Annotated in this window: 52 protein-coding genes and 1 pseudogene (1 of these 53 running past the window's edge); 38 read left to right on the top strand and 15 right to left on the bottom strand. The window is 58.3% G+C overall.

Translation table 11 applies throughout. The features are described from left to right. The 4 genes in view from GHO42_RS05755 to GHO42_RS05740 are tightly spaced (at most 22 nt apart) and all read left to right on the top strand, a layout consistent with a single transcriptional unit that may run on beyond the window. A protein-coding gene (locus GHO42_RS05755; RefSeq protein ID WP_133144611.1) for an iron ABC transporter permease crosses the window boundary here: on the top strand, positions 1-439 show its final stretch. Its footprint begins 578 nt before the window's first position; the window shows 439 of its 1,017 coding nt (coding positions 579-1,017); its start codon lies off the left edge, out of view; the stop codon is at positions 437-439. Next, the gene (locus GHO42_RS05750) at positions 436-1,197 is read left to right on the top strand and encodes an ABC transporter ATP-binding protein (RefSeq protein WP_133144610.1); all 762 of its coding nucleotides are present in this window, start codon (positions 436-438) and stop codon (positions 1,195-1,197) included. The genes GHO42_RS05755 and GHO42_RS05750 overlap by 4 nt, the downstream gene beginning before the upstream one ends. A 22-nt stretch (positions 1,198-1,219) precedes the next feature. Next, the gene (locus tag GHO42_RS05745) at positions 1,220-1,660 is read left to right on the top strand and encodes a pseudoazurin (RefSeq protein ID WP_095000247.1); all 441 of its coding nucleotides are present in this window, start codon (positions 1,220-1,222) and stop codon (positions 1,658-1,660) included. Then, entirely contained in the window at positions 1,657-3,000 is a 1,344-nt protein-coding gene (locus GHO42_RS05740) for an OprD family porin (protein ID WP_130871492.1), read from the top strand. The genes GHO42_RS05745 and GHO42_RS05740 overlap by 4 nt, the downstream gene beginning before the upstream one ends. 61 nt (positions 3,001-3,061) lie before the next feature. On the opposite strand, the gene GHO42_RS05735 is transcribed toward GHO42_RS05740, so the two are convergent. The 3 genes from GHO42_RS05735 to GHO42_RS05725 all read right to left on the bottom strand — a co-directional run bounded on the left by GHO42_RS05735 (position 3,062) and on the right by GHO42_RS05725 (position 5,843). Continuing rightward, positions 3,062-3,526: a copper chaperone PCu(A)C gene (locus tag GHO42_RS05735; RefSeq protein WP_095026266.1), complete on the bottom strand. Its 465-nt coding sequence runs from the start codon at positions 3,524-3,526 to the stop codon at positions 3,062-3,064. Between the two features lie 29 nt (positions 3,527-3,555). Continuing rightward, positions 3,556-4,161 carry an SCO family protein gene (locus GHO42_RS05730; RefSeq protein WP_016780913.1) on the bottom strand — a complete coding sequence of 202 codons (606 nt, stop codon included), beginning with the start codon at positions 4,159-4,161 and terminating at the stop codon, positions 3,556-3,558. A gap of 278 nt (positions 4,162-4,439) precedes the next feature. Next, entirely contained in the window at positions 4,440-5,843 is a 1,404-nt protein-coding gene (locus tag GHO42_RS05725) for an MFS transporter (protein ID WP_095000251.1), read from the bottom strand. A gap of 124 nt (positions 5,844-5,967) precedes the next feature. On the opposite strand from GHO42_RS05725, the gene GHO42_RS05720 reads away from it, so the two are divergent. From GHO42_RS05720 to GHO42_RS05710, 3 genes are all read left to right on the top strand, one after another. Further along, a complete protein-coding gene (locus GHO42_RS05720; protein ID WP_095000252.1) occupies positions 5,968-6,627 on the top strand; it encodes a metalloregulator ArsR/SmtB family transcription factor in 660 nt (219 codons plus the stop codon). Positions 6,628-6,717: 90 nt separating this feature from the next. Then, on the top strand, positions 6,718-8,418 hold the full coding sequence (gene arnT, locus GHO42_RS05715; RefSeq protein ID WP_095019940.1) for a lipid IV(A) 4-amino-4-deoxy-L-arabinosyltransferase: 1,701 nt from the start codon (positions 6,718-6,720) through the stop codon (positions 8,416-8,418). Beyond that, positions 8,415-9,941 carry a glycosyltransferase family 39 protein gene (locus GHO42_RS05710; protein ID WP_153326043.1) on the top strand — a complete coding sequence of 509 codons (1,527 nt, stop codon included), beginning with the start codon at positions 8,415-8,417 and terminating at the stop codon, positions 9,939-9,941. The genes arnT (GHO42_RS05715) and GHO42_RS05710 overlap by 4 nt, the downstream gene beginning before the upstream one ends. A gap of 95 nt (positions 9,942-10,036) precedes the next feature. On the opposite strand, the gene pssA is transcribed toward GHO42_RS05710, so the two are convergent. The 3 genes from pssA to GHO42_RS05695 all read right to left on the bottom strand — a co-directional run bounded on the left by pssA (position 10,037) and on the right by GHO42_RS05695 (position 13,886). Next, a complete protein-coding gene (gene pssA / locus GHO42_RS05705) occupies positions 10,037-11,380 on the bottom strand; it encodes a CDP-diacylglycerol--serine O-phosphatidyltransferase (protein WP_133144608.1) in 1,344 nt (447 codons plus the stop codon). A 163-nt stretch (positions 11,381-11,543) separates the two neighbouring features. Next, positions 11,544-12,680 (bottom strand): glycerate kinase, encoded by a 1,137-nt coding sequence (locus tag GHO42_RS05700; protein ID WP_153326045.1) that lies wholly within the window; start codon positions 12,678-12,680, stop codon positions 11,544-11,546. A gap of 108 nt (positions 12,681-12,788) precedes the next feature. After that, the gene (locus GHO42_RS05695; RefSeq protein ID WP_095000255.1) at positions 12,789-13,886 is read right to left on the bottom strand and encodes a sugar diacid recognition domain-containing protein; all 1,098 of its coding nucleotides are present in this window, start codon (positions 13,884-13,886) and stop codon (positions 12,789-12,791) included. 158 nt (positions 13,887-14,044) lie between these two features. Here GHO42_RS05695 and GHO42_RS05690 point away from each other — a divergent pair, with 158 nt between their 5' ends. The 3 genes from GHO42_RS05690 (at position 14,045) to rarD (GHO42_RS05680) (ending at position 17,648) form a co-directional block, all read left to right on the top strand. Beyond that, the gene (locus GHO42_RS05690; protein ID WP_153326047.1) at positions 14,045-15,358 is read left to right on the top strand and encodes an MFS transporter; all 1,314 of its coding nucleotides are present in this window, start codon (positions 14,045-14,047) and stop codon (positions 15,356-15,358) included. A gap of 203 nt (positions 15,359-15,561) precedes the next feature. Beyond that, the gene (gene rarD / locus GHO42_RS05685) at positions 15,562-16,446 is read left to right on the top strand and encodes an EamA family transporter RarD (protein ID WP_133144606.1); all 885 of its coding nucleotides are present in this window, start codon (positions 15,562-15,564) and stop codon (positions 16,444-16,446) included. A 320-nt stretch (positions 16,447-16,766) separates the two neighbouring features. Further along, the gene (gene rarD / locus GHO42_RS05680) at positions 16,767-17,648 is read left to right on the top strand and encodes an EamA family transporter RarD (RefSeq protein ID WP_095023898.1); all 882 of its coding nucleotides are present in this window, start codon (positions 16,767-16,769) and stop codon (positions 17,646-17,648) included. A 16-nt stretch (positions 17,649-17,664) separates the two neighbouring features. Here rarD (GHO42_RS05680) and GHO42_RS05675 read toward each other — a convergent pair whose 3' ends face one another. Both GHO42_RS05675 and GHO42_RS05670 read right to left on the bottom strand, forming a co-directional pair. After that, complete coding sequence (locus GHO42_RS05675) at positions 17,665-18,960, bottom strand: ATP-binding protein (RefSeq protein ID WP_095019187.1); 1,296 nt, start codon at positions 18,958-18,960, stop codon at positions 17,665-17,667. A 4-nt stretch (positions 18,961-18,964) separates the two neighbouring features. Continuing rightward, positions 18,965-19,666: a response regulator transcription factor gene (locus GHO42_RS05670; RefSeq protein WP_153326049.1), complete on the bottom strand. Its 702-nt coding sequence runs from the start codon at positions 19,664-19,666 to the stop codon at positions 18,965-18,967. Positions 19,667-19,836: 170 nt separating this feature from the next. On the opposite strand from GHO42_RS05670, the gene GHO42_RS05665 reads away from it, so the two are divergent. Genes GHO42_RS05665 through GHO42_RS05655 form a run of 3 tightly spaced genes read left to right on the top strand, consistent with a single transcriptional unit; the run spans position 19,837 to position 24,783 of the window. Beyond that, complete coding sequence (locus tag GHO42_RS05665; RefSeq protein ID WP_095000261.1) at positions 19,837-20,991, top strand: efflux RND transporter periplasmic adaptor subunit; 1,155 nt, start codon at positions 19,837-19,839, stop codon at positions 20,989-20,991. Between the two features lie 2 nt (positions 20,992-20,993). Then, a complete protein-coding gene (locus tag GHO42_RS05660) occupies positions 20,994-24,095 on the top strand; it encodes an efflux RND transporter permease subunit (RefSeq protein WP_095000262.1) in 3,102 nt (1,033 codons plus the stop codon). A 52-nt stretch (positions 24,096-24,147) separates the two neighbouring features. Then, complete coding sequence (locus tag GHO42_RS05655) at positions 24,148-24,783, top strand: DUF1345 domain-containing protein (RefSeq protein WP_095000263.1); 636 nt, start codon at positions 24,148-24,150, stop codon at positions 24,781-24,783. Positions 24,784-24,840: 57 nt separating this feature from the next. Here the strand turns inward: GHO42_RS05655 and hppD are convergent, their stop codons facing one another. Next, a complete protein-coding gene (hppD, locus tag GHO42_RS05650) occupies positions 24,841-25,917 on the bottom strand; it encodes a 4-hydroxyphenylpyruvate dioxygenase (RefSeq protein ID WP_095000264.1) in 1,077 nt (358 codons plus the stop codon). Positions 25,918-26,254: 337 nt separating this feature from the next. Here hppD and GHO42_RS05645 point away from each other — a divergent pair, with 337 nt between their 5' ends. From GHO42_RS05645 to gloA, 3 genes are all read left to right on the top strand, one after another. Next, positions 26,255-27,802, top strand: a complete 1,548-nt coding sequence (locus GHO42_RS05645) for an EAL domain-containing protein (protein ID WP_133144602.1) — start codon at positions 26,255-26,257, stop codon at positions 27,800-27,802. Positions 27,803-28,045: 243 nt separating this feature from the next. After that, positions 28,046-28,405 (top strand): histone-like nucleoid-structuring protein, MvaT/MvaU family, encoded by a 360-nt coding sequence (locus GHO42_RS05640; RefSeq protein WP_095019215.1) that lies wholly within the window; start codon positions 28,046-28,048, stop codon positions 28,403-28,405. 541 nt (positions 28,406-28,946) lie between these two features. Continuing rightward, complete coding sequence (gloA, locus tag GHO42_RS05635; protein ID WP_095019190.1) at positions 28,947-29,468, top strand: lactoylglutathione lyase; 522 nt, start codon at positions 28,947-28,949, stop codon at positions 29,466-29,468. A gap of 56 nt (positions 29,469-29,524) precedes the next feature. Here gloA and ahpF read toward each other — a convergent pair whose 3' ends face one another. From ahpF to GHO42_RS05620, 3 genes are all read right to left on the bottom strand, one after another. Next, positions 29,525-31,087 carry an alkyl hydroperoxide reductase subunit F gene (gene ahpF, locus GHO42_RS05630; RefSeq protein ID WP_095000267.1) on the bottom strand — a complete coding sequence of 521 codons (1,563 nt, stop codon included), beginning with the start codon at positions 31,085-31,087 and terminating at the stop codon, positions 29,525-29,527. A 127-nt stretch (positions 31,088-31,214) separates the two neighbouring features. Continuing rightward, positions 31,215-31,778 (bottom strand): alkyl hydroperoxide reductase subunit C, encoded by a 564-nt coding sequence (gene ahpC, locus GHO42_RS05625; RefSeq protein WP_016780891.1) that lies wholly within the window; start codon positions 31,776-31,778, stop codon positions 31,215-31,217. A 172-nt stretch (positions 31,779-31,950) separates the two neighbouring features. Next, complete coding sequence (locus GHO42_RS05620) at positions 31,951-32,889, bottom strand: site-specific integrase (protein ID WP_095000268.1); 939 nt, start codon at positions 32,887-32,889, stop codon at positions 31,951-31,953. A gap of 178 nt (positions 32,890-33,067) precedes the next feature. Here GHO42_RS05620 and GHO42_RS05615 point away from each other — a divergent pair, with 178 nt between their 5' ends. The 21 genes from GHO42_RS05615 to GHO42_RS05515 all read left to right on the top strand — a co-directional run bounded on the left by GHO42_RS05615 (position 33,068) and on the right by GHO42_RS05515 (position 54,578). Next, positions 33,068-34,075, top strand: coding sequence for a DNA-binding protein (locus GHO42_RS05615; RefSeq protein WP_133144601.1), 1,008 nt, complete (start codon positions 33,068-33,070; stop codon positions 34,073-34,075). A gap of 161 nt (positions 34,076-34,236) precedes the next feature. Further along, a complete protein-coding gene (gene efeU / locus GHO42_RS05610) occupies positions 34,237-35,079 on the top strand; it encodes an iron uptake transporter permease EfeU (RefSeq protein ID WP_133144600.1) in 843 nt (280 codons plus the stop codon). Positions 35,080-35,087: 8 nt separating this feature from the next. After that, a complete protein-coding gene (efeO, locus tag GHO42_RS05605; protein WP_133144599.1) occupies positions 35,088-36,281 on the top strand; it encodes an iron uptake system protein EfeO in 1,194 nt (397 codons plus the stop codon). Positions 36,282-36,298: 17 nt separating this feature from the next. Further along, entirely contained in the window at positions 36,299-37,609 is a 1,311-nt protein-coding gene (gene efeB / locus GHO42_RS05600; protein WP_133144598.1) for an iron uptake transporter deferrochelatase/peroxidase subunit, read from the top strand. Between the two features lie 25 nt (positions 37,610-37,634). After that, the gene (gene efeO / locus GHO42_RS05595) at positions 37,635-38,459 is read left to right on the top strand and encodes an iron uptake system protein EfeO (protein ID WP_133144597.1); all 825 of its coding nucleotides are present in this window, start codon (positions 37,635-37,637) and stop codon (positions 38,457-38,459) included. A gap of 478 nt (positions 38,460-38,937) precedes the next feature. Beyond that, positions 38,938-39,951, top strand: a complete 1,014-nt coding sequence (gene arnC / locus GHO42_RS05590; protein ID WP_133144596.1) for an undecaprenyl-phosphate 4-deoxy-4-formamido-L-arabinose transferase — start codon at positions 38,938-38,940, stop codon at positions 39,949-39,951. After that, the gene (gene arnA / locus GHO42_RS05585) at positions 39,948-41,939 is read left to right on the top strand and encodes a bifunctional UDP-4-amino-4-deoxy-L-arabinose formyltransferase/UDP-glucuronic acid oxidase ArnA (RefSeq protein ID WP_153326051.1); all 1,992 of its coding nucleotides are present in this window, start codon (positions 39,948-39,950) and stop codon (positions 41,937-41,939) included. Before arnC ends, arnA begins: the two co-directional genes overlap by 4 nt. Next, positions 41,939-42,823, top strand: a complete 885-nt coding sequence (arnD, locus tag GHO42_RS05580) for a 4-deoxy-4-formamido-L-arabinose-phosphoundecaprenol deformylase (RefSeq protein ID WP_095019952.1) — start codon at positions 41,939-41,941, stop codon at positions 42,821-42,823. Before arnA ends, arnD begins: the two co-directional genes overlap by 1 nt. Further along, a complete protein-coding gene (gene arnT / locus GHO42_RS05575; RefSeq protein WP_133144594.1) occupies positions 42,820-44,469 on the top strand; it encodes a lipid IV(A) 4-amino-4-deoxy-L-arabinosyltransferase in 1,650 nt (549 codons plus the stop codon). The genes arnD and arnT (GHO42_RS05575) overlap by 4 nt, the downstream gene beginning before the upstream one ends. Then, entirely contained in the window at positions 44,466-44,810 is a 345-nt protein-coding gene (gene arnE / locus GHO42_RS05570; protein ID WP_095000278.1) for a 4-amino-4-deoxy-L-arabinose-phosphoundecaprenol flippase subunit ArnE, read from the top strand. The genes arnT (GHO42_RS05575) and arnE overlap by 4 nt, the downstream gene beginning before the upstream one ends. Beyond that, complete coding sequence (arnF, locus tag GHO42_RS05565) at positions 44,807-45,208, top strand: 4-amino-4-deoxy-L-arabinose-phosphoundecaprenol flippase subunit ArnF (RefSeq protein WP_095000279.1); 402 nt, start codon at positions 44,807-44,809, stop codon at positions 45,206-45,208. Before arnE ends, arnF begins: the two co-directional genes overlap by 4 nt. Beyond that, complete coding sequence (locus GHO42_RS05560) at positions 45,205-46,563, top strand: UDP-glucose/GDP-mannose dehydrogenase family protein (protein ID WP_133144593.1); 1,359 nt, start codon at positions 45,205-45,207, stop codon at positions 46,561-46,563. The genes arnF and GHO42_RS05560 overlap by 4 nt, the downstream gene beginning before the upstream one ends. Positions 46,564-46,638: 75 nt before the next feature. Beyond that, a complete protein-coding gene (locus GHO42_RS05555; protein ID WP_133144592.1) occupies positions 46,639-48,246 on the top strand; it encodes a glycosyltransferase family 39 protein in 1,608 nt (535 codons plus the stop codon). Between the two features lie 109 nt (positions 48,247-48,355). Then, entirely contained in the window at positions 48,356-48,919 is a 564-nt protein-coding gene (gene pnuC / locus GHO42_RS05550; protein ID WP_095000282.1) for a nicotinamide riboside transporter PnuC, read from the top strand. Continuing rightward, positions 48,916-49,470, top strand: a complete 555-nt coding sequence (locus GHO42_RS05545) for an AAA family ATPase (RefSeq protein WP_095019956.1) — start codon at positions 48,916-48,918, stop codon at positions 49,468-49,470. Before pnuC ends, GHO42_RS05545 begins: the two co-directional genes overlap by 4 nt. 362 nt (positions 49,471-49,832) lie before the next feature. Then, positions 49,833-50,273, top strand: coding sequence for a hypothetical protein (locus GHO42_RS05540; protein WP_133144591.1), 441 nt, complete (start codon positions 49,833-49,835; stop codon positions 50,271-50,273). Between the two features lies 1 nt (position 50,274). Further along, a complete protein-coding gene (locus tag GHO42_RS05535) occupies positions 50,275-50,850 on the top strand; it encodes an adhesin (RefSeq protein ID WP_133144590.1) in 576 nt (191 codons plus the stop codon). Positions 50,851-50,920: 70 nt separating this feature from the next. After that, positions 50,921-51,715, top strand: coding sequence for a hypothetical protein (locus tag GHO42_RS05530; RefSeq protein WP_133144589.1), 795 nt, complete (start codon positions 50,921-50,923; stop codon positions 51,713-51,715). A 62-nt stretch (positions 51,716-51,777) separates the two neighbouring features. Further along, a complete protein-coding gene (locus tag GHO42_RS05525) occupies positions 51,778-52,458 on the top strand; it encodes a C39 family peptidase (protein WP_095024692.1) in 681 nt (226 codons plus the stop codon). 46 nt (positions 52,459-52,504) lie between these two features. Next, positions 52,505-53,242 (top strand): hypothetical protein, encoded by a 738-nt coding sequence (locus GHO42_RS05520; RefSeq protein WP_133144588.1) that lies wholly within the window; start codon positions 52,505-52,507, stop codon positions 53,240-53,242. A 46-nt stretch (positions 53,243-53,288) separates the two neighbouring features. After that, positions 53,289-54,578, top strand: a complete 1,290-nt coding sequence (locus GHO42_RS05515) for a transporter (protein WP_133144587.1) — start codon at positions 53,289-53,291, stop codon at positions 54,576-54,578. Between the two features lie 48 nt (positions 54,579-54,626). On the opposite strand, the gene GHO42_RS05510 is transcribed toward GHO42_RS05515, so the two are convergent. Next, entirely contained in the window at positions 54,627-55,952 is a 1,326-nt protein-coding gene (locus tag GHO42_RS05510; RefSeq protein WP_095000289.1) for a sigma-54 dependent transcriptional regulator, read from the bottom strand. A gap of 333 nt (positions 55,953-56,285) precedes the next feature. On the opposite strand from GHO42_RS05510, the gene GHO42_RS05505 reads away from it, so the two are divergent. Beyond that, the gene (locus GHO42_RS05505; protein WP_095000290.1) at positions 56,286-56,552 is read left to right on the top strand and encodes a hypothetical protein; all 267 of its coding nucleotides are present in this window, start codon (positions 56,286-56,288) and stop codon (positions 56,550-56,552) included. A 48-nt stretch (positions 56,553-56,600) separates the two neighbouring features. Here the strand turns inward: GHO42_RS05505 and GHO42_RS05500 are convergent, their stop codons facing one another. Together GHO42_RS05500 and GHO42_RS05495 are read right to left on the bottom strand one after the other, a co-directional pair. After that, on the bottom strand, positions 56,601-57,155 hold the full coding sequence (locus GHO42_RS05500; protein ID WP_095038825.1) for a VWA domain-containing protein: 555 nt from the start codon (positions 57,153-57,155) through the stop codon (positions 56,601-56,603). A gap of 98 nt (positions 57,156-57,253) precedes the next feature. After that, a pseudogene (locus GHO42_RS05495) lies at positions 57,254-57,500 on the bottom strand (magnesium chelatase); the annotation flags it as partial.

The following is a 57,500-nucleotide window of genomic DNA, read 5'->3' as shown; positions in this document are numbered from 1 at the left end:
TGGCGTGCGCTGGCCTTCGGTATGGCTGGCAGTGCCTGTAGCGGTGCTGGGGCTGGTGGTGTGCCTGTGGCATCGACGGGCGCTGGATGCATTCACCTTTGGTGCGGACTCTGCGGCCTCATTGGGTATCCCGGTGCGCCGGGTGCAGCTATTGCTGATCAGTTGTGCGGCGCTGGTGACGGCGGTGATGGTGTCGATTGTAGGCTCCATCGGTTTTGTCGGGCTGGTCATTCCCCACGCCGTGCGCTTGCTGGCCGGTACCGGGCATGGCCGCCTGCTGCCCGTCAGCGCCCTGGGCGGGGCCTTGTTCCTGATTGCCGCCGATGTGCTGTCACGCACCTTGATAAAAGGCCAGGTGATTCCCGTCGGCGTGGTCACTGCCCTGGTGGGCGCGCCCGTATTTGCGCTGATCCTGATCGGCCGGAGACATGCACGATGACGGTACTGAGTTGTAGCAACCTGAGTTACCGCGTGGGTGATGCCCAGCTGTTGCAGGGCATCACCCTCAGTGTGCAGCGCGGCGAAACCCTGGGGATAGTCGGGCCCAACGGCTCCGGCAAGTCCACATTGCTCAAGCTGCTGGCCAACCTGCGGGTGCCCGGCCAGGGCCAGGTTTTACTGCACGGGCAAGCGCTGCGCAAAATGAGCCAGCGCAACATTGCGCAAACCCTGGCGGTGGTCGAGCAGCATGCCGACACCCACGACAGCATTGGCGTTTTTGATGCCGTCGCGCTGGGCCGTACACCCTGGCTGTCGGCGCTAAGCCCGTGGTCAGCCGGGGACACGGCCATTGTCGAGCAGGCACTGGCCGATGTGGATGCTACGCATCTGCGCAACCGTACCTGGCGCGGGCTCTCGGGTGGTGAGCGACAACGCGTGCATATCGCCCGGGCCCTGGCCCAGCGCCCGCAAATCCTGTTGCTGGATGAGCCCGCCAATCATCTGGATATCCAGCATCAGCTGGCCATATTAAAAACCATACATGCCCTGCCCGTGACCACCCTGATCGCCATGCACGACCTCAATCAGGCCCTGAGCTGTGATCGCCTGGCGATTCTTGAACGTGGCCGCTTGATGGCGCTTGGTAAACCCCTTGAAGTCCTGACCACGCAACGGCTGCAGAGCACATTCGGGGTACAGGCGCATTACCTGACTGACCCTTTTGACGGCGCGCAGATCCTGCGTATGTGCGTTTGAATACTATTTAAGAGAGCCACCCATGCGTATTTCATCCCTTACCCTGCTGCTGACCACTGCCCTGCTCTGTACTTCGGCACTGGCACAAACCCACGAAGTGAAAATGCTCACCCGCAGTGCCACGGCCGGTATGGTCTATGAACCGGATTACCTGCAGATCGCCCCCGGCGACACGGTCAGGTTCATCCCCACACAAAGCGGCCACAATGCGGCCACACTGCCCGGACTGCTGCCTGAAGGTGCGCAACCGTTCAAGGGCAAGATCAACCAGGAGGTAGAGCAAACCTTCAGCGTGCCCGGCCTCTACGGCATTCAATGCACCCCGCACCTGGCCATGGGCATGGTCATGCTGATTCAGGTGGGCGAACCTTCTGCCGAGCCCCCGGTGCTGCCCGCCACGTTACCCAAACGCGCACTGGACCGTTTGACTGCTGCACTGCAACAGCAGCAGGTGGCGAAATGAGTGCCGTGGGTACGCGCTCCGCGATCCTGATCGCCCTCGCCAGCCCCCTGGCCGTGGCGGAGTCGGCCCAGGAGCAAGCCAAGGGCTTTATTGAAGACAGCACCTGGAGTGTGGTCAACCGTACGGTCTACGACAGCCGTGAGTATCGCCACGGAGCCAGCAACAGCGGCGCACGCAATGCCTATAAATCGCGCTCCGATCGCAATGGCTATGCCGAAGAGTGGGCCTACGGCTTGATGGGCACCTTGCAATCAGGCTTTACCCAGGGCCTGATCGGTGTCGGGGTGGATGCCCACGCCTATATGGGCCTCAAGCTGGACAGTGGCGGCGGTCGCGCCGGCAAGGCCCGCCTGCTTGGGCTGGACAACGACGGCTACCCCAAGGACAACTACGGCCGGGGTGGCGTGGCGCTCAAGCTGCGTATGTCAAACACGGTGCTGTCCTGGGGCGAGCAGCGGGTCAAGACCCCGGTGTTCAGCTCATCCGACAGCCGCTTGCTGCCGGAAACGGCCACGGGGGTGTTCCTCACCAGCAACGAGTTCAATGCCCTTAAAATGGTCGGTGGGCATTTCACCGAAAGCACCGACCGCAATGCCAGCAGCCACAATCAGGGCTTTGTGGTCAATTATTCCAATGGCCCCAAAGGCAATGCATTCGACCTGGCCGGGCTGGTGTATACCTCGAGCAAAAACCTCAGCGCCAGCCTTTACACCTCGCGCTACGAAGACACCTGGAACCAGCATTACCTGGGCGCCGTCTTCAGCCACGCGCTGGATGAAAACCGCTCGCTGTCGCTGAACCTCAACCTGTACCGCACGACCGATGAAGGCAAGGCGCTGTCGGGCAATATCGATAACACCACCTGGAGTTTGCTGAGCACCTATGCCCAGGGCCCGCACAGTTTCAGCGTGGGCTATCAGAAAGTGCATGGCAACACGCCATTTGATTATGTGACACGGGGCGCGATTTTCCTGACCAATGCGGTCCAGCTATCTGACTTCAACGCACCTAACGAACAATCATGGCAAGCGCGTTACGACCTGGCGATGACACCCTGGGGTATGCCGGGGCTGGTGTTCAGCGCAGCGTATGTGCGAGGTAGCCAGATTGACGGCAGCCATGTGGATCCGCGGGGCGGCTATGCGTACCTGGGCTATGGCAAAGGCGGAAAGCACTGGGAACGGGATCTCGAAGCGCGCTATGTGGTGCAGAGCGGTGCAGCCAAGGGCACCATCATGTCATTGCGACATAATGTCCATCGCGGCAATACCGCACAGGCCGAACTGGATGCGGACCAGATACGCCTGGCGGTCGAATACCCGCTGACGGGCCGGTTTTAGGTAAACCAACCGTAGCAGCTGCCGAAGGAACGAGGCTGCTGCTACGGCGTTTAACTGCGAATCAGTGCATCGAACCATGATCGTGGTGCATCGGCATGCTATTGAGTGCACGCGCCTCGGCCTTCACCTCAATCTGTTCCTTGACCCCTTTGCTGTCTTCAACAATAAGGGTCAAAGGTACCTGGTCACCGGCTTTGACCTGATTGACCAGGTCAATCAGCATCACATGGTAGCCCTCAGGTTCGATGGCCACGCCCTTGCCCGCCGGTAGCGCTACCGATGTCACTGGCTGCATGCTCATCACGTCGTTTTGCATCTTCGATTCGTGGATCTGTACGGTCTTGGCTACCGGAGAACGGACTTCAACCAGCTTGCTGTCGGTGCTCGAAGTAATGTGCATAAAGGCACCGGTCGAAGGCTGACCGGCCACGGTGGCGCGCACCCAGGCATCATCAACAACGGTTTGCGCAGAAACGTGCAGGCTCATGCCCAGCAGTGACAACAGTAGATACTTAACAGGCTTCATAGGGTTGGCTCATTCCAAAGTGCACAGGATTAGCAGACTGACATCACGGTGAGCAGGTCTTCGGCACACTGCTTGGCTGACAGTGAAGGCGACAGGCCAAGACGCAACACACCACGGGAATCGAAAACGAAACTGGTTGCGGTGTGAGACAGGGTGTAAGAGTCACCGGTAGGGATCTTCTCGTAAAACACCTTGAATTCCTTGGCCGTAGCCGCGGTTTCTTCCAGGGTGCCGGACAAGGCAATAAAGCTCGGGTCAAAGGCTTTTACATAGGCATCAAGCATCGCCGGCTTGTCGCGCTCCGGGTCCAGGGTGATAAACACCACCTGCAAGCGGTCGCCGTCGGGGCCCATCATTTTCTTCGCCTGGGCGGCACGGGCCAGGGCGGTCGGGCACACGGCCGGGCACTGGGTAAAGCCGAAGAAAATCATCGGCATCATCCCGCGAAAACTACCCAGCATCATCTCGTTGCCTTGAGCATCCCTGAGCTTGAACTTGCGCCCGAGGATTTCATTGCTGAGGTCTTTGCCGTACTTGTATGACAAACCGCTGCCAGGGTCGCAACCTGCGATCAAGCCCAGGCTGAGCAAGCCAAGACCGGTGACTACGCGGCGGCGAGTCAGTAAATCATTCATGTCAGGTTCCTTTAAGCGGCCTTTTCCAACGGAAAAGGCCTTTAACCTGCGTATTATCAGGCAGGTGTGTACGCTGCCCGATGCCAGGAGTGACCGGCTTGGCGCGCACGATTGCTGTGGGGTAGACGTGTTGCATGGGCGCAGAATTTACCACTGTCGCTAGGCTGTCGCACGGCAGTCACGCCCCTCAATGGTGCACTACAGCGCCGGCAGCCTGTAAAACCGGGGGATGCAGCAATGCCTGCGACAAATCGACACAGGCATGATTTCTGGCGGATTCAGCGCTTTGCACTATGGGCAATCACCTGTCGCACCGTTATAAACAGCAACGCAGACAACACGGCATACAGGCCAAAGAGCCAGGCCGCAGCATTGGCGGCACCCTCCACGCCACCCGGAGCGGATAAACCGGCCATATTGGCAATCATCCCCGCCAGTGCCGCGCCAATCGCCGTGGCAATCAGTTGCACGGTGGTAATGGACGCACCGGCAATGTCCTTTTCGCTTTCAGGCACATTGGCCAGTACTCGGGTAAGCAGATGCGGCCACGCCAGCCCGATCCCTGTACCGACGCCGATCATTGCCAGGGAAACGCCGGTCAGGCTGATCAATGAACTGCCGCTTTGCGGCACACAGACAGCCGCCAGTGCCAGCCCAGACACCACAAATACGGGGCCGCAGCAGATTGCCCGGTTGGCAGATGCCAGCGCCATGCCGCTGCTGTAAAGCGCACCAAGGGTCCAGCCGCCCGCCATCAGTGCTGCAATATAGCCCGCCACCAGCGGGGTTTGCAGATGCAAAACCTGCAAGAAGTACGGTACAAACACTTCGCTGGTCATGCCAATGACCATCAGGCTCATCGACAGATAGATCGGCAATAGCGCACTGCCAGGGCTCAGGCTGTGCTTGGGCAACATGCGGTGCCTGTCGCTGCTTTCAACACGGTACACGGCATACAGCAGTACCAGCCCGATCACCAGCCCAAGCGCGTTATACAGCGGCGATGGCTTGATGCTGCCCAGGGCAATCGCCATCACCACGCCAGTCAACAGCAACAGTTGCAGCCAGGGCAAGACCAGACGAGGTGATGCCTCGGCGCTTTTTCCGGGCAGCATGGCCCAGGCCAGCAGCATAAACAGCAGGGTCACCGGGATCAGTGCCCAGAATGCTGCACGCCAGGCATCGTACTGCGCAAACACCCCGCCAACGGCCGGGCCAATCAAGGTCGCGGCGCCCCACATTCCTGAAATCAGGGCCATTGCCCTTGGCCACAGGGTTTGGTTGAACACCAGTCGGATCATTGAATATGGCAGGGCAAACAACAGTCCGCCGCCAAGGCCTTGAATGGTGCGCCCCAACACCAGCACGGCCATGTCAGGGGCGCTGCTGCACACCCCGCAACCCAGCGCAAAGACCAGCCCGGCGAGGCTATACGCGAGCCTGGGGCCAAGGGCCGACAGGCATTTGGCCGACACTACCGAGCCAATGATCGAGGCCACCACAAACAGTGTGGTGTTCCAGGCGTAGTAATCCAGCCCGCCGATATCCTTGACCACCGAGGGCAAGATGGTTGTCACCAGATACACGTTGATGGCATGCAACGCCACTCCGCCTGCCAGTGCCACCGATCGCAGCCCGTTGCGGCCCCATAGCAATGCCGACCATCCCGATGCCGTTGTCATTTCCCTTCCTTGAGTTCCATTTCGATGCAATCAGCCTATTATAAAAGCAAATGCTTTGGTAATTATTTATCCTCCAGGCGGTATGATCCCCCCATAAACCTCATTACCCTGATGGCTTTGTTCTATGCTCGCGACTGACTCCCCTGATGCTGCACGCAACAACGGTGCCACTGCCGAGCGGATCCTGTTTCTGCTGAAAACCCGCGGGCCGCTGAAAACCGCGGATCTTGGGGCAATGCTCGATATCACCCCGGAAGCTGCGCGCCAGCAGGTCCAGAAGCTGGTAGACGGCGCCATGATCGTTGGCTGCCTGATGCCGCCGGTTGGGGCCGGGCGCCCTTCGCAAAAATGGGTGTTGACCGATGCCGCTCAAGCCAGATTCCCCAATACCCATGCGCAGCTCACGGCGCAGTTGATTGATTCAATCAAGCTGATCTACGGCAATGAAGGGATCGACAAAGTGGTCGAGAGCATGGAACTGGCCAATACCCGCGAATACGTTGCAGCCTGTGAGCAAGGGCGAAACCTGCAAGAGAAAGTTCAGGTGCTGGTGGCCATACGCGACAGCGCCGGGTATATGGCGAGCATGGAAGCTGAAGGCGAGAACTGGCTGATCATCGAAAATCACTGCCCGATCTGTGTTGCAGCGCAGCAATGCCAGGGCTTTTGCCGGGCAGAGTTGCAAGTGTTCCAGGCGGCCATCGGGGACTCGGGGCAGGTTGAGCGAACAGAACACATGATCACAGGCAGTCGCCGTTGCGTGTATCGGGTAACCCCTGCTTGACGCGCATTTTTTTCACATAGGCTTCACCTCTCCGCCACTTCCTCCCGATTAACGTGCTGGCCATAACTTACGTCGATAACAGGCGCGCAGATGGAAAGCATGGCTGGCGTTGTACCTTGCAATACCCGCACTCGAGGTGTTGAGCGCTGGGCAATACCCGGTTTGATCCTGGCTTTTGTCGTATTTTATCTTTTGCCGCTGATGAGCCACGGCTTATGGATACCTGACGAAACCCGCTATGCCCAGATCAGCCAGGAAATGCTCCATAGCGGCAACTGGGTAGCCCCACACTTTATGGGCTTGCGCTATTTCGAGAAGCCGGTTGCCGGTTACTGGATGATCGCCATCGGGCAAGCTGTATTCGGTGACAACCTGTTTGGTGTGCGGATCGCCTCGGCACTGAGTACCGGGCTGAGTGTCTGGCTGGCATGGCTGATTGCCGGGCGCCTGTGGCATGACCCGCGCAAGCGTTTTGCCAGCGCACTGCTGTATATGAGTTTTGGACTGGTGGCCGGGCAAGCCGGCTATGCCAACCTCGACCCGCAGTTCACCTTCTGGGTCAACCTCAGTCTGGTAGCACTCTGGTATGCCTTTGACAGCACCACCCGCCGCGCGCGCATCGGTGCCTGGGCCGTGCTGGGCGTGGCCTGCGGCATGGGCTTTATGACCAAGGGGTTTCTGGCCTGGTTACTGCCCGTGTTGATCGCCGCTCCCTATGCCTTGTGGCAGCGGCGCGTCAAGGAAGTGCTGAGCCATGGCCCGTTGGCGATCCTTGTCGCAGTGGCTGTCTGCCTGCCGTGGGCGCTGGCGATCCACCATCAGGAACCGGACTTCTGGCAGTTTTTTTTCTGGAACGAACACGTACGCCGTTTCAGCGCGGCCGATGCACAACATACCCAACCCTGGTGGTTCTACCTGCCGATCCTGTTGGCCGCCAGCCTGCCCTGGGCGGCCTTGCTGCCGAAAACCCTGATGGATGCCTGGAAACACAAGCGCCAACCTGCGATCGGCTTTCTGCTGTTGTGGATGCTGCTGCCACTGGCCATCTTCAGCATGAGCAAGGGCAAGCTGCCCACCTACATCATGCCGTGCCTGCTGCCTTTGGCGCTGCTGATGGGCCGAGCCGTGGTTTCATGGATTGAACAGGCAAAGGGCCGCACCCTGCGTATCAACGGCCTGTTGAATGTGCTATTGGCGGTTGCCGGCCTGGTTGGACTGGCTTACCTGCAATTCAGTCGCCCGGTGTATGAGAACACCGAGGTGTTCAGCCTGTCTCTGGCCTATATCGTGTTGCTGGGCTGGCTGCTTAGCAACGCCCTGCAAGCCCTACGCCCGCTGCTGCTGTGGGCAGCACCTGCGATGGGCATGGGTGTGCTGGTGGCGCTGTTGCCCGCTGCGATGCCGGGAGTGATCATCAACAGCAAAATGCCCGATCAGTTTATTGCCGAGCATGTACAGGAACTGAGTCAGGCCCGCACGCTGCTCAGCAATGACCTGGGCGCGGCATCGGCCCTGTCCTGGCGCCTGGGTCGGCCTGATATCACGCTCTATAACAGCACCGGAGAGCTTAAATATGGTTTGGGTTATGCCGATTCAGCCGGGCGTCAGGTTGATATGGATAGCATCGATCGCTGGATGAAGGAGGCACGTTTACGCGGCTCGGTCGGCGTGGTCATGCGCGCTCATTCGGCACTGGAAACCCACGAAGTCGAGCTGCTGCCGCTGGGTGGCAAGCGCTACGAACGCGGTGATCTCGCGATTTTCATCTTTCCCAAGGTTCAGCCTGAATGACTCTGATCAAACGCTGGAACAGCGAGCAAAAAGGCTTGCTGGTGTTGTTGGCCGTATCTGCCCTGCTCTTGTTGCTGGGCCTGGGTTCACGGGAGCTCTGGGGCCCGGAAACCCGCTGGGCCAATATCGCCCTGCAGATGCTGCAGAGCGGTGATTACCTGGATCCTTATCTGAAAGGCTCGCCCTACTACGACAAGCCCCTGCCCTCGTACTGGCTGATCACGGCAACCGCAAGCTTGATGGGTGGCCTGGGCAACTGGTCCTTGCGCCTGTCATCCGTTATTGCCGCCTGGCTAAGCGTGTGGCTGGTGTACCTGCTCGGCGAGCAGTTGTTTCGCAAGGGCACCGGGCTGATCGCTGGCTGGATGCTGGCCACGACCTTCTACTTTGTATTCTGGGCGCGGGTGGCCACGGCGGACATCCTTACGGTGTTCGGCTTGCTGGCGGCAGTCTGGTGGTACTGGCGCGGCCCCGATGACACCCGTCTGAGCCGGTACTGTGTGTTTTTCCTGTTGCTGTCCCTGACCTCGCTGCTCAAGGGGCTGATCGGTTTTATCCTGCCAGGGCTGGTGCTGTTGCCTCATCTGCTAAGTGAACAACGCTGGAAGCGTCATCTGAACCTGCGTTTGCTCCTCGCCCTGGTGGTTGCCGGGGCCGTATATATGCTGCCCTTCGTGCTGTCCCACCTGTATGGCGCGCCCACCTATGGCGAAAGCGGGCTGGAACTGGTGCTACGTGAAAACGTGGTGCGGTTCTTCAACCCCTTTGACCATATGGGGCCGATCTACACCTACCTGATCTACTTGCCGGCCTACACCCTGCCCTGGGCACCATTCTGGATGATCGGGCTGTGGGTGGCCGTACGTCAATGGCGGCATATCGAGCCCAATACGCGGTGGCTGGTGTGGGGGCTGGGTTTGCTGTTTGTATTTTTCACCGCCAGCGGCAGCCGGCGCAGTTATTACGTGTTGCCGCTGGTGCCGTTGGCCCAGCTGCTGGCGGCCTGGTGGGTGACCCAGCGCATGGCGCAAGGCAAAACCAACCCGCGCCGCTGGAACATCGGTTTCGGCATGAGTGCGACGTTACTGCTGTTGGTGCTGGGGGTGTTCTATCCGTGGTCCAACGGCGGCGGCGGGGTTATCCAGTTTGGCCAGGATGTGAAAGCGCGGGCCAGCCAGCAGGCGCCCTGGGATCAGTGGCGCATGGTGATGATTGATGTCGACAACAAACTGCCCATGTATGTGCAGAATGAAGGCGAGCCGTTCTTCTATATCGACCAGAGCCAGGATTACCCTCGCGATGGCGACAGTGCCGGGTTAATGGCCTGGCTGGACAAAACCAGCGGCCAGCATTTCAACCCGCAACGTACGCTGATTTTTGCCCAGTACCGCAGTGGCGATCCCCTGCCCCTTGGCTACTTGAGCATGGATCACCAGACCCTCACCAGCCAGCCGGACAATGGCGACCGGTTGTTGCACAAACGCGAAGGTGGCAGCGTGGTGTATATCCCGCAATTACCCTGACCATACCCTGTGGGAGCGGGCTTGCTCGCGATAGAAGCGACGCACCTGTCACGGCGCGTCGATGCAATCGCGAGCAAGCTCGCTCCCACCGGTACTCAGAGAATTCGGTAGAGCAGGCGTTCGATCCGTACCCGGCTTACGCGACGCAGGAACTTGGCCACCGCTGGCGGATAATCAGCCAGGGTTTCCAGGTCCTTGAAGTTGTCGATACGTTGCGTATGGGCAAAGATAGCCTCCAGCTCCTTGCTGCGCGGCTCCAGCAACTCACGGCGTGGGTCGTCGATCAACAGGCCGTTTTCCAGATCCAGGCGGAATGCCCGTGGATTGAGGTTATTGCCGGTCAGCAAGGTGTAGCGGTCATCCACCCACATGCCTTTAAGGTGGTAGGTGTTGTCACCTTCGCGCCACAGATGCAGGTTCAACAGACCGTTGTCGATCATGCGCTGATGGCTCTTGGCGAAGCGGCGCAGGCTCAGCTCATACAGATACGGCAGCGCTGCGATAACCCGAAACGGTTCGCTCGGCGGGATATAGAAGTCGTTGGCGGTCTTGTCGCCCACCACGATATCAATCCGCACTCCACGTTCCAGAGCCCGGTTGATTTCACGAGTCACCGGCAATGGCAGGTTGAAGTACGGGGTGCAGATGGTCAGCTGTTGCTGGCTGCTGGCGATCAGTTCACAAATAACCCGGCTCAGCTGATTGTTTTTACCCACCCCCAGTAGCGGGCTGACCGACAGGCCAAAGTGGCCGACAGTCCCGGCGCTGGTATCGTAGCTGGCTTTTTTAAGGTGGCTGCGAAAGTCCCCGATAGCGCTGCGCAGGCTGCGAGTGGTAGGCAACGTGGGCAGGTCGAGGCGATGCACGGCCTTGCTCTCGATCAGATCATGCTGGACAAAGTGCTGCATGCTGTCAGCCAGCGGTTTGTTGTGCAGCAGGTGGTAACGGTCGAAGCGATACTTGTCGAGCTTGTGCAGGTACACGTTGTTCAGGCTTGCACCGCTGTAGATCACGCAGTCATCCACGATAAAGCCCTTGAGATGCAGCACCCCGAACAGTTCGCGGGTCTGCACCGGCACGCCATAAATCGGCACTTGGGTGTCGTGGGCTGCGGTTTGTGCCTGATACCAGGCCGCGTTGCCGGGCTGTTTGCCTGCACCGATCAACCCGCGCTGGGCGCGCAGCCAGTCAACCACCACGGCAATTTCCAGCTCGGGGCGCGCGGCCTTGGCGGCGTGCAGGGCATCGAGGATCTCCTGCCCGGCTTCGTCCTGTTGCAGGTACAAGGCCACCAGCGTGATGCGATGGCGTGCACCTGCAATCTGCTCCAGCAGGCAGCGGCGAAAATCCGCAGGGCTGGGCAAGATGCTCAGCGCATCGGCGGACAACGGAAAGCTGCGCAGTTTAGGCAGCGAGGAGCGTTTGAAGAGCGACGGCATAGGGCTCGCTAAGGGTCGAATGCGAAGAGCCGCAAAGCTTACACGATTCTGTGATGTGTAGCCTCAATGCGGGAGCTGGCTTGCCTGCGATGCAAACGACGCGGTCGGTCTGGCAAACCACAGCGATGCTTTCGCGAGCAAGCCTGCTCCCACAGGGGGGTATTTAACCCCGGGCCAGGATCAGCAACCGCGCAATATCCCGCGCCCGGTCGGTGAGCAATGGCGCTGCCCGGGCGCAGGCGTCCTGCAGAGTCATCGGGCCGCTGGCAATTGCAAATGCCGCGTTAATGCCGTGCTCATACAGCGCCTGATACCCCTCGCCCAACGTGCCGGCCAATACCACCACCGGGACCCCTTCAGCGCGGGCGATGCTCGCCACGCCAAAGGGGGTTTTGCCGCGCAGGGTCTGGGCATCGAAACGGCCTTCACCGGTGATCACCAGGTCAGCGCCCTTCACCGCTTCTGCCAACCCTACAAGCTCGGCCACTACTTCAACCCCGGCGCGAAACTGCGCGCCGAAGAACGCCTTGGCAGCAAACCCCAGCCCGCCGGCAGCGCCCGAGCCCGGCTCGTGGCGCACATCCTTGGGCAGCACGTTTGCACAGTGATCGGCAAAGTGCCCCAGCGCCTGATCCAGCAAGCGCACCTGTTCGGCGGATGCGCCTTTTTGCGGGCCGAAGATTGCCGAAGCACCGTGTTCGCCACACAGCGGGTTGTTGACGTCGGCGGCAATTTCAAAGCGTACTTCGGCCAGGCGCGGGTCCAGGTCTGACAGTTCGATACGCGCCACATGGGCCAGCGCCAGGCCGCCCCGCGGCAGGTGATTGCCCTGGGCATCGAACAAGCCCAGACCCAGGGCCTGCAACGCGCCTGCCCCGGCGTCGTTGGTTGCACTGCCGCCGATAGCCAGGATCACCCTGCGGGCACCGGCGTCCAGGGCAGCCTTGATCAGTTCGCCAGTACCGAAGGTGCTGGTGATGCAGGCATTGCGCTGCTCCGGCTTGAGCAGTTGCAGGCCGCTGGCTTCGGCCATTTCGATGATGGCTGTGTGGCTGTCCGGCAGCCAGCCCCAATGGGCCTCGACCGGCGCGCCCAGAGGGCCTTGCACATGATTGCGGCGCAACTGGCCATTACCGGCGGCGACAATCGCTTCGACCGTGCCTTCACCACCATCGGCCATCGGGCATTTGACCAACTGCGCGTGGGGCATGGCATCAGCCAGACCGGCAGCGATCGCATCGGCGACTTTTTCGGCACTCAGACTGTCTTTGAACGAGTCGGGGGCAATCACGATTTTCATGGGGCGCATCTCCAGTTCTTATGCCATCCATGCTGCCAGTAACCGGGCATAAACACGCCAGTCGGGCGCACAAGCAATCACGGGCTTTGTTGTTCATTTGGACAATGCTCAGCTCTGGGGCAGTAACTGCACCCCCAGATAAAGAGCCAGCATGCCATTGAGGCTCAAGGGGTCGACGCCGCTCAATTCCGCGATGCGCTCCATCCGATAACGCAGGCTGTTGCGATGAATCCCCAGTGCATCGGCGCAGGCCTGGCTCTGGCCGTCGTGCTCGCACCAACTGCGCAGTGTGGTAATCAATTGGCCATTGGCGTCCTTGGCCACTACTTTGTGCAGCGGGCCGAGCAGTTCTTCCAATGCATCATCATTGCGATGGCGCCACAACATTACCGGCAAGCGATAGCGATCAAGGGTTAACAACCGGGTGTGCGGTAGCACATCACGGCCATAGGCCAGCAAATCCCCCACCCGGCGGTAACAGCGGCGCAACCCCTTGAGCGCATCGGCCTGCCCGCCCGCAGCAATGCGCAATACCTGCCAGCCTTGGCCGTCGAGCCTCTCCAGCAAACGCAGATCATCCAGTGCAGCGGTTGCAGGGCGGCACCACAGCAGGGACCCGGTTGCCGGGCACACACACCAGCTGTCCGGGTAGCGTGATTGCAACCAGGCACTCAAAGCCTCGGCACTTTGTCCCTTGCCCAGCTCGAACAGATAGGGGATGCGAGACAGCTGCGGCTTGAGCCCCAGCTGCTGGGCCTCATCAATCAGGCGCGGGGAGTCACCGCCCTCGCTGAGCAGCAAAGCCACCAAGTCATCACAACGCTGGCGTCGCCATTGTTGCTCGGCCTGCTGAAAGCGCTGGCCCACCAGCATTTCAGCGGTCATACGCACCAGTTCGGCATAGGTGCGCAGCAGCTCGGGCTCGCCAGTCAGGCCCAGCACCCCGATCAGTCGCTGGTCGAGCAGCAGTGGCAAGTTGATACCCGGCTGCACGCCCTTAAGGCATTTGGCCGTTTGTGCGTCGATTTCCACCACCCGTCCATTGGCCAGCACCAATTGCGCCCCTTCGTGCCGGGTATTGATACGCTCGGGCTCGCCACTGCCCAGGATCAGGCCCTGGCTGTCCATAACGTTTACGTTGTAAGGCAAAATGGCCATCGCACGGTCAACGATGTCCTGCGCCAAATCGTGGTCCAGTTCAAACATGGGGTGACTATCCTTGGGTACATTTGTTCACGGGCACAGAGCGCTTGGCGAAATGCTGTGCGACAGCACAAAGACAGCAGCGTTGTGGTGACCGAGACTCAAGCTGCGGTCAACGTTACCCCTGGATCGTGAAAAAACATAATAAAGAGAGACATAAGATGTCACAGAGCGCCACCGCATCGCTGATCAGCGATGACGATAAAAACGCCATCTACAAACGCATCACACTGCGCTTGATTCCGTTTATTTTTATCTGCTATCTGTTCAATTACCTCGACCGGGTAAACGTTGGCTTTGCCAAATTACAGATGCTTGACGCCCTCAAGTTCAGCGAAACGGTCTACGGCCTGGGTGCCGGGATCTTCTTTATCGGCTACGTCTTGTGTGGCGTACCGAGCAATCTGGCCCTGACCCGATTCGGCCCCAGGCGCTGGATTGCAGTGATGATGATCAGTTGGGGCACACTGTCGACCTGCCTGATGTTTGTCACCACGCCTACTGGCTTCTATACCCTACGCCTGCTGACCGGCGCGGCTGAAGCGGGCTTTTTCCCGGGCGTGGTGCTGTATCTGTCGCAGTGGTTCCCGACGTTTCGTCGTGGCCGGATCATGGCGCTGTTCATGTGTGCCATTCCTGTTTCGGGCTTGATCGGTGGGCCGTTCTTCGGCTGGATCCTCAGCCACTTCGCTGCAGGCCAGGGCGGCCTTGCCGGCTGGCAGTGGATGTTCCTGCTGCAAGGCGTGCCTACAGTGTTGCTGGGCGGCCTGGCGATCTACCTGCTAAGTGACAGTTTTGCCAACGCCAAATGGCTGGGTGCCCACGAGCGGGCCGTACTGGAAGCCGACCATCGCCTGGACGCGGACAGCAAGCCGGCCTCTTCCACCGATTCGCTGCTGGCAGTGTTCAAAAACCCGGCCATCTGGGCCTTTGGCCTGATTTACTTCTGCATCCAGAGTGGCGTGTACGCGATCAACTTCTGGCTGCCGTCGATCATCAAGAACCTGGGTTTCAGCGACACCCTGGTGATTGGCTGGATCAGCGCCATTCCCTACCTGCTGGCAGCGGTATTTATGCTGCTGGTCGGGCGCTCGGCAGACCTGCACAAAGAGCGGCGCTGGCACCTGGTGGTGCCGATGCTGATGGGTGCGCTGGGGCTGGTGATTGCGGTGAATTTCGCCACCCAGCCGGCCATAGCGATTCTGGGCCTGACCATTGCCACCATGGGTGCACTGACCGGTTTGCCGATGTTCTGGCCGGTACCGACGGCGATGCTCAGCGCAGGGGCGGCCGCAGGCGGCCTGGCACTGATCAACTCAATGGGGCAAATGGCCGGTTTCCTCAGCCCGTATCTGGTGGGTTTTGTCAAAGACGCCACCGGTTCCACTGACGTGGCGCTGTACTTGCTGGCAGCGGTCATTGTGGGTGGCAGCCTGCTGGCACTGCGCATGACCCGTGGAATCAAAAACGCATAATCAAGCACAACCTGTGGGAGCCGGGCTTGCCCGCGATGGCAACACCGCGGTCTGACAGACAGACCGCGGCGTCTGCATCGCAGGCAAACCAGCTCCCACTGATTATCTGGCGCCCACAATCAATCAAGCATTTGCCCTGCAGCTCGCAGAGCCTCAAGCTACGCACTTCTAATAATCAAAATGCGTGTTTCAACGAGGCTGTTGTGTCCAAAGGTATTGTTCTGTCTGTTATGGCATCGAGCCTGTTCGGTGTCATGTATTACTTCACATCCCTGCTCTGGCCCTTGAGCGGCGCCGAGATCTTCGGCTGGCGGATGCTCCTGACCCTGCCCTGCATGACCCTGTTCATGTGTTTTTCCGGTGATTGGCGGCTAGTGCCGGTGATTTTCTCGCGGCTGCGCCAACAACCGAAATTCCTTGCCGTGCTGTTGGCGTCCAGTGCCCTGGTGGGCGTGCAACTCTGGTTGTTTCTGTGGGCACCGCTCAACGGCCACAGCCTGGACGTTTCGCTGGGTTACTTCCTGTTGCCGCTGACCATGCTGCTCACCGGGCGCCTGGTGTATGGCGAGCAGTTGTCCCATCTGCAAAAAATCGCGGCTGCGCTGGCAACCCTGGGGGTTGCCAACGAGGTGTATCGAGTGGGTGGGTTCTCCTGGACCACATTGGTGGTGGCCATCGGGTACCCCTTGTACTTCGTGCTGCGCAAGCGCTCAGGCACCGACAACCTCGGCGGCCTGTGGGTCGACATGTTGCTGTTGATGCCGGTGGCCTGGTGGTTTGTGCAAAGCGGCGAACAAGGCTTTGATGTGGCCAGCCATCGCCCGGCACTGTACGCGCTGATTCCGGTTCTGGGAGGCATCAGTGCCCTGGCCCTGATCAGCTATATCCTCGCCAGCCGCATGCTCGCATTCAGCCTGTTTGGCCTGCTCAGTTATGTCGAACCGGTATTGCTGGTGCTGGTGGCGTTACTGCTGGGTGAAAGCATCAGCGCCGGGCAATGGCTGACCTACCTGCCGATCTGGCTGGCCGTGCTGGTGTTGATTTTTGAAGGCTTCAAGCATCTGGTACGCCAGCGCCGTTCTGTGTAAACAGTGGGAGCGAGCCTGCTCGCGAAGGCATCACTGCGATTTCCTGCAATGCTCGCGTTGCATGCTTCGCGAGCAGGCTCGCTCCCACAATCTGCCCTTTTGCACCGTAACAGCCCACCGTTAATCAGTTTTTTTCATAACACGAACGCTCGTTTAAAACGACTTTGGCCCAGTAATTGCTTAGGCTTTTGCAAGTTCAACATTCTCAACAAGAATCACTCCCAAGTAACTGGTTTAAAAGGCGTTTGCCAATGACCGCCAACAGCCTCAAGCTATGCGCCCACTCACACGAGTAACGTTGTAGATCCATTGAGGTTGTTGTGTCTAAAGGCATTGTTCTATCGATTTTGGCTTCCTGTCTGTTTGGCGTTCTGTACTGGTTCACTTCCCTTCTCTGGCCCCTCGATGGCCAGGAAATCTTCGGCTGGCGAATACTGATCTCGCTGCCCTTCATGACCCTGTTTATCTGCCTCTCTGGCGACTGGAAATGGGTTCCTATAATTTTCAATCGCTTACGCGATAAACCTCTACTGATTCCTTGTGTATTGCTCACCAGTTTCCTGGTTGGTCTGCAGCTGTGGATGTTTATGTGGGGGCCGCTCAATGGACACGGTCTGGATGTGTCGCTGGGTTACTTCCTGTTGCCCCTCACGATGATCCTCACCGGCCGCATTGTGTACGGCGAGCACCTGTCGCACCTGCAGAAAATCGCCACGGCCCTGGCCGTGGTCGGTGTGGCCAATGAGCTGTATCGCACCGGCGGCTTCTCCTGGACGACCCTGGTGGTGGCCATCGGCTACCCGATGTACTTCGTGCTGCGCAAGAAGATCGGCATCGACAACCTGGGTGGCCTCTGGCTGGACATGTTGCTGATGGTTCCGGCGTCCCTGTGGTTTGTGCTGGCAGGGCCGCATATCGACCTTGGCGAGCAACGCCAGGCACTGTATGCGCTGGTGCCTCTGATGGGCATTATCAGTGCTGCGGCAGGCTTCTCGTACATCCTGGCCAGCCGACTGCTGCCCTTCAGCTTGTTTGGCTTGCTCAGCTATGTCGAGCCGGTGCTGCTGGTCGCTGTCGCCCTGTTGCTGGGCGACAGCCTGGAAGAGGGCCAATGGCTGACCTATGGCCCTATCTGGCTCGCGGTGGTCGTGCTGATTATTGAAGGCTTGAAGCATGTGAGTCGCCAGCGACGTTCCATCTAGGTCGCAGTCTCCTTCTTCAGGCCGGCAACCAGAGCTTGAAGCGGGCGCCGCCCAGAGGCGATTGTTCGACATTCAGCGTCCCGCCCTGCGCTTGCAGGGCGCGACGACTGATAGCCAGGCCCAGGCCGAAGCCCCCGGTTGCCCGGTCGCGACTGCGATCCAGGCGGTAGAACGGCTCAAAAATTCGCTCGCGTTCCTGTTCGGGAATGCCGATGCCATCGTCATCTACCCACATCTCACAGCCTTGCGCAGTGACGCTTACACCCACCTGAATTCGTCGGTCGCAATAACGCATGGCATTGCGCAACAGGTTTTGCAGCGCCCGGGCAGTCAGGTGCGGATCAAGGGCAAAACGCTCTTGAGCACCGTGTAACAACACATCCAGCACGATTTCGGGCGCTTCGAGCTCCTCATCGAAACTGCCGAGGATGCTGTCGATAAACTCGTCCAGCGAGACCTCTACCCTTTCCGGCATCAAAGCCGGGTTTTGCAGGCGGCTGAATGACAGCAGCTCAAGCACCAGCCCATCCAGTTCGCGAATATGCCCCACCAGCACTTGCAGGCGCTCACGGCTAGCCCGGGGCAAGTCGTCGCACAAAACCAGGGCCAGGCCGAAGTCCAGGCGCGTCAATGGCGTACGCAACTCGTGGGATACCGCATTGAGCAGGTCCCGCTGCTGGTTGAGCAGGTGCTCGACATCCTGCGCCATGGCGTCGAACACCGTGGCCAGGCCGTGAATATTGGAACGTTGGGAGATCTGCGTACGCTCGCTGAGTTGCCCCTGACCGATACGTGCCGCGGTCAGTTTGAGTCGCTCCAGGTCGCGCCAGTGCGGTCGCAGCCAAAGCAGCAAGCCACCGAGCATGGCGGCACCGATCAGTACGTTGATGCTCCAATACAGCACATTCATGTCAAAGGGGTCTGGCGGCATGACCCATTCGATTGCAACCTGATCGTCCAGCGGTGAAACCACCAGCGTACGCCAGCCCCACTCGCCAATGCGCAACACGCCCTGCCCCTGCTTCAACTGCTGTTGCTCGTCGGCAGTGAACTTGGCATCGCTAATGGGCAGCAGATTGACCCGTATCGGCTGGAACTGCGTGTCGATTTCTCGGGCGAGTTCAGGCCATTGCTCAGGGGGCAGATGATGGAACTGTTTGACCAGCAAGGCCTGCATGCCCCGCGACATGTCGATGTTGTAGTTCATGAAGCGCTCATGAAACAGCGACACGATCACCCCGGGGATCAGGTAACTGGCCGTGGCAAACGTCACGATGGTCACCAGATACAGGCGTATCAGAATCTTGAGCATGGATTCAGCATTCCCATTCCGAGCGACTGAACAGGTAGCCCTTGCCCCATACGGTCTTGATCTTGCGCGCTTCGCCGGCGCAGTCATCGAACTTGCGCCGCAGCTTGGAAATGGCCACATCGACCGAGCGATCAGTACCGTTGAACTCAATGCCACGCAGACGCTGCAGAATCTGGTCACGGCTCAGCACTTCGCCGGCATGCCGGGCCAGCACCACCAGCAGGTTGTACTCGCCGCTGGACAACTCGATCATCTGCCCGCGCCAACTGACGGTGCGTTCCGACAGGTCGATGCACAGGTTGCCGATAACGATACGGTCACTGGCTACTTGCGGCTCGGCCAGGCTGCTGCGACGCAAAAGAGTGCGTACCCGGGCCAACAACACCCGTGGCTCGCAAGGTTTTGTCACATAATCCTCGGCCCCCATCTCTAGCCCCAGCACCTGATCATGGCTATCGTCGCGGGCTGTCAACATCAGGATCGGCAGGCTTGCTGACTCGGTACGGAGCAAACGGCAGACTTGCAGGCCATCAAGGCCTGGCAACATCAGGTCAAGAATGACCAGGTCAGGCGGGTTGCTTCTCGCCCTGTCACAGACTTGATCACCTCGGGCAATCACGCTGACTTGATAGCCATTGCGCTCCAGATAGCTGGCAATCAGCTCCGAAAGTGCGGCATCGTCTTCGACCAGCAAAATAGTGGGCATAATAACTGCTTACAACCGGGGGAAACCCGAAGGATATACAACCTGGCAGGGATAGCCGCATAACCTTCACACTTTTTCACACTCCCTCTACATAGCTTCACAACGCCCCTTGCGTGCTGCGCTTAGCATGCCAAACAGAAACATCCCGCATATTTCAGAAGGCACGATCGTTGAAAAAGCTCTTCGCCCCTCTATTTCTCACGGCCCTGGCCCTGGCCATCAGTGCCTGTGACAAAAGTCCGGTCGCTGAAACCCGACCTCCTTTGGCCAAAGTGCGCAGCGAAGTCATCGCTACGGCGCCGCTGTCGGTCAATAACGAATTGAGCGGGCGCGTGGTCGCCCCGCGCGTGGCGCAAGTCAGTGCCCGTGTTGCAGGCGTGGTGCTCAAGCGCGTGTACATCGAAGGCAGTGAAGTCAAACAGGGCGACGTGCTGTTTTTGATCGACCCTGCACCGTTTCAGGCCGATCTGGACAGCGCTCAGGCAGCATTGCGCAAATCCGAGGCAGTGGCCCTGCAGGCAAAACTGCAGGACCAGCGTTATGCCGAGCTGATCGGCATCAATGCCATCAGCCGCCAGGATCATGACAACGCACGGGCAGCGGCCCAGCAGGCCAACGCCGATGTGGCTGCCAACAAGGCCGCCGTCCAGCGGGCAAAACTGAACCTGGGCTATGCCACCGTGACCGCGCCGATTTCCGGGCGCATTGGCCGGGCGCTGGTTACCGAAGGTGCACTGGTTGGCCAGGGCGAGGTCACGCCAATGGCGCGCATCCAGCAACTGAACCCGATCCATGTCGACCTCACCCAGTCCACCCGCGACCTGGACAACCTGCGTGAAGCTTTCCGCGCTGGCGAATTGCAACAAGTTGGCAAGCAACAGGCCAGGGCCACCCTGATTCGTGACAATGGCAGTCTCTACCCGTTGCCGGGCAAGCTGCTGTTCACCGACGTCACCGTGGACCCGAGCACCGGGCAGATCATTCTGCGCAGCGAGTTCCCCAACCCGGACTACGACCTGTTGCCCGGCAGCTTTGTGCGGGTACGCCTGGAACAGGCCGTCAACAAGGAAGGCATCAGCGTGCCGCAACGGGCAATCCTGCGCGACAGCGCCGGCATCGCCCAGGTGCTGCTGATCGATGCCGACAACCGCGTGCAGCTGCAACCGGTACAACTGGGCGGCGCGCAGAATGATCGCTGGGCGGTCACGTCCGGGCTTAAGGCCGGTGACCGGATTGTCACTGAAGGCCTGCAACACGCCCGCCCGGGCGAACAAGTACAAATAGATGACCCGACACTTCCTCTCGCACACTCCACGGATCGGTGAGCATGCCGCAGTTCTTTATCGACCGCCCGGTCTTTGCCTGGGTCGTTGCGTTGTTCATTATGCTGGCGGGGGCTTTGGCCATCCCGCAGCTGCCCGTCGCCAAATACCCCGATGTGGCACCGCCGCAGGTCGAGGTGTACGCGATTTACCCCGGCGCCTCGGCACAAACCCTGGACGAAAGCGTAGTCAGTCTGATCGAGCAGGAGCTCAACGGTACCGACGGCCTGCTCTATTTCGAATCCCAAAGCAGCCTGGGCAGTGCCAGCATTACCGCGACGTTCAAACCCGGCACTGACCCGGAAATGGCCCAGGTGGATGTCCAGAACCGCCTTAAAGCGGTGGAATCACGCCTGCCCCAGGCGGTTATCCAGCAAGGCTTGCAGGTGGAGAAGATCTCCTCGGGCTTTCTGATGCTGGTGACCCTGACCGCCGACAGCACCAGCACGCTGGACGAGGTCGCGCTAAGCGACTACCTGGCGCGCAACGTGATGAACGAGGTCAAGCGTATCGACGGCGTCGGCAAGGCCCAGCTGTATGGTGCCGAGCGGGCCATGCGCATCTGGATCGACCCGCAGAAGCTGATCGGTTTCAACCTGACCCCAGCGGATGTCAACCAGGCCATTGCCAGCCAGAACGCCCAGGTATCGGCAGGCAGCATCGGCGACTTGCCGGGTCGTTCTACCCAGGAAATAACCGCCACGGTACTGGTCAAGGGTCAGCTCTCAACCCCGCAAGAGTTTGCCGATATTGTCCTGCGCGCCAACCCGGACGGTTCAACCGTGCGCGTCAGCGATGTGGCCCGGGTTGAGATCGGTAGCCAGGAATACCAGTACGGCACCCGCTTGAACGGCAAGTCGGCCAGCGCCTTCAGCGTCAAGCTGGCCCCGGAAGCCAACGCGCTGAATACCGGCAACCTGATTCGCGCCAAGATGGACGAGCTCAGCCGCTACTTCCCGGCCGGTGTCGAGTACACCATCCCCTATGACACCACGCCCTTTGTCAAAGTCTCGATTACCAAGGTCATCTACACCCTGGTCGAAGCCATGGTGCTGGTGTTTCTGGTGATGTACCTGTTCTTGCAGAACATTCGCTACACCCTGATCCCGACCCTGGTGGTGCCGGTGGCGCTGATGGGCACGTTCGCCACGATGCTGGTACTGGGATTCTCGATCAACGTCCTGACCATGTTCGGCATGGTGCTGGCCATCGGCATTCTGGTGGACGATGCCATTGTGGTGGTGGAGAACGTCGAGCGGATCATGGTCAGCGAGGGGTTGTCGCCCCGCGAGGCCACACGCAAGGCGATGACCCAGATCAGCGGCGCGATTGTCGGCATCACCCTGGTGCTGGTGGCCGTGTTTATTCCGATGGCATTCATGCCGGGCTCGGTGGGGGTTATTTACCAGCAGTTCTCGCTGTCGATGGCGACCTCGATTCTGTTCTCGGCATTTCTGGCCCTGTCATTGACCCCGGCGCTGTGCGCAACCCTGCTCAAGCCGATCGCCAAGGGCGAGCATCACGCCAAGGGCGGGTTTTTTGGCTGGTTCAACCGCAAGTTCGAGCACCTGAGCGCAGGTTATGAAAACTGGGTGGTGCATCTGATCAAGCGCAGCGGCCGCTATCTGCTGCTATATGGTGCTTTGCTGGTGGTTCTGGTGTTGTGCTTTGCGCGCCTGCCCTCGTCTTTTTTACCGGTCGAGGATCAGGGTTACATCATCACCGATATCCAGTTGCCACCCGGTGCCAGCCAGAACCGCACAATCAACGTGGTCGAGCAGATCGAGGCCCACAACGCCAGCGAGACCGGCGTGGGCAACACCACGATGATTCTGGGTTTCAGCTTCTCGGGCAGCGGGCAAAACGCGGCACTGGCCTTCACCACCCTGAAGGACTGGTCGCAACGCGGCGCCAAAGACTCGGCGTCTGCCATCGCCGATCGGGCCAACGCTGCCTTCAGTGAAATCAAGGACGCGATTGCCTTTGCCATCTTGCCACCCCCGGTCAGCGGCCTGGGTACGTCCAGTGGTTTTGAGTTCCGCCTGCAAGACCGCGGCGGGGTCGGTTATGACGCCTTGATGCAAGCCCGCAGCGAACTGCTGGCACTGGCGGAAAAAAGCCCGGTGCTGGCCAATGTCCGCGAAGAAGCACTGGCAGAGAGCCCGCAAGTGCAGCTGGAGGTCGATCGCAAGCGCGCCAATGCGCTGGGCATCTCCTTTGCAGACATCGGCGCAGTGCTGTCTACCGCCGTAGGGTCGGCCTATATCAACGACTTTCCGAACCAGGGGCGCATGCAGCGGGTCGTGGTGCAGGCTGAAGGCGACCAGCGCAGCCAGGTCGAAGACTTGCTGAAAATCAATGTGCGCAACGACCAGGGCAAGATGGTACCGCTCTCGGCCTTTGTCGAGGCCCGCTGGATCCAGGGGCCATCGCAGTTGACCCGCTACAACGGTTACCCGGCGATTAGCATCTCCGGCGAGTCGGCTGCCGGCCACAGCACCGGCGAGGCGATGGTAGAAGTGCAGCGTCTGGTCGACCAGTTGCCTGCAGGTCTGGGGCTGGAATGGACCGGCCTGTCCTTGCAGGAGCAGGTTTCCGGGGCGCAGGCACCGGTTCTGCTGGCCTTGTCGCTGCTGATCGTGTTCCTGTGCCTGGCAGCGTTGTACGAGAGCTGGTCGATACCGACTGCGGTGTTGCTCGTAGTGCCATTGGGCGTCCTGGGCGCCGTGCTGGCAGTCACGCTGCGCGGGATGCCCAATGACGTATTCTTCAAAGTAGGCCTGATTACGATTATTGGTTTGTCCGCGAAGAACGCCATCTTGATCATCGAGTTTGCCAAGACGCTGTACGACGAAGGCCATGATCTGGTGGACGCTACCGTGCAAGCCGCCCGCCTTCGTCTACGGCCGATTGTCATGACATCGCTGGCGTTTATCCTCGGTGTAGTGCCACTGGCCATTGCCACGGGGGCCAGCTCGGCCAGCCAGCAGGCCATCGGTACGGGGGTGATTGGCGGCATGATCGTCGCCACCCTGGCAGTGGTATTTGTGCCAGTGTTCTTCGTTGTTGTAATGAAACTGACAAGAAGTAAACCTCGTCAGCGTTAAGCCAGCGCGCTGCGTGCTAAGGTGCTGTATTAACTGGTAACAGGGATTGTTTATGCCGCACCTTGCCCGCACCCATCCTCGCCTTACTGTCGCCACCCTGATCGGGGTGGCAGTAGGCATCTTTGCTCCAGCCTCCACTCTGACCAGCAAATTCCTGCTGGGCTGGAATGCCGGTGTCTGGCTGTATCTGGCAATGACGCTCTGGCTGGTGATCCGTTCCAAAGCCAGTGACGTGAAAAGTACAGCCGAAGTGGAAGATGAAAACGCCAGTATGGTGTTGATCACCGTATGCATTGCTTCGATTGCCAGTCTGGCTGCCGTTACCCTTGAACTGTCAGGCAGCAAGCTCAGCGATGACGATCGCCTGATGCATTACGGTTTTACCGGGCTGACGGTGGTGGGTTCGTGGTTGATGATCGGGGTGATTTTCAGCCTGCATTACGCAAGACTGTTCTATAACAACGAAGGGACTGAGCCGGCGTTGCGCTTCCCTGAAGGGGAACTGAACCCGGACTACTGGGACTTTATGTACTTCTCTTTCACCCTCAGTGTTGCGGTACAAACAGCTGATGTGAGTATCGCTACCCGAGAAATGCGCAAGGCGGTGCTGGGGCATTCACTGCTGGGGTTTTTGTTCAACACGGCCGTGCTGGGGTTTTCGATCAATATTGCGGCGGGATTGTTTTAACCGGGCAGTTCAAAGCCCCTCTCCCTTTGGGAGAGGGGCTTTTAGTCAGCAGCTCTGTTAGTCAGCGCTCAATACGCCACGACGTACCTGGTCGCGCTCGATGGATTCGAACAACGCTTTAAAGTTGCCCTCACCAAAACCGTCATCACCCTTACGCTGAATAAACTCAAAGAACACCGGCCCCATCAGGGTTTCCGAGAAGATCTGCAGCAGCAGACGCTTGTCATCCGAGTCAGAGGAACCGTCCAGCAATATGCCACGCGATTGCAGGGCTTCAACCGGCTCGCCGTGATTCGGCAGACGCCCTTCCAGCATTTCGTAGTAGGTCTCAGGCGGTGCCGTCATAAAGCGCATGCCGATTTTTTTCAGGGCGTCCCAGGTCTTGATCAAGTCATCGCTGAGGAAAGCCACGTGCTGAATGCCTTCGCCATTGAACTGCATCAGGAATTCTTCGATCTGGCCTGCGCCCTTGGACGACTCTTCGTTCAAGGGAATGCGGATCATGCCGTCCGGAGCGGTCATAGCCTTGGAGGTCAGGCCGGTGTATTCGCCCTTGATGTCGAAATAACGAATTTCACGGAAGTTGAACAGCTTCTCGTAGAAGTTGGCCCAGTAAGCCATACGCCCGCGATACACGTTATGGGTCAGGTGATCGATGATCTTGAGCCCGGCACCTACCGGGTGGCGGTCTACACCTTCGATAAAGACAAAGTCGATATCGTAAATCGAGCTGCCTTCACCGTAACGATCAATCAGATACAGCGGCGCGCCGCCAATGCCTTTAATGGCTGGCAGGTTCAGCTCCATTGGCCCTGTAGGGATATGCACTGGTTGTGCGCCAAGTTCCAGCGCGCGGTTGTAGGCTTGTTGCGCATTGCGCACGCGAAAAGCCATGCCACAAACCGAAGGACCGTGTTCCGCCGCGAAGTAGGACGCAACACTGTGGGGCTCATTGTTGAGGATCAGATTGATATCGCCCTGGCGATACAAGTGCACGTCCTTGGAGCGATGGGTTGCTACCTTGGTGAAGCCCATGATTTCAAATACAGGCTCAAGGGTATTGGGTACAGGGGACGCGAATTCGATGAATTCAAAGCCCATCAGGCCCATCGGGTTTTCGTATAGATCAGCCATTTTTGGCGCCTCATCATGGTCATTTTTAGAATTAACAGAGGTTATTTGCTAAGAATGCGGATGCTGGCAGGAGGCGCACAGGAGATCCCGCGTACACTGCGCGCGAGAAAATCACCGTAGATCAATTGCAACCCGAATCGCTTCATTTCGATCCATCTCTTACGCGGTAGGGCTTCTGCTCGCAGAAGTCGTTATTCTTGTATGCGTAAGCCGATTCTACATGGCGTAATCATATTTGTCCTACGCCATATGAAATTGCCCTGTGTGCGGCGCATGCCTTTACTATTGTTCTGTCAGTTTGCACCCAAGCCATCTCCACGCGTTACCAGGATCCTGCATGCCACTCACTCTGAAGCTGAGCCGAAAATGGACTGATCGCTACGCCCTGATTGTACTTAGCGGCTTGTTGCCAGTAGTACTGGGGGTTCTGATCATTGTCTGGCAGGCCAACCGGTCACTCAAACAGGAGACCACACAAACCGCCCAAGAGGCAGTGCGTCAGTTTGACTTGATGCTGGACAATGCAAAGCTTGCTGCCGATGTCGTCTTGCCGCTGGCAGGCCAGGACTGCGAGCACGTTGAACTGGCCTTGCGCGATCAGGTCACGCGCCGACCCTTCGTGCGCTCGGTTAACCTGGTGTGGGACAACCAGATTTACTGCACTTCTTTATTTGGCAATTTCAAAGAAGCCGTAACCCCCGAAAACTATGCGGGTGGTGTGTTGTGGCTGATGCCAGGCACGCTGGTGACACCCAATGACCCCGTCCTGGTTTATCGGCAAAACCAGGAAAAGCGCGGCGTGCTGATCAGCCTGTACGGTTTTCATCTGGTTAACGTTTTAGGGCTGATCAATCAGAAAACCCAATTATTGATAGAAGTTGGCGATGTATGGATTGATCGCTATGGCCTGGTGCGCAACACACCGTCACCTCATCTGCCCGTTGCTCAAGCAACAGTACCTTCAACTGATTACCCCTACCGCGTAGTCGCCGGGTTTAATGAGGGTGAAGTCTGGCGCTATGTCGCCTCGCAATACCCGGGCTTGATGGCTTTATTTATGTTCCTCGGGGTTATTTCTGCGGCGACAGTTCATCAACTCAAAAAACGCGCCACCTCCCCCACCCATGAACTGCAGCGAGCCCTGGACGCTGCCGAATTTATTCCTTACTTGCAGCCGGTTGTAAGGGGCGACACCAAACAATGGGCCGGCGCCGAAGTATTGATGCGCTGGCAACACCCCAAAGAAGGGCTGGTTCGTCCCGATCTGTTTATCCCGTTCGCAGAACATTCGGGATTGATTGTGCCGATGACGCGCTCGCTGATGGAACAAACCGCACTCTTGCTGGCCCCTCATGCCAATAGCATGGAGCGCGGGTTTCACCTGGCATTCAATATTACCGCTCATCATTGCCAGAATCTGGAGTTGGTAGAGGACTGCCGGTGCTTTCTCGAAGCGTTCCCGCCAGGGCATATCAATCTTGTACTGGAACTTACCGAGCGCGAGTTGATCGTACCGAGCACCACAACCCATCAATTGTTTAGCCAGTTGCACGCACTGGGGGTCATGATTGCCATTGATGACTTTGGCACCGGCCATTCCAGCTTGAGTTACTTGCGCGAGTTCAACGTTGATTACTTGAAAATCGATCAGAGCTTTGTCGCCATGATCGGCGCCGATGCATTGTCCGGGCATATTCTGGAGAGCATTATTGAACTAAGCGCCAAGCTGGACCTGGGCATTGTCGCCGAAGGCGTAGAAACACAAGAGCAAAGCCAGTACCTGGCCGACCATGGGGTTGATTTTTTGCAGGGCTATTTATTTGCCCGGCCAATGCAACCGGTCGACTTTATCCGGGCTTTGCAGGCGCAGTTAACGACCACTTAATAATAAACAGCCGTGCAGTTTAAAAACTTTTTTCAAACTGCCCCGCGCGGGACTTGGCAGCACAAGAATTAACAACTACAATTTTTTTGTCGCGACACGAACTTTAAATGATTGCATCAACAGGCGTGCCGACCAGGAGCAACCCCCTTGGACGCACGCACTGTAAATCTTGTGCATTCCAAACCAAACATCATTAATTCGCCTCGGTCACGTACCACCGAAGCTGTGAATGGAGTAATGACTTTGTCTAGACTTGCTGAGTTTCGCGCTGCTGAAAAAGCGCTACAAGAACAGCTGGCTCAATTGGAAGCCTTGAAAAATGATGCCGGACTTAAAAAAGAAATCGAGTTCGAAGAAAAACTTCAAGCCTTGATGAAAACCTACGGTAAAAATCTTCGGGACATCATCGCCATCCTTGACCCCAACCCTGCGGCGTCAAAAGGGGCATCTGCGCCCAAGCAGCGCAAGGCGCGGGTGCTTAAGGTCTATCAGAATCCGCACACCGGCGAGCTGATAGAAACCAAAGGCGGCAACCACCGCGGTTTGAAAGCCTGGAAAGAAGAATACGGCGCAGCCACCGTGGATACCTGGCTTCGTGCATAAAGCCCGTGCACACTCTAAGCCCTGCCTGTGCAGGGCTTTTTTATCCGCACAACTTTTAAAGCTGTTTAACTAAAAGGTTCAACTTGATTCAATTTTGCTTAATCTTGGGCGGATGTTTAATGCACCACATGAAGGTGTCAGCCAGAAAAGGCACTGCCCACTTCCGTCGTTGAATATGCCTGCATCAATAACTGCCCCGCCCGTGCGCCAACACTCAACTGACTACGGCTAAAACAGTAATACCGAGTAGGAATTATCCTGTTGTGACATCCATGCGTCCAAAAGACCGTGAACACGCCGGCGCTTCACAATTTTTTCACATCGCGGGTCACAGGATAGAGGCTGCTAAAGGACTAGCGCCCCATGCCCGCTTCGGCGGGCTTCTTTTTGCCCGTGATTTGCCCCGCAACCCAACTGCCTCCCTGCCGCAGACCGCTTGCGCCCTGAAAACGGGTTTGGCGCCAGACGTCACATTCCGTATCATTCGCCCATCACGCTCAACGTAGCGACCGATCACCTATGCCTTATTTTCGGAGGGTTCATGAGCCTGCAAGACCTGAACAACATTCCCGGCGTCACTGCTTCCCCGGATAGCGCTACGCACAACTTCGTTTTCAACCACACCATGCTGCGCGTCAAGAACATCGAGAAATCCCTGGATTTCTATACCCGCGTCCTGGGCTTCTCGCTGGTTGAGAAGCGCGATTTCCCTGAAGCCGAGTTCAGCCTGTACTTTCTGGCCCTGGTGGACAAGGCACAGATCCCGGCAGACGACGCAGCCCGTACACTGTGGATGAAGTCCATCCCCGGCATCTTGGAGCTGACCCATAACCACGGTTCAGAAACCGATGACAGCGTGGTCTACCACAACGGCAACACCGACCCGCGCGGCTTTGGCCATATCTGCATTTCGGTACCGGATATTCGTGCTGCCTGCGAGCGCTTTGAAGCTCTGAATGTGGACTTCCAGAAGCGCCTGAACGATGGGCGCATGAAATCCCTGGCATTCGTCAAGGACCCGGACGGTTACTGGGTCGAAATCATCCAGCCACAACCGATGTAAAAATCGAACGAAAAAAAACCCCATGACTGCTCATGGGGTTTTTTGTTTGCGCCCGGTTATTCCGGCGCTGAAGAACGGATCAAGTGATCAAAGGCACTCAGTGAGGCTTTGGCGCCCTCGCCCACTGCAATCACGATCTGCTTGTATGGCACGGTGGTCACGTCACCGGCGGCAAAAATGCCGGGGATCGAGGTTTCACCGCGGGCATCGACAACGATCTCGCCGCGAGGCGAAAGCTCGACAGTACCCTTGAGCCAGTCAGTGTTTGGCAACAGGCCGATCTGTACAAAGATCCCTTCCAGTTCGACCGTATGAACTTCACCGGACTGACGATCCTTGTAGCGCAGGCCGTTCACTTTCTGGCCGTCACCGGTGACCTCGGTGGTCTGTGCATTGGTGATGACCTTCACGTTTGGCAAACTGTGCAGCTTGCGTTGCAACACGGCATCGGCACGCAGTTTGGTATCGAACTCCAGCAGGGTGACATGCGCCACAATACCCGCCAGGTCAATGGCTGCTTCGACGCCAGAGTTGCCGCCGCCGATTACCGCGACGCGCTTGCCCTTGAACAGCGGACCGTCGCAGTGCGGGCAGTAAGCCACGCCACGGCTACGGTATTCCTGCTCGCCGGGCACGTTCATTTCACGCCAGCGCGCACCGGTGGCCAGAATTACGGTCTTGGCCTTGAGCGAAGCGCCGCTGGCAAACTTCACCTCGTGCAACTCACCTGCCTTGCCGGCAATCAGCTTGTCGGCACGCTGCAGGTTCATGATATCGACGTCGTATTGCTTGACGTGCTCCTCAAGTGCAGTGGCGAGCTTTGGCCCTTCAGTTTCCTGAACCGAGATAAAGTTCTCGATGGCCATGGTGTCCAGCACCTGACCGCCGAAGCGCTCGGCTGCCACACCAGTACGGATGCCTTTGCGGGCAGCATAGATCGCCGCGGCAGCACCGGCCGGGCCGCCGCCGATCACCAGCACGTCAAAAGCTTCCTTGGCGCTGATTTTTTCGGCCTGACGCTCAATTGCACTGGTGTCCAGCTTGCCCAGAATCTCTTCAAGGCCCATGCGGCCCTGACCAAAGTTGACACCGTTAAGGTAAACGCTGGGTACCGCCATCACTTGACGCTCGGTCACTTCGTCCTGGAACAGGGCACCGTCAATCGCCACATGGTGAATGTTCGGGTTAAGCACTGCCATCAGGTTCAGCGCCTGCACAACGTCAGGGCAGTTCTGGCAGGACAGCGAGAAATAGGTCTCGAAGTTGAACTCGCCTTTAAGGGAGCGAATCTGTTCAATTACTTCGGCACTGGCTTTCGATGGGTGGCCGCCTACTTGCAGCAAGGCCAACACCAGCGAAGTAAATTCGTGGCCCATCGGAATGCCTGCAAAACGCAGGCTGATATCGCCGCCCGGGCGGTTCAACGAGAACGAAGGCTTGCGCACATCGTTACCGTTGTCCAGCAGGGTGATCATGCTGGAAAGGCTGGCGATTTCTTTTAACAGGTCATGCATTTCACGGGATTTCGCACCGTCGTCGAGAGAGGCAACAATCTCGATCGGCTGCGTGACCCGCTCCAGGTATGACTTCAACTGAGCTTTTAGATTGGCGTCCAACATACGGGCGATCTCCTTTGAACATGAATTTTTTACAAAAAAACGCCCGAGCGAATCTCGCCCGGGCGTTTTGAGGGCGATGCGGCTTACAACTCAGGTGCGGATCACCGCCCTTGGCTGGTTCACGGCCTTAGATCTTGCCAACCAGGTCCAGCGATGGAGCCAAGGTGGACTCACCTTCTTTCCATTTGGCAGGGCACACTTCGCCCGGGTGAGCAGCAACGTACTGAGCGGCCTTGATTTTGCGCAGCAGCTCGGAAGCGTCACGGCCAACACCGCCATCGTTCAGCTCGACGATCTTGATCTGACCTTCAGGGTTGATCACGAAAGTGCCGCGGTCAGCCAGGCCTGCTTCTTCGATCAGTACGTCGAAGTTGCGGGAGATGGTCAGCGTAGGGTCGCCGATCATGGTGTACTGGATTTTGCCGATGGCTGGCGAAGTGTTGTGCCAGGCAGCGTGGGCAAAGTGGGTGTCAGTCGACACGCTGTAGATTTCCACGCCGAGTTTTTTGAACTCTTCGTAGTTGTCAGCCAGGTCTTCCAGTTCGGTTGGGCAAACGAAGGTGAAGTCGGCTGGGTAGAAGAACACGACAGACCACTTGCCTTTCAGGTCAGCGTCCGACACTTCCACGAAGCTGCCGTTTTTGTAGGCAGTTGCTTTGAATGGTTTAACTTGGCTGTTGATGATAGGCATCGTTGACTCTCCGTCAGGGTTGAAAAGTTGATGGGGTGAATCCTAACAACAGATTTCGTATCTGGCTCATTGGCAAAGCTGATGCTGACGATTGGTTTTAGCTATCAGGCGTACCTATAAATAGCCGAAAACTAAATATGATCCACCTGAACAGGTTTCAACTTGATGTTGATCAGTTGCCGATGTTTTTTTGCGCGGTGATGCTCATCCCGGTAAACGGGGTGGCTTCAACATAGCGCATGGCTGACTTTATGTCTTTCCAGCCGACGTAATTCATCAGTGACTTCAAGTCCCAGCCACTTTGATGGGCCCATGTCGCAAAACCGCGACGCAGGGAGTGACTGGTGTATTGCTCGGCCGCAATGCCCGCACGCTCCAGCGCCTGGCGCAGCAACGGGATCACACTGTTGGCGTGCAAGCCCTCCTCCCCCAGGTTGCCCCAGCGATCGATTCCGCGGAACACCGGGCCGCGGACCAACGCCGCGGTATTGAGCCATTCGATGTAGGCGCGCACCGGGCACAGTCGCAGCAGGGCCGGGGTCTGAAAGGTTTTGCCGAGGTTGTCGCGGTCACTTTTGCTGCGTGGCAGATACAAGGTAATGCCTGCCCCCTCTACAGCCTGTACATGCTCGACTTGCAGGCGGCACAACTCATCACTGCGGAATCCGCGCCAGAAACCGAGCAGGATCAGGGCGGCGTCACGCCTTGCGCGCAGCAGCCCCGGCTGATCACCACTGGCTTGCGCCGCCAGGGCCTCAGCCTCCAACCACTCGACCACCTGTTCAAGATGCTGCAATTGCAGCGGTGCCGCCTGCTTCTCCTGCACGGGATGCAGTGCCCGAATACCCTTGAATACCTTGCGCACCATCGGCGCCTTGGTCGGGTCGGCAAACCCCTGACTGTTGTGCCACTGGGCAATCGCTGACAGGCGCAGCTTGAGGGTGTTGATCGACAATTGCCCGGCATGAGCCACCAGATAACGCGCCACGCTATCGCTGGTGGCCGGCAGAAACCCGCCCCAGGTCACTTCGAAGTGCTCAATGGCCGCCCGATAACTGCGGCGGGTGTTGTCGCGGGTCGCGGCGTTCAGGTAGCGATCCAGCTCGCTCATGGGCAGCTCTCTTGTGTGGCGTACCGAAAACAGGCCTTAAAAGCAGTTTCAAGGCTCTGGCACGGGATAATACCAGTATATCCCGTCTTATTTTTCATTAAATAACATCAATAAAATGTGCTAATCTAGTATGTAATTACATGATACATACCACAGTACATAATCGTAGGAGATGACCATGGCCCGTGGCGGCGTAAACAAGGCAGTGGTGCAAATTGCACGCACCGCGATCCTGGCTCGAGGCGAACACCCGAGCATTGATGCGGTACGTATCGAGATGGGCAATACCGGGTCGAAAACTACGATCCATCGCTATCTAAAGGAACTGGACGAAGTTGATTCGCGCCGCGGCGTGCCTCGTGAGCAAATCGATGATGAACTGACTGAGCTGGTTGCCCGCCTCGCCCAGCGCCTGCAGGAGCAGGCACAAGAGCCCATTGACCGGGCTCAGGCGCATTACGAGCAGCTCAAAGTGCAACTGCAGGCGCAGTTGAACGAAGCACAGGACGCTCGGGCACAGCTTGAGCAGCAACTGGAGATCCAGGGCGCAGCGCTGCATCAGGAAAGCACCCAACTCGACGCCACCCGCTCAATGCTGCAAACCGAACAGACTCGCAACGCAGCCCTGAATCAGGCATGCAGCGACTTTGACCTGCGCCTGAAAGATCGTGACGAGCAGATTCGCTCGCTGGAAGAAAAGCACCTGCACGCCCGCGATGCGCTGGAGCACTATCGCAGCGCGACCAAGGAACAGCGCGAGCAGGATCAGCGCCGTCATGAAGGCCAGTTGCAGCAGGTGCAAATGGAACTGCGTCAGGCCCAGCAAAGTGCATTGGTACGCCAGGATGAAATCACCCAGCTGCATCGCGACAATGAGCGCGTACTGAGCGAGAGCCGCGCACTGGGCAAGGAACTGAACCAGGCCAATGACCTGCAGCACAAGCTGGGCAACCAGAATACGCAGCTCAACACCCAACTCAGTCAGCTGCAAAGTGAACGCACCCTGCTTCAAGAGCGCCTGCGCGTAGCCACGCAGGAAAGTGAAGGCTTGAAACAGGCCCACGCACAGATCCAGGAAAGCCACGCAGCCCTTTCCTTGCGCGCCATAAAGGCTGAAACCGCGCTGGAAAGCCTGCAGGAGCTAAAGAAGGATGCTGAACAAAGCGTGCTCAACAAAGACCAGTAGAACTACCTGACTCGATCCAGGCCCGCTCCCGCAAAAGCTGAATAGACACCCCCATCTTCGTTCAGCAACCGCTCAGCAAATGCAATCGATTCTTGTTTGGCAATACGTATCAGTATGTTACAAATTAGCACCCTAACTAATTTGTGACGCGGTAGCCCACCATGCTGGTTCCATTTCTGATCATGCTGCGCGAAGGGATTGAGGCCGCACTTATCGTCGGCATCATTGCCAGTTATCTCAAGCAAACAGGCCGCGGGCAGTGGATGCCCGCCGTATGGGTCGGGGTGTTTCTGGCCGCCGCCCTGTCTTTGCTGGTGGGCGGCGGGCTGGAGTTGATGAGCGCCGAGTTCCCGCAAAAACAGCAAGAACTGTTCGAAGGCATCGTCGGCCTCATTGCCGTGGGCATTCTCAGCTCAATGGTATTCTGGATGCGCAAGGTCGCGCGCTCGATCAAGCATTCGCTGCACACCTCCCTCGATCACGCCCTCGCCGGCTCCCAGCATCAAGTCACGGCACTGATTGCCATGGTCTTTTTTGCCGTCGCCCGGGAAGGGCTTGAAACCGTATTTTTCCTGTTAGCCGTCTTCCAGCAAAGCGAAGGCCCCGCCGCACCCCTGGGCGCCCTGCTCGGCCTGCTGCTGGCCATCGGCGTCGGCTTTGCCATTTACAGCGGCAGCATGCGCCTGAACCTGGGGCTGTTTTTCCGCTGGACCGGCCTGTTTATTCTGGTGGTCGCTGCGGGCATCCTGGCCAACTCGGTACAGGCCCTGCACGAGGCAGGCCTGTGGAACCACTGGCAAGACGTGGTCTTTGATATCAGCGCCCACTTGCCGATGGATGGCCCGCTAGGCTCCGTACTGGCTGGCATGTTCGGCTATCAGGACGCCCCCACCGTCAGCGTGCTCGGTGCGTATGTGATTTATCTGGTCGTCACGCTGGTGATGTTCTTTCGCCCGCCGGCACCGGCCAAAACCGCACACCCTTCTTCAGTAACAAACCCATAAGGTCAAGCATGCCAACCCCTGCAAGCGGTACACCCCCACGCGCTCTGCGCTGGGCGGTGGCCGGCTCGGTGATCGTGATGATCGCAGCCGGCGGGTTGTTCTACTACGCCTCGCAACTGGCCGCGGCCAAGCGCAAGGCTCACGGCACTGAAATAACCGTGACCATCCACCCGCATAGCTGTGAACCCGACGCCCTGACTGTACCGGCCGGCTTCAACAGCTTTCGCATCGTCAATGCCTCCGAGCGCGCGGTGGAGTGGGAAATTCTCGACGGTGTGCTGGTGGTCGAAGAGCGGGAAAACATTGCCCCGGGTCTGAGCCAGGTGATCAACGCGACACTCGCTCCTGGCGATTACGCCATCACCTGCGGCCTGCTCAGCAACCCCCGCGGCACCCTGCATGTGACGCCCACTGCAGCGTCCGAAGCCAGCGCCAATGCCAGGCCTACGATGGTGGCCTTTGTTGGGCCGTTGTCAGAGTTTCGGGTTTACCTGAGCCAACAGGGCAGCGCCCTGACCAGGGCTGTCGATGCCCTGTCGCAAGCCATTAGCGCCGGTGATCTGGAGCAGGCGCAGGCTCTGTACACCCCCGCACGCGAGGCCTATCAACGCCTGGCGCCGGCAGCGCAACGCCTTGCCGAGCTGGACAACGCCATCAATGCTCGCGCCGACTATTTCGAAAAGCGCGAGCAGGATCCGGGGTTTACCGGTTTCCACCGCCTGGAATACGGCCTGTTTGACCAGCGCAGTACTCAAGGCCTGGCGCCGATTGTCCAGCAGCTGCAAGCCAATGGCCTGCTGCTCAAGCAACAGTTGCTTGCCCAATCGTTGCCCCCCGAACAACTGGTCAGCATCGTCGCCCGCACCCTGCACAACCTGGCGGATAACCGCGCCAACAGCGGCGAAGAGGAGCGCTACAGCCATATTGACCTCAATGGCTTTGCCGCCAACCTTGAGGCTGCGCACAAAGTGGTTGATCTGCTGCGCCCTTTGCTGCTCAAGAAAAATGCCGACCTGCTGCACACCATAGACGGTGCCAGCAGCGCGCTGGATGCCGAACTCAATGGCCTGAAAACCCCGCAGGGCTACCGCACCTACGACACCGTCAGCGCCCCGCAGCGCCAACAAATCAGCAACAAGGCCAAGGTTATGGCCGATGCACTCGATGGAATCGATCCCGCCCTCGGCCTTAGCGGCCTGTAATTGCAGACGAGACGTACATGAGCGATTCACCACACACCCCGAACGAGTTCAACCTGCAACGCCGGCGCATCCTGATGGGCATGGGGGTCGCCGGGGCGGCACTGGCTGGCGGCGCCCTGAGCTGCCCGGCCATGGCCGCCGCCAACCCGGCCAATGCTCAAGTCACCCAGGCGCCGAGCAGCGACAAGACCCAGGATCATCACGACTTTCACGGCCAGCACCAAAATGGCATTGTCACCCCGCGCCCGGCCGCCGGTATGCTGGTGGCCTTTGATGTACTGGCCACGGACCGCGAAGGTCTCGAACGCCTGCTGCGCACTCTGAATGAGCGCATCGCCTTCCTGATGAAAGGCGGCCCGGTCGCCCAGGTCGATCCGAAGCTGCCGCCGGTGGACTCGGGCATTCTCGGCCCGGTGGTCAGCCCCGACAACCTGACCATTACCGTGTCCGTGGGCGAATCCCTGTTCGATGAGCGTTTTGCCCTGGCCAAGATCAAACCCAAACACCTGAGCCGCATGCAGGGCTTCCCCAACGATGCCCTGGACCCGGCCCAGTGCCACGGCGACTTAAGCCTGCAGTTTTGCGCCAATACCGCCGACACCAATATCCACGCCCTTCGCGACATTGTGAAAAACATGCCCGACTTGCTGCTGGTGCGCTGGAAGCAGGAAGGCACCGTGCCGCCGCAAGCACCGGTCAAGCCCGGCGAGCCGGCGCAAAGTGCGCGCAACTTCCTGGGCTTTCGTGATGGCTCGGCCAACCCCGACTCCAACGACAACACAGCGATGAACCAGATTGTCTGGGTCCAGCCCGACAGTGGCGAGCCGCAGTGGGCGGTCAACGGCAGCTATCAGGCAGTGCGCATCATCCGCAATTTCGTCGAACGCTGGGACCGTACCCCCCTGCAGGAGCAGGAAAGCATTTTCGGCCGCAACAAGGCCAGCGGCGCGCCCATGGACGGTGCCCGGGAGACCGATGTGCCGGATTACAGCAAGGACCCCCACGGCAAGATCACCAAACTTGACGCCCACATCCGTCTGGCCAATCCGCGTACCGCGCAGACACGCAACAGCCTGATTTTACGCCGGCCGTTCAACTACTCCAATGGCGTCAACAAGAACGGCCAGCTGGACATGGGCTTGCTGTTCATCTGCTACCAGCGCGACCTGGAACAGGGCTTTATCGCCGTGCAAACCCGGCTCAACGGTGAACCCCTGGAGGAGTACCTCAAGCCTGTGGGCGGCGGATACTTCTTCACCCTGCCGGGCGTGCGCGACGAACATGATTTTATCGGCCGCTCGCTGCTCGAAGCTGCTACACGCACCTGAACCTCAACCCACCGGAAAAAGTCCCATGAAGAAGACCCCGCTCGCACTGTTCCTTGCCCTGGGCTTGCTCCACACCCCTCTGTCGGCGCTCGCTGCAACCGCGCCACTGGATTTGGTGCAACCCGTGTCCGACTACAAGATCTACGTTACCGAGCAGCTGGATGAGCTGGCCAGCAACACGCAAAAATTCACCGATGCCGTGAAAAAGGGTGACCTGGTCACGGCCAAAAAACTCTACGCCCCGACCCGCGTTTACTACGAGTCGATTGAGCCGATTGCCGAACTGTTCAGCGACCTGGACGCCTCGATCGATTCACGCGTAGATGATCACGAAAAAGGCGTCACTGCGCCTGACTTCACCGGTTTTCACCGCATCGAGTACAGCCTGTTTGCCGAGAACAGTACCCTGGGGCTCGACAAACTCGCAGACGGCCTGAATAACGACGTCAAGGACCTGCAGACCCGCGTTGCCGGGCTGACCTTCCCGCCGGAAAAAGTCGTCGGCGGTGCTGCAGCATTGATGGAAGAAGTGGCCGCCACCAAAATTTCCGGCGAAGAAGACCGCTATAGCCACACCGACCTGTATGACTTCCAGGGCAACGTGGACGGCGCGAAAAAGATCTTCGATCTGTTCCGTGCGCAAATAGAACAGAGCGACAAGGTCTTTGCTGCCAAGGTCGACAAGAACTTCGCCACGGTGAACAGCATCCTGGCCAAATACAAAACTGCCGACGGCGGCTTTGAGACCTATGACAAGGTCAGGGAAAACGACCGCAAGGCCCTCATCGGGCCAGTCAACACCCTGGCCGAAGACCTGTCGACCCTGCGCGGCAAGCTGGGTTTGAACTGATTCAAGGTTTTTCGCAGCGCCAACCGATGTGACTCACGTCACATATCCGCAGGTTGGCGCAGGGCTTTGCCTGAGCACTTGTTACTCATCAGTCATAAAACTTGTGCTGAATCACTGTTCAAAATCGTTCAATCAATGTAGGAATCTTCCCGTTTAAGAAAAGTACTACTGTCAAGTCAGACAATGCTTGGGCGCTGTTAATACTTTCCTGAATAGCACCTGTCTAGCGTTTAGATAGGATGCACTGTTGACCCAACTTTCATAGGTTTTTCACAAGGACGCGTTTAACGTATGCAACAGCAACGAAAGCAATGCCCCAAGACTTTGCAACAAAATCATGTAGATAACGCTTTAGAACGACTTTACCTTTGTTAGAAACAGGCTTTACTCGTAAAGGGCCCGGATCTTTAACGCGCCCTGAGTTTGGTCGACAAAGACATGTCGTCTTGTGCCATTGAAACTGACTGGAACGAATACTTTGAAACCCTACCCAATCCAGTGTGTGTCGATCGTCATTCCGGTCTACAACGAAGAAGAAAGTCTGCCCGAGCTCTTGCGTCGCACAGAAGCCGCCTGCGCACAACTGAGCCAGGCCTATGAAATCGTGCTGGTCGACGACGGCAGCCGGGACAAATCGGCGCAAATTCTCGAAGACGCTGCCGCACGTGAAGGCAGCCCCGTAGTTGCGGTTATTCTCAACCGCAACTACGGCCAGCATGCTGCAATCATGGCCGGCTTTGAGCACTCCAAAGGCGATGTGGTGATCACTCTGGATGCCGACCTGCAAAACCCGCCGGAAGAAATTCCGCGCCTGGTGGCACAGGCTGCTCTTGGGTACGACGTGGTCGGAACGGTACGCAACAACCGTCAGGACTCCGCCTGGCGCCGCTGGCCTTCACGGCTGATCAACCTGGCCGTACAACGCTCCACCGGGGTTGCCATGAGCGACTATGGTTGCATGCTGCGCGCCTACCGGCGCAGCATCGTCGACGCCATGCTCGCCTGCCGCGAACGCAGCACCTTTATCCCGATCCTGGCCAACAGCTTTGCCCGCCACACCACCGAGGTACTGGTCGAGCACGCCGAGCGCGAGCACGGTGACTCCAAGTACAGCGCCATGCGCCTGATCAACCTGATGTTCGACCTGATCACCTGCATGACGACCACGCCCCTGCGCCTGCTGAGCATCATCGGTTTCAGCATGGCAGCACTGGGCGCGGTATTCGCCATTGCCCTGATCATGTTGCGCCTGATCTTCGGTGCAAGCTGGGCCGGCGACGGTACTTTCGTATTGTTTGCGGTGCTCTTCGTGTTTACCGGCGGCCAATTTATCGGCATGGGCCTTCTGGGTGAATACCTGGGCCGCATGTACAGCGATGTAAGGGCACGGCCACGATTCTTTATTGAAAAAATCGTACGCGCCGACTCTGCACCGCCTTCCGTTACAACCAGCACCCCGACTTCCTCTACTTCGACACAGGTTCAATCATGAGTTTGAAAGCCGTTGTTTTCGCCTATCACGATATTGGCTGCACAGGCATCGAAGCCTTGCTCAATGCAGGCTACGAAATTGCTGCTGTATTCACCCATGCTGACGACCCCAAAGAAAACAACTTCTACGGTTCGGTTGCCCAGCTGTGTGCACGCAAAGGCATTCCGGTCCACGCTCCTGAAGACGCCAACCACCCATTGTGGATCGAGCGCATTCGCAAACTGAACGCCGACTACATCTTCTCGTTCTATTATCGCCACCTGCTGGGCGAAGAGTTGCTGGCAAGCGTCAGCAAAGGCGCCTTCAACCTGCATGGTTCCCTGCTGCCACGCTACCGCGGCCGCGCACCGGCCAACTGGGTACTGGTAAACGGCGAAACCGAAACCGGCGTAACCCTGCACCGCATGGTCAAACGCGCCGACGCGGGCGATATCCTGGCCCAGCACCGTATCAGCATCGAGCGTTCGGACACGGCCCTGACCCTGCACGCCAAGCTTCGCGAAACCGCCGCCAAACTGCTGGCCGAGGCCCTGCCACTGCTGCCACAAGGCAAGCTCACCGAAACCCCACAAGACGAATCCAAAGCCACTTATTTTGGTCGCCGCACCCCGGCTGACGGCTTGCTGCAATGGAACCGCCCGGCTGAAGAACTGTTCAACCTGGTACGTGCCGTGACCCAACCTTACCCGGGCGCCTTCTGCGCCGTGGGTGAGCACAAGCTGATTGTGTGGGGCGCCGAAGTGGTTGCCGGCAACCAGGGCCATGCACCTGGCCAGGTCATCAGCTGCGAGCCGCTGCGTATTGCCTGCGGCACAGACTCGCTGGTCATCACTGCCGGTCAGCGCAACGATAACGGTCTGTACCTGAGCGGCCCGCAACTGGCCCGTGAACTGGGCCTGGTCGAAGGTTCGCGCCTGCGTGGTGCTGAGTCCGGCCGCCCGGCACGCCGCACCCGCGTGCTTATCCTTGGGGTTAACGGTTTTATCGGCAACCACCTGTCCGAGCGTCTGCTACAGGACGACCGCTACGAAGTCTACGGCCTCGATATCGGCTCCGATGCTATCGATCGCCTGCGCAGCCACCCCAACTTCCACTTTGTGGAAGGCGATATCAGCATCCACACTGAATGGATCGAATACCACATCAAGAAGTGCGACGTGGTCCTGCCGCTGGTGGCCATCGCAACGCCAATCGAATACACCCGCAACCCGTTGCGCGTCTTCGAACTGGACTTCGAAGAGAACCTCAAGCTGGTGCGCTACTGCGTCAAGTACAACAAGCGCGTGATTTTCCCGTCCACGTCCGAAGTGTATGGCATGTGCCAGGACAAGAACTTCGACGAAGACACCTCCAACCTGATTGTTGGCCCGATCAACAAACAGCGCTGGATCTACTCGGTCTCCAAGCAACTGCTGGATCGCGTTATCTGGGCTTACGGTACCAAGGGCCTGAAATTCACCCTGTTCCGTCCGTTCAACTGGATGGGCCCACGCCTTGACCGCCTGGACTCGGCACGGGTTGGCAGCTCACGCGCCATCACCCAACTGATCCTGCACCTGGTGGAAGGTACCCCGATCCGTCTGGTTGACGGCGGCGAACAAAAGCGCTGCTTCACTGACGTGGCCGATGGTATCGAAGCTCTGGCGCGCATCATCGACAACAAGGATGGCAAGTGCGACGGCCAGATCATCAACATCGGCAACCCGGACAACGAAGCCAGCATTCGTCAACTGGGCGAAGAGTTACTGCGCCAGTTCGAGGCGCATCCGCTGCGTGACAACTTCCCGCCGTTTGCCGGTTTCCGTGATGTTGAAAGCCAGTCTTTCTACGGTACCGGTTACCAGGACGTCAGCCATCGCAAGCCAAGCGTGGAAAACGCCCGTCGCCTGATCGACTGGACACCCACCACCGAGCTGAGCGAAACCATTGGCAAGACCCTGGACTTCTTCCTGCGTGAAGCCATGGTAGAAATCGCGGAAAAACGCTGATGCAAGCTGGACTGCGTATCGATGTCGACACGTACCGCGGCACCCGTGAGGGGGTGCCGCGGCTACTCGAACTGCTCGACGAAGCCCAGATCAAGGCGACGTTTTTTTTCAGCGTGGGGCCGGACAACATGGGCCGCCATTTATGGCGGCTGATCAAGCCCCGGTTCTTCTGGAAAATGATGCGCTCCAAGGCTGCCAGCCTGTATGGCTGGGATATTTTGCTGGCTGGCACCGCTTGGCCCGGCAAACCGATCGGCAAGGATCTGGGGCACTTGATGCGCCAGACCCTTGCCGCCGGGCATGAGGTCGGCCTGCACGCCTGGGATCACCATGGCTGGCAGGCCAATACCGCGCGCTGGAGCGAGGCGCAGCTGATCGAGCAGATCCGCCGGGGTGTCGACACCCTGAGCGACATCACCGGGCAAGCCGTCGAATGTTCGGCGGCCGCTGGCTGGCGTGCCGACGAGCGCGTGGTCCGGGCCAAGGAAACCTTTGGTTTTCGCTACAACAGTGATTGCCGCGGGCACAGCCTGTTTCGGCCAAGGTTGGCCGACGGCAGGCTGGGGGCGCCGCAAATCCCTGTGGACTTACCCACATTCGATGAAGTGGTCGGGCCCGAGCTCAGTGCCGCCGATTTCAACTCATTCATTCTTGACCGCTTCAGCCCGCAAAAGCTGAATGCGTACACCATCCATGCTGAAGTAGAAGGGATTCTTATGGCCAATGACTTCCGTCAATTACTGGCGCAGGCCCGTGCCCGTGACATTCATTTCCAACCCCTGCGGGACTTGCTGCCCGCCGACCTCGAGAGCCTGCCCGCCGGGCAATTGAGCCGTGGCGTGCTGGAAGGCCGTGAAGGCTGGTTGGGAGTGCAGAAGCCATGACTTCACGCTGGACAATACCGCTGCTGGTTCTGGCCTTTATCGCCTTTTACCTGTTGCCATTGGGCACCCACGGCTTGTGGATCCCGGACGAAACGCGCTACGCGCAGATCGGCCAGCAAATCCTGATCGACGGTAACTGGGTCACCCCGCACTTTATGGATTTGCGTTACTTCGAGAAGCCGATTGCCGGCTACTGGATGATTGCCATCGGCCAGGCCATTTTTGGCGAAAACCTGTTTGGCGTGCGCATTGCCTCGGCCATCGCCACCGGTTTGAGCGTATTCCTGGCCTATGCCGTGGCCCGTCGCCTGTGGAACGATCCGCGCAAGAGCTTTGCCTGCGCCCTGGTGTACATGACCTTTGGCCTGATTGCAGGCCAGGCCGGTTATTCCAACCTTGATCCGCAGTTTACCCTGTGGGTCAACCTGAGCCTGGTGGCGCTGTGGTTTGCCGTCGACAGCAGCTCCAATCGTGATCGCCTGATCAGTTGGGTGGTACTGGGTTTTGCCTGCGGCATGGGCTTTATGACCAAGGGTTTTCTAGCTCTGCTGCTGCCGGTACTGATCGCTCTGCCCTACATGCTCTGGCAAAAGCGCTTTCTGGAACTGGTCAAGTACGGCCTGGTGGCCATGCTGGTGGCGGCCATTGTCTCGCTGCCGTGGGTGCTGGCAGTACACGCCCAGGAGCCTGACTACTGGCGCTTCTTCTTCTGGCACGAGCATATCCGCCGTTTTGCCGGTGACGATGCCCAGCACGGTCGCCCATGGTGGTTCTACCTGCCGCTGCTGGTGGTTTCCAGCCTGCCTTGGGCAGCGTTGTTGCCGGTGGCCTTCAAGGACGCCTGGAGCAACAAACGCCATGCAAGCATTGTGTTCGTGCTGCTATGGCTGCTGCTGCCACTGGGGCTGTTCAGCCTGAGCAAGGGCAAGCTGCCAACCTACATCATGCCGTGCATGTTGCCGTTGGCACTGCTGCTGGGCCACGCAATGATGCAACGGGTTGAACAGGCCAAAACCTGCGCCCTGCGCTTCAATGGCGCGGTCAACCTGATCGGCGGCAGTGCGGCATTGCTGGCCCTGGTGTATTTCCAGGTCAAACAGCCCTTCTATGACAACGAACCGCTGCATATGGCCCTGCTGGTCGTGGTGCTGCTGACGTGGATCATTACCGGCCTGCTGACACTGACCAAACCTCTGAAAATGTGGGCTGCGCCGGCACTGGCCATGGGTGTTCTGGTACTGGTACTGCCAGCCGCCATGCCGAGCAGCGTGGTTCACAACAAAATGCCTGACCAGTTTGTCCTGGAACATATGGATGAGCTGTCCCGGGCCAAGACATTTCTGAGTAACGACCTGGGCGCAGCGTCTGCTTTGGCCTGGCGTCTGCGCCGACCTGACGTGACACTCTACAACACCCAGGGTGAGGTCAAGTACGGCCTGACCTACGACGATGCCAAAGGTAAAAGCATTAGCCTGACTGAAGTTGGCCCGTGGATGGCTGAAGCTCGCCGCAAAGGCCCTGTCGGCGTGGTGATGCGCGTCAAGGACAGCGATGAGAGCCATGAAATGGACGAGTTGCCCAAAGACGCCAAGCGCTATGACGAAGGCAATATGGTGATTTTGATTTACCCGCAGATTGCTCCATGACCCTGACGCTATTGCTGTTGGCCTGTCTGTTGACCTGTGCTGGCCAGATCGCCCAGAAATACGCGGTCGAAGGTTGGCGCGGGGTTGACACCGGGGTGGCGCAAAAACTGCGCTCCCCCTGGTTATGGCTGGCACTGCTATGTCTCGGCCTGGGTTTGCTGGTGTGGTTGCTGGTGCTACAACGGCTCGAGGTCGGGGTTGCTTACCCGATGCTCAGCCTAAATTTTGTACTGATCACCCTGGTGGCCCGCTATCTGTTTAAAGAAACCATCGACCTGCGCCATTGGCTGGGCGTTGGGCTGGTAATAGCCGGGGTGGTTTTGCTGGGGCAACACGCATGAGCCTGTACCGTGGATTTGCCTTTGCCTCAGGCAGTGTATTACTGGTCAGCGGCGCCCAACTGGGCATGCGCTGGAGCATGACGCGGTTGCCGCAGCCCGCCCAATGGCTTGAAGCGTTCAGCCAGGGCAGTGTCTCGCTCCCGGCGTTGGCCATGGTAGTTGCCGCCATTGTCGCGTATGCACTGTCGATGCTCTGCTGGCTGCTGGCCCTGCGCGATTTGCCCTTGGGCCGCGCCTATTCGCTGCTAAGTGTCAGCTATGCATTGGTCTACCTGCTGGCTGCCAGCCTGCCGATTTTCCATGAAAGCTTCACCCTTTCAAAAACCCTCGGTGTGACGCTGGTCATTCTTGGGGTGCTTGTGATCAATTCTCGACGTACTTCCGGAAACAGCGCATGAAAATCAGTGTATTTGGTAGTGGTTATGTAGGCCTGGTGCAGGCGACGGTTCTGGCGGAAGTCGGCCATGACGTCATCTGCATGGACATTGACCAGAAAAAGGTCGAGTCGCTGCAACAAGGTCACGTCAGCATTTTCGAGCCCGGGCTTTCAGCCCTGGTGCGTGAAAACCTCGAGAGCAAGCGCCTGCGTTTTACCAGCGATGAAAAAACCGCTGTCGAGCACGGCCAGGTACTGTTTATCGCCGTGGGCACACCACCGAGCGAAGACGGTTCGGCTGATCTTGGCCAGGTGTTCTCCGTGGGTGACGCCGTTGCCCGCCACCGCAAGGAGCCGCTGATCCTGGTCGAGAAATCCACCGTGCCCGTGGGCACTGGCGACGCGCTGACCGCCCATATCAACAAGGCCCTGGAACAGGCCGGACGCTCGCTGCAATTTGACGTGGTATCCAACCCGGAATTCCTCAAGGAAGGCTCGGCCGTCACTGATTGCCGCCGCCCGGACCGCATCATCATTGGCTGTGCCCGTGAAGAGGTGCGTGAAGTCATGCGCGACCTGTACGCGCCGTTCAACCGCAACCATGACCGGATCATTTTCATGGACCTGCGCAGCGCCGAGCTGACCAAGTACGCCGCCAACTGCATGCTGGCGACCAAGATCAGCTTTATCAACCAGATCGCCGAACTGGCCGAGCACCTTGGGGCCGACATCGAAGCCGTGCGCCTGGGCATTGGCGCCGACCAGCGCATTGGCTATCACTTCATCTACCCTGGCTGCGGCTATGGCGGTTCGTGCTTCCCCAAAGACATGCGCGCGCTGATCCACAGTGCCCAGCAGGTCAATTGCTCCAGCGATCTGCTGCAAGCGGTCGAAGCGATCAACGAGCGGCAGAAGCACAAGCTGTTCGAACGCATCAACGCGTTTTTCAAGGGCAACCTTCAAGGCAAGACCTTTGCGTTGTGGGGCCTGGCATTCAAACCCAATACCGATGACATGCGCGACGCACCCAGCCGCGTATTGATGGAGGCCCTGTGGGCTGCGGGTGCCAATGTGCGCGCTTTCGACCCCGAAGCCATGCAGGAAACCCAGCGCCTTTACGGCGATGAAGCGCGCCTGAGCCTGATGGGCACACCGGAATCTACCCTTAATGGCGCCGACGCATTGATCGTCTGCACCGAGTGGCAGCAATTCAAGGCGCCGGACTTCGACCTGATCAAGCAACGCCTGAGCACACCGGTGATATTTGACGGGCGCAACCTGTATGACGGTGAGCGCCTGGCCAAGGCCGGCTTGCAGTACTTCCCGATGGGGCGTGGCGAGTCGTGCAACTTGCCGGTCGGGTCTACAGCCCTTTGATGATTCAGCAGCGCCGCCATTGGCAACAATGGCGGCGTTTTTTTTGTGCGTCCCGATGAGACAAGGAAACTCGACATGCGTGCCGATTTCACCTCCCCCGCCCTGCTCACCTTGCGCAGGCAATCGCTGGTTCTGGGCGCGCTCGCCTTGCTGCTGTTTATCCTGGGCAACCATCAAGAGGCCGCGATCGGCTTTGATTCTCGCTTTGTCATGTTCGCCAATGAAATGCTGCGTCACGGCCCCGGTTTTTTCCCGACCACCTACGGCCAGCCTTACGCGGACTACAGCGCAACCTCGACACTGCTTACCTGGCTGCTGTCCCTGCCCTTTGGCAAAGTCACCAGCCTCACCGCTTGGCTACCCACGGCCATTGCCAGTGCAAGCATTGTGACCTTGATGTATCGCCTGGTAGCGGCGCAATCGCGCACCTGGGCGCTGGTCAGCGTGGCACTGCTGTTGCTGAGCATGACTTTTATCACCGAAACCCGCGCGGTATCGCTTGACCAGATGCTGGCAGCGCTCAGTTTCAGTGCCTTCTACCTGGCTTACGCCCACGATCACTTTGCGGCACCACGCCGTCATTTCTGGTTGTTGGCCCTGCTGGTATTGGGTTTTGCGGTGCGCGGGCCGATCGGCCTGGTCATTCCCACCGGTATTCTGTGCAGCTATTACCTGCTTAATGGCCAGTGGCGGCGCCTGATCAGCTTTGGCCTGCAAGCGCTGGTCTTGCTGATCCTGTGTATTGGCACGTTATTGATGCTGGCCTGGATCAGTGGCGGTGAGGCTTTTGTACATGAAGTCATCCGCATGCAAGTGACAGGACGCATGGATGGAACCGAAGGCGCCAGCGGCGTGCTGTATTACTTCACCAGTTCCATGGGCAATTACGCGCTGGCCTATCCGCTGGCCGTTTTGGTGCTGCTGGCGATCCTGATTACCGGGCGCAAGCCGTCGGGGCCAGCCTTGCAACTGGTCAAGTACTGCGTTGGTGCAGCCCTGATCGTGATGATCGGCCTGTCGATTCCCCAGGCCAAAAAGGCCCGTTACCTGCTGCCCATGTTACCGATGGCCGCGATTATTGCGGCCTACCCGTTCCAGGTCATGCACGGGCGGGTCTTTGCTGGCCTGCGCGGCTTGATTCAGGGGTTGTTCCTGCTGCTGCCGGGTTTACTGATTATCGGTCTGGTGGTTGTACGCAAGCGTTTTGGTGAAGAGTTGCCACCCTTGACCGTCATATTCGTGGCCCTGGCCGTGCTTCAGGTTCTGGCCGTTGGCGTACTGTTCAAAGCCCAATGGCGTGTTGCGGGGCTGGCAACCTGTGCGGTGCTGGCGATGTGGAGCAGCTATATCATGGTCTTCGAACCTGCAGAGCGCAGCCTTTACGATACGCGTACCTTTACCCTCAAGGCCATGCAACTGATCGACCAGGCTCCGGCCCCAGTAGTACTGCATGGCATGGGCAAGGACGCCAAGGCGATCAAGTTCATGGTTAACGTGGATCGTGATCTGCTACCGCTGTTCACCCAGTCATCCGCTGAACTGGCAGCATTGCCGGCTCCGGCCTGGATCATCATGGATCGCAAGGACTATGAGGCCTTGCAAGGCAGTGACCTGGGTAATATTGCCCCGACGCTGAGCGGTCGTTTCGACAAGAACGACTATGTGTTGCTGCATCGGCCTTGATCCTGTGGGAGCGGGCTTGCCCGCTCCCACAACTACGGCAAAACGCCAGAGCACAAACAGTGCGCCTGCAGGTACAATCCCCGCCCTTCTCTCTCCCCAAGGAATCCCAATGTCAGGGCTTGAACTGTTTGCCGCCGCACTCGGCGTCATTGCTGTCTGGTTGACAGTCAAACAGAACCCCTGGTGCTGGCCCATCGGCCTGGTGATGGTGCTGCTCTACAGCTGGATCTTCTTCGAGATCAAACTGTATTCAGGCATGCTCTTGCAGGTATTTTTTGCCCTGTTGCAAGTCTATGGCTGGTGGCAGTGGACACGCGCAGGGGCACAGCATGAAGGCCGTGTCGTCAGCCGGCTAAGCCCATTGCAAGTGCTGGGCGGCGTGATTGCAGGCGCCATCGGCAGCGTGGTTCTCGGCGCCTCAATGGCCCATTGGACCGATTCCACTTTCCCCTGGTCAGATGCCACGCTGACAGCCTTCAGTCTGGTTGCCCAATTATGGATGGCGCAAAAACGCCTGCAGTGTTGGGCATTGTGGTGTGTCATCGATGTGCTTTATATCGGCTTTTTTGCCTGGCAGGACCTGTACTTCACCGCCGGCCTGTACGCGTTGTTTACCCTGATAGCCATTCAAGGCTGGCGTGACTGGCGCCGCGACCCGGCGCTGCGCACATGAAGGTGGTCGTTCTGGCGGGGCCGGAGTCGAGTGGCAAGAGCTGGCTCGCTGCGTTATTGCAGCAGCGCTTTGGCGGCACGATGGTGGGCGAGTATGTGCGCTACTTTATCGAGCAAAACCCTCGCGAGACCTGCCTGGCCGATATTCCGGACATCGCTCTCGGGCAGCTTCGCTGGGAAGACGAAGCGCGCGCCCAACAACCCGCGCTGCTGATTCTGGATACCCATTTACTCAGCAATATCCTCTGGAGCCAGACCCTGTTTGGTGACTGCCCACAGTGGCTTGAAACTGAACTGCTCAAGCGCCACTACGACCTGCATTTGCTGCTGTCCCCCGACGATGTGGAGTGGACCGCTGACGGTCAACGCTGCCAACCCTCACTGGCGGAACGCCAGGCGTTTTTTGCGGCCAGTCTTGACTGGCTCACCGATCATCAACAAACCGTACAAGTGATAACCGGCGACTGGCAGGCCCGGCAACAGCATGCCTGCGCCGCAGTCGAACAATTAATGGGTAGTCGGGAAACTTGCTCAGACAGTATTAGTCCATAAGTTAGGTTGTTTACAACAAACAACTGGCAAGCGAGTTACTTAATGCTTTCAGCTTCTTGCCAATGTCCGTTGCTGTTACATGAAAATTTCGTGAAGCCTCTAAAACATTGGTTTGAGGCACGACTTTGCGAAATTGTAAGGTTAACGAGACACCCCCCTGCACCACGTAATTTGCAACCCGGCCCTTATTGTACAAGGGCCGGGGCTGCACACTGACATCTCATGTTCGTTACACCTGATCCCGCCCGGAACAGTCATCGTGCTGTGTGCTGTTGTTTTCAAACATTAACTTAGAAATGGCACAGCTCATGCTCTCTTCCTATCACGCTTGCCAGGGCCAGCGTCGATAAGGGAGCACAGTCATGGGGCACGCATGTTGTGGTAATGGTCACCTGCTGATGGCTTGCAGCCTGAGCGCCTTGCTGGGCTGGTGCGCCGTTGTTCAGGCCGCCGGCAATGGCGAAATAGTGCTTACCCGTACCGTGCAACCCCATGCGGTGGGCAATCCGCCCATGCATCCCGATCCTGACCCGCTAACCGCAAATGCCAGCCCCTTGGTTCAAGTCATGGGTGCAACCCGTGAACTGAGCGATGGTGACTTTGCCGGCGTCAGCAGCGGAGCTGCGATCACCCGGTCCATTATGCCCAGTGGTAACACACTGCCCGGCCTCACCACCAGCAACGGCCTGCCAGGCATAAGCAATGGTCATGCTGGCGGCAGCGCAAACAGCATTTCCGGCACGATTGGCAATAGCATCAGCCAGGGGATGCGCCCGCTCACTGCCCTGGGCCAGGGGAAATAACATGATTGCCTGCCGCCTGCCTGCACTGATTGCCGCGCTGCTGGTCACCTCCTTCGCTGTGGCGGCTTCCGATAACAACGCCACGATCAAGGATTCGGGGGCCAACTACCATGGCAATGTCTCGCTTAACCAGGCCTCTGGCGATCAGCAACAGCAAGTCAATATCCGTGCAATTGCCATCGGCACCGAGGCACGCGCTACGACTGCAGTGACCCAGAAACTCAATACCCCCGCCGACACCTCGCTCAATGCCCGGGCAACTATCGGTGGCAATTCCTTCAGTAATGGCAGCGGTGTGATCGGTATCAACCAGTCAGCCGGAGCCAATAACCAGATGGTCAATGCCGTGCGGGTCAGCATCAGTGCCCGGCCGCAAGGTATTGACGACAGCGCCTTGTCCCAGCAGAACGTGGCGCTGCTTCCAGACTCGGGTACCGCATCCCCCGCCAGCGGCAGTCGCCAGATCGTTACCAGCGATCAGGCCTTCACCGGCAGCCGAGGGGTGGTGCAGTTGAACCAGAGTGCAGGGGTGGGGAACCGCATGGCTAACACCCTGAATATCCGGGTTGCTGACTGACCCGGCAACAACGCAGTGCAATTGGAAAGTGCCAACACTTAACCCAACTAATGATGCACGGAGAAACACCATGAAACCGTCAATCGCTCTGAAGCCACTGGCTTTCGCTCTGGCAACACTGGTGGCCGTATCTGCTCAAGCCAACGGTACCGGCAACAACAATCCGCCGCCTCCATCGACACCGCCTGCATACACCCTTGACCCTAATGCCGCCGCTGCTGCAGTCGTGATTGACGTGCAAAACAGTCACAACAACAAAGTGACCAACAAGGCGGTCGAAAACAATGCAACCATCAAGGACTCGATCAAAGGGTCTGAAGGCAACATGGGTGCGAACGCCGCTTCCGGCTCCGGCAACCAGCAAGACAACGCCGTAGCGATCGCCACTTCAGACGAGAGCTTTGTGTTTGGTACCGCTGCGTCCCTGACCAGCGCCACCCAGACCAACAGCCACAACAACTCGCACAACTATGGCGCACAAAACAACGCCTCGATCAAAAGCTCGGCCAATGGCAGTTCGGGTAACGTCGGCATAAACGTTGCTTCGGGCGAGTTCAACCAACAGAAAAACAACCTGGCCATCGCCGTATCCAATGGTCGTATCGCCAGCGCCGGGGCAACCGCCTCGCAAACCTCGAACAACCTGTCGGTGATCAACGAAGCCGGTGCGTCTTACCTGAGCAATGTGAATACTTGGAATCAAGGGTCGGGCTGGAACAACAAAACCCCTGTCGTCAACAACGCCACCATGGACCATTCGTTCAATGGCTACTCGGGTAATGGCGGTGCCAATATTGCGGCAGGTACCGGCAACCAACAAAGCAACTCGCTGTCCATCGCTGCCGGCTGCAAGGTCTGCATGTAGTCGCGACGCTAAAGAAGGGTCTCGTTTATGAGACCCTTTTTCCTTATTCAGGCGTATCAATCATGCGTATTGTCGCCCTCACCCTCTTCTTCGGCCTGAGCGCAATGGCCCATGCCGCACAGATGCCAATCGCTGCCCTGCCTGGCGGCAACCTGGTGTTCAAGCAGGTGCAGAGCATTCGTGAAAGGCGCTTTGCGGATATCGTTGAACAAAAAACCGATTTCAGTTGCGGCGCTGCGGCGCTCGCCACCGTACTGCGTCAGGCCTATTGGCTGGACGTCAACGAAGACCAGATCATCAAGGGGATGCTGCAAAACGCTGATCAGGATCTGGTTCGCACCCAGGGCTTCTCAATGCTCGACATGAAGCGCTACGTTGAGAGCATCGGCATGCGCGCCAGGGGTTACCGAATTCCGGCGCAGAGCCTTGAAAGCGTGAACATACCCGTTGTGGTGCTACTGGATATCCGTGGCTACAAGCACTTTGTCGTGCTGCAACGCGCGCAGAAGGACTGGGTGTATATCGGCGACCCTGTACTGGGGCACAAGCGCTACTCCCACGCAGATTTCCTCAAAGGCTGGAATGGCATTGTGTTTGCCATCATCGGCCCCGGTTACGACAAGACCAATGCGTTATTGACCCCGCCTGCCCCGCTGACCGCAAAAAACCAGCTCAACGGGTTTAACCCGGTCAAAGACGCAGAACTCATGGACTTCGGTTTTATCCAAAGCGACTTTTTTTAAGGTGCGTCAATCATGACTACGGAGCCCGACGCTCCAGGAGCCGTACATGAAAACTTCCATATGGCTGATTGCCGCATGCCTTGCGAACAGCCTGCACGCCCAGGCGGCGTCCTTTAAACCGGTTGAATTGAAAGACACTGAAATGGCCGAGTTGCGCGGCCGTTATGTGATGCCCGGGCGGATCATCAGTTTCGGCATCGTGATGAACAGTACCTGGACCAGCAGCAATGGCGGCGTAGTCGGCGCCAGTACTTCCATGTATGTGCAAAACACCATTGAACCCAAGTTTTACGTGTCCACTTACAGTTCTGCCGGTAACGGTGCCCCTGGCTCAAACGGCACTGGCTCGGTTACCGGTGGTGCGGGCCTGACCACAGCCCAAGGCGTCACCCAGAGCGTTCGGGCTGCGGGTGACAACAACAGTGCCTATAACAACGTCGACATCAATGTCAGCGAGGCCGACCAGGCCCCCATGGTCAACCAGCAAGGGGTATTACTCACGACCCATACGTCCATCACCCAGGCTGCTGGTGCGGGCAATGTGACCGTCTCCGCCACGGGTGGGGGCGTTCAGCTGGCCATTCAGGCCAACAACAATCAAGGCAGCTCACTGCAGCAAATCGCCCAGGGTGGCGTATTGCAAAGCACTACTTTGCTGGGCGGCGGTAATAGGGTCAATAACATGGCACAACTTAACGTGGTACTGGGTAACAACCTGCCCAGCCCCGGCGCGCTCGATTGCAACCTCAATCAGTTAAAAGGCCTTCGCAATATGGGTTATTGAACTAGGCTCAGGCTCTACAACTTGGCTTATCTGGACGGCTTATTTCATGCATCGATCGTTAACCTTTCGCGCAGTTGTATGTATGAGCACTATATTCCCGTCACCCCTGTTATATGCAGCGGCTGATGCCGATCTAGCGCTACTAAAACAAGAACTTATGGAGCTTCGCCAACGTTACGATCAACAGCAAAAAGCCTTGGCAGTGCTTGAGCAACGGGTGCGTGAAGTTGAGGATCAGCCTGCGACGCCGCAACCCAGGCGCCTGGCCAAATCACCGGCCGACATGAAGGGCAACCAGAACGTTACGGCTGCCAGTGGCACCAGTACCGCTGCACAAGGCAGCTCTTATGGCGCCGCGCTCAAGGATGACTCCGCCCCCGCCCAGAGTGTGGTCAACCTCTACGATGAAGCCAGCGGTTTTTTCGGCGGCGGCAAGTTCAGCCTCGAAACGGGTATTACCTATTCGCGTTATGACACACGCCAGCTGATTCTCAATGGTTTTCTGGCCCTGGATTCAATTTTCCTGGGCAACCTCAACCTCGACCGGATCAAGGCCGACAACTGGACCCTTGACCTCACCGGACGCTATAACCTGGATAACCGCTGGCAGTTTGACGTTAACGTTCCGGTGATTTACCGCGAGAGTACTTACCAGTCCGGCGGGGCCAACGGCGGTGATGCGCAAGCCACTTCAGAGCAAACGGTTACCCGCGACCCGACCATTGGCGACGTCAACTTCGGAGTCGCATACAAGTTCCTCGACGAGTCGGTCAATACCCCGGATGCGGTCTTCAGCGTGCGGGTCAAGGCCCCCACCGGCAAGGACCCGTTTGGCATCAAACTGGTCAAAGCCTCTGAAAACACCAACTTGTTTGTCCCTGAAGACCTGCCCACCGGCAATGGTGTGTGGTCGATCAGCCCTGCCATTTCCCTGGTCAAGACCTTCGACCCAGCTGTGCTGTTCGGCTCTCTCTCGTATACCCATAACCTTGAAGAGTCATTTGACGACATCAGTTCCACGCAAAACCTGAAGCAGCCTGGCAAGGTCAAACTGGGTGACAGCTTCCAGATTGGCGCAGGGGTTGCTTTTGCCCTCAACGAAAAAATGAGTATGTCGTTTTCCGTGTCCGACCTGATTCAGAAAAAGAGCAAACTCAAGCAGGATGGCGGTGACGGGCAAACAGTTACCACCAGTGATGCCAACGCCGGTTACTTCAATATCGGCATGACCGTAGCAGCGACCGATAACCTGACCATCGTGCCAAACCTGTCCATAGGCTTGACCGACGATGCGCCGGACTTCACCTTCAGCCTGAAATTCCCTTACTACTTCTAAACAGCAAAAGGCCCTCCGCGCTTGAGCGCTGGGGGCCTTTTGCTGCTTTCAACGAATGTGATGCTTGTGCAGTAACCGATAAAACGTCGGCCGCGAAACCCCAAGCACCTTGGCGGCCATGCTCAAATTGTCGCTGTGCCGGTCCAGCACCTCGCACAGTGCCTGGCGTTCGGCGCGGTCCTTGTATTGTTCAAGGGTGTTCATCGTGCCGACCAGCAACGGGCGCAACTCCAGGCCCAGATCATGCGCTTCGATCTGCCGCCCTTCGGCCAATACCAGGCCACGACGCACGCGGTTGGCCAGCTCGCGGACATTTCCCGGCCAGCCATGATTGCCCATGGCAATCAACGCCTCGTCACTGAACGTACGCGGGCGACGGCCTGTTTCCAGACTGTAGAAACGGGCAAAGTGACTGGCCAGCATGGCCAGGTCACCATGTCGCTCTCGCAAGGGGGCGGTGGTTAATTGCAACACGTTGAGGCGGTAATACAGGTCTTCACGAAATTGACCGTTGGCGACTGCCGCCTCGAGATCAACATGGGTCGCTGCCAGAATACGAACATCGATGGGGATCGGCTGGTTGCCGCCGACTCTCTCGATGTGTTTTTCCTGCAAAAAGCGCAACAGGCTGGCTTGCAATTCCAACGGCAGATCGCCAATTTCATCCAGAAAAAGCGTACCGCCATTCGCGGCCTCAATGCGTCCAACCCTGCGCTGATGGGCGCCGGTGAAGGAGCCCTTTTCATGGCCGAACAGCTCAGACTGGATCAAGTGGTCGGGAATGGAGCCGCAATTGATTGCAATAAATGGCTTGCCGTTGCGCTGGGATTGACGGTGCAGTGTGCGGGCGACCAGCTCCTTGCCCGTACCGCTCTCGCCGCGAATCAGGATGGGCGACTGGGTGGGTGCAAATTTGCTCACCGTCATGCGCAGGTCCCGCATCAATCGGCTGTCACCCAGCAGTTCATCTTCCTGTACATCGGACGGGGTTGAAGTTTGCCCTCGCAGGCACGCCATGCCAAAGGCCCGGCCGAGTGTGACCTGGACCCGGGAGACGTCAAAGGGCAAGGTGTGAAAGTCAAAAAACCATTCGCAGACAAAATCCCCCACATTGTTCATTTTCAGTACGTCAGGGGTGAGCGCCGCAATCCACTCGGTACCACTGCGACTGATCATGTCTTTTACCGCTTCGGGACGTTCCAGATGAAAAGGTTGCAGCCTGAACAGGCCAACATCGCAAGAGCGGTCAACAACGGTTGCCAGAGTGCAGCTGTCGACCGCCCAGCCTATGGTTCGCAGACCGGGGAGCAATTCATGACAATCCGCACAGGGATCGACCACCAGCAGACGTCGGGGAGAGGACATTGCAAGCATGACTGTTCCTTGGCGCCAGAAAAACATAAAACAGCATTAAAAACAGTCCCTTGTTCAACTTACGCGTAACCTTAGCAAGCCATTGGGCGCTTTCTGGATCGTTTGTTTATAACCCTAATAGCCAATCAAACTGTACAGCCTCGTTCCAAGAGCAGGGGCGATAGATACACTCACTGAAAATTGATCTGGATCAGTCATATAAAAAAACTTTTAAAAATATGACGAAAGTGTGTGACCTGATGCCCCTCTAAAGTCATCAGTACAAGTAACCAACCGAACGGTAAGCCCAGCCGACGGTTAATCACTTGATGGGCATACTTGAGAGAACACCCTATGAACGCCCCGCTCCGTTTCAACGAAGCTCTTTTGATTGCCGGCCACGCTTTTGAACCTTTTCAATGCGTTGCCTGGGCTGCACAGGATGGTCATGGCGAGTTGAGCCTGACTGTTATCGATCGCACCAATACCCGTATCGGCCGCAAACAGATCCCGCGCAGCGCCTGCGCTGACGCCGCTCAGCTGGAAAGCCTGCTGGCACAAGCCCGCGCCGAGATCAGCAGCGAAGGCTACACCCTGCAGCCTTGGGTCATGCCTGCTTGAGAAGCGGCTGACTGATTTGGGAGCTGGTTGACCAGCTCCCACAAATAATCAGCCATCAATGTGTACATACTCTGCATTCAACTCGGCGGCCATTTGACGCGAGCGGCCCAAACGAAGCGGGCCACGCTCGATATCGATCAACAGTCCCGGGCAGTCAATGGCCGGCAGCGTTGACCACTCTTTCAGTCGGCCATCGGTCAACAGTAAAAAGCGCTGTTGTTCCTCTGGACACTGTTTGCGGCGCCTTTCAAGCCAGTCAGCGACTTCCTGCAAGGCCTCCAGCAAAGGCGTCCCGCCTCCAGCACCCAAGCCCTGCAACCAGTCATTCAAGGCAGCAGACGCCTTGGAGCCGATGACCTGCCACTGCGGCGCCTTTGCGCTGACCGTCATCACCGCCACCCGCACACGCTGGCGATACGCATCTTCAAACAGTTGGGCCAGCAGCCCCTTGGCGTCACTCAGCGCCTGATGGCGACGGGTTGAAGCAGACGCATCCACCACCACCAGCCAGAGTTCCGGCGCTGCACTTTGCCGGGTTTTCCAGGCCAGATCAGCGTGCAGCCGGGGACGACCGCCGAGCAGGGTTTTCACCCAGTCGATCATCCCGCTGCCGGCGCTGCGGCTTGCGCCTTGCCTGCCCGCAGAGAGCTGACCTGACCGGGGCCTGGCATCCGCCCCCACTGCAGAACGGGGGCGGATGCCTAGGGCTTTTTTGGCCAGCTCGGCACTTCACGGCGCGCGCCCATGGGTTGCACCTGTGCAGGCAGTTCGCCCCACTGGCCCTGCCCCGATTGAGGCGAAGCATTGCTGGCCTGAGGGGGTGACTGCGGTGGTGGTGTTGACGCCTGGCCTTTAGGTTCTCGGCGGCGATGACGCAAGGCAAACTCGGCCACGGCATCAATATCGTCCAGGCTGATGGCCGTGGCCCCGCGCCAGGCGGCATGGGCC

It is taken from the genome of Pseudomonas sp. FSL R10-0056, from assembly GCF_009600105.1.
GTDB classification, from domain to species: Bacteria; Pseudomonadota; Gammaproteobacteria; order Pseudomonadales; family Pseudomonadaceae; genus Aquipseudomonas; species Aquipseudomonas bubulae.
The sequence above is the reverse complement of the archived record's forward strand: the minus strand, read 5'-3'. Positions and strand labels throughout refer to the sequence as shown.

Bases quoted from the DNA above. Each gene is read 5' to 3' on its own strand.
- GHO42_RS05750 (WP_133144610.1), top strand. From the start codon at position 436: ATGACGGTACTGAGTTGTAGCAACCTGAGTTACCGCGTGGGTGATGCC.
- GHO42_RS05745 (WP_095000247.1), top strand. From the start codon at position 1,220: ATGCGTATTTCATCCCTTACCCTGCTGCTGACCACTGCCCTGCTCTGT.
- GHO42_RS05740 (WP_130871492.1), top strand. From the start codon at position 1,657: ATGAGTGCCGTGGGTACGCGCTCCGCGATCCTGATCGCCCTCGCCAGC.
- GHO42_RS05735 (WP_095026266.1), bottom strand. From the start codon at position 3,526: ATGAAGCCTGTTAAGTATCTACTGTTGTCACTGCTGGGCATGAGCCTG.
- GHO42_RS05730 (WP_016780913.1), bottom strand. From the start codon at position 4,161: ATGAATGATTTACTGACTCGCCGCCGCGTAGTCACCGGTCTTGGCTTG.
- GHO42_RS05725 (WP_095000251.1), bottom strand. From the start codon at position 5,843: ATGACAACGGCATCGGGATGGTCGGCATTGCTATGGGGCCGCAACGGG.
- GHO42_RS05720 (WP_095000252.1), top strand. From the start codon at position 5,968: ATGCTCGCGACTGACTCCCCTGATGCTGCACGCAACAACGGTGCCACT.
- arnT (WP_095019940.1), top strand. From the start codon at position 6,718: ATGGAAAGCATGGCTGGCGTTGTACCTTGCAATACCCGCACTCGAGGT.
- GHO42_RS05710 (WP_153326043.1), top strand. From the start codon at position 8,415: ATGACTCTGATCAAACGCTGGAACAGCGAGCAAAAAGGCTTGCTGGTG.
- pssA (WP_133144608.1), bottom strand. From the start codon at position 11,380: ATGCCGTCGCTCTTCAAACGCTCCTCGCTGCCTAAACTGCGCAGCTTT.
- GHO42_RS05700 (WP_153326045.1), bottom strand. From the start codon at position 12,680: ATGAAAATCGTGATTGCCCCCGACTCGTTCAAAGACAGTCTGAGTGCC.
- GHO42_RS05695 (WP_095000255.1), bottom strand. From the start codon at position 13,886: ATGTTTGAACTGGACCACGATTTGGCGCAGGACATCGTTGACCGTGCG.
- GHO42_RS05690 (WP_153326047.1), top strand. From the start codon at position 14,045: ATGTCACAGAGCGCCACCGCATCGCTGATCAGCGATGACGATAAAAAC.
- GHO42_RS05675 (WP_095019187.1), bottom strand. From the start codon at position 18,960: ATGCTCAAGATTCTGATACGCCTGTATCTGGTGACCATCGTGACGTTT.
- GHO42_RS05670 (WP_153326049.1), bottom strand. From the start codon at position 19,666: ATGCCCACTATTTTGCTGGTCGAAGACGATGCCGCACTTTCGGAGCTG.
- GHO42_RS05660 (WP_095000262.1), top strand. From the start codon at position 20,994: ATGCCGCAGTTCTTTATCGACCGCCCGGTCTTTGCCTGGGTCGTTGCG.
- GHO42_RS05655 (WP_095000263.1), top strand. From the start codon at position 24,148: ATGCCGCACCTTGCCCGCACCCATCCTCGCCTTACTGTCGCCACCCTG.
- hppD (WP_095000264.1), bottom strand. From the start codon at position 25,917: ATGGCTGATCTATACGAAAACCCGATGGGCCTGATGGGCTTTGAATTC.
- GHO42_RS05645 (WP_133144602.1), top strand. From the start codon at position 26,255: ATGCCACTCACTCTGAAGCTGAGCCGAAAATGGACTGATCGCTACGCC.
- gloA (WP_095019190.1), top strand. From the start codon at position 28,947: ATGAGCCTGCAAGACCTGAACAACATTCCCGGCGTCACTGCTTCCCCG.
- ahpF (WP_095000267.1), bottom strand. From the start codon at position 31,087: ATGTTGGACGCCAATCTAAAAGCTCAGTTGAAGTCATACCTGGAGCGG.
- ahpC (WP_016780891.1), bottom strand. From the start codon at position 31,778: ATGCCTATCATCAACAGCCAAGTTAAACCATTCAAAGCAACTGCCTAC.
- GHO42_RS05620 (WP_095000268.1), bottom strand. From the start codon at position 32,889: ATGAGCGAGCTGGATCGCTACCTGAACGCCGCGACCCGCGACAACACC.
- GHO42_RS05615 (WP_133144601.1), top strand. From the start codon at position 33,068: ATGGCCCGTGGCGGCGTAAACAAGGCAGTGGTGCAAATTGCACGCACC.
- efeU (WP_133144600.1), top strand. From the start codon at position 34,237: ATGCTGGTTCCATTTCTGATCATGCTGCGCGAAGGGATTGAGGCCGCA.
- efeO (WP_133144599.1), top strand. From the start codon at position 35,088: ATGCCAACCCCTGCAAGCGGTACACCCCCACGCGCTCTGCGCTGGGCG.
- efeB (WP_133144598.1), top strand. From the start codon at position 36,299: ATGAGCGATTCACCACACACCCCGAACGAGTTCAACCTGCAACGCCGG.
- efeO (WP_133144597.1), top strand. From the start codon at position 37,635: ATGAAGAAGACCCCGCTCGCACTGTTCCTTGCCCTGGGCTTGCTCCAC.
- arnA (WP_153326051.1), top strand. From the start codon at position 39,948: ATGAGTTTGAAAGCCGTTGTTTTCGCCTATCACGATATTGGCTGCACA.
- arnD (WP_095019952.1), top strand. From the start codon at position 41,939: ATGCAAGCTGGACTGCGTATCGATGTCGACACGTACCGCGGCACCCGT.
- arnT (WP_133144594.1), top strand. From the start codon at position 42,820: ATGACTTCACGCTGGACAATACCGCTGCTGGTTCTGGCCTTTATCGCC.
- arnE (WP_095000278.1), top strand. From the start codon at position 44,466: ATGACCCTGACGCTATTGCTGTTGGCCTGTCTGTTGACCTGTGCTGGC.
- arnF (WP_095000279.1), top strand. From the start codon at position 44,807: ATGAGCCTGTACCGTGGATTTGCCTTTGCCTCAGGCAGTGTATTACTG.
- GHO42_RS05560 (WP_133144593.1), top strand. From the start codon at position 45,205: ATGAAAATCAGTGTATTTGGTAGTGGTTATGTAGGCCTGGTGCAGGCG.
- GHO42_RS05555 (WP_133144592.1), top strand. From the start codon at position 46,639: ATGCGTGCCGATTTCACCTCCCCCGCCCTGCTCACCTTGCGCAGGCAA.
- pnuC (WP_095000282.1), top strand. From the start codon at position 48,356: ATGTCAGGGCTTGAACTGTTTGCCGCCGCACTCGGCGTCATTGCTGTC.
- GHO42_RS05545 (WP_095019956.1), top strand. From the start codon at position 48,916: ATGAAGGTGGTCGTTCTGGCGGGGCCGGAGTCGAGTGGCAAGAGCTGG.
- GHO42_RS05540 (WP_133144591.1), top strand. From the start codon at position 49,833: ATGGGGCACGCATGTTGTGGTAATGGTCACCTGCTGATGGCTTGCAGC.
- GHO42_RS05535 (WP_133144590.1), top strand. From the start codon at position 50,275: ATGATTGCCTGCCGCCTGCCTGCACTGATTGCCGCGCTGCTGGTCACC.
- GHO42_RS05530 (WP_133144589.1), top strand. From the start codon at position 50,921: ATGAAACCGTCAATCGCTCTGAAGCCACTGGCTTTCGCTCTGGCAACA.
- GHO42_RS05525 (WP_095024692.1), top strand. From the start codon at position 51,778: ATGCGTATTGTCGCCCTCACCCTCTTCTTCGGCCTGAGCGCAATGGCC.
- GHO42_RS05520 (WP_133144588.1), top strand. From the start codon at position 52,505: ATGAAAACTTCCATATGGCTGATTGCCGCATGCCTTGCGAACAGCCTG.
- GHO42_RS05515 (WP_133144587.1), top strand. From the start codon at position 53,289: ATGCATCGATCGTTAACCTTTCGCGCAGTTGTATGTATGAGCACTATA.
- GHO42_RS05510 (WP_095000289.1), bottom strand. From the start codon at position 55,952: ATGCTTGCAATGTCCTCTCCCCGACGTCTGCTGGTGGTCGATCCCTGT.
- GHO42_RS05505 (WP_095000290.1), top strand. From the start codon at position 56,286: ATGAACGCCCCGCTCCGTTTCAACGAAGCTCTTTTGATTGCCGGCCAC.
- GHO42_RS05500 (WP_095038825.1), bottom strand. From the start codon at position 57,155: ATGATCGACTGGGTGAAAACCCTGCTCGGCGGTCGTCCCCGGCTGCAC.